45 protein-coding genes (1 of these 45 only partly in view) are annotated in these 57671 nt (G+C 43.2%); 26 read left to right on the top strand and 19 right to left on the bottom strand.

Annotation, left to right across the window (positions count from 1 at the left end; all coding sequences use genetic code 11):
- From BLS28_RS21425 to BLS28_RS21410, 4 genes are all read right to left on the bottom strand, one after another.
- Positions 1–1567: the 5' portion of a SusC/RagA family TonB-linked outer membrane protein gene (locus tag BLS28_RS21425; RefSeq protein WP_091172180.1), read on the bottom strand. The gene continues 1460 nt to the left of window position 1, outside the view; 1567 of the gene's 3027 nt are visible here — the first part of the coding sequence; the start codon lies at positions 1565–1567; its stop codon lies off the left edge, out of view.
- A 261-nt stretch (positions 1568–1828) separates the two neighbouring features.
- Positions 1829–4723 (bottom strand): triple tyrosine motif-containing protein, encoded by a 2895-nt coding sequence (locus BLS28_RS21420; RefSeq protein ID WP_091172178.1) that lies wholly within the window; start codon positions 4721–4723, stop codon positions 1829–1831.
- Between the two features lie 102 nt (positions 4724–4825).
- Positions 4826–5782 carry an oxygen-dependent tRNA uridine(34) hydroxylase TrhO gene (trhO, locus tag BLS28_RS21415; protein WP_091172177.1) on the bottom strand — a complete coding sequence of 319 codons (957 nt, stop codon included), beginning with the start codon at positions 5780–5782 and terminating at the stop codon, positions 4826–4828.
- 201 nt (positions 5783–5983) lie between these two features.
- On the bottom strand, positions 5984–8464 hold the full coding sequence (locus BLS28_RS21410) for a DUF5686 and carboxypeptidase regulatory-like domain-containing protein (RefSeq protein ID WP_091172175.1): 2481 nt from the start codon (positions 8462–8464) through the stop codon (positions 5984–5986).
- A 130-nt stretch (positions 8465–8594) separates the two neighbouring features.
- Between BLS28_RS21410 and kbl the strand changes: the two genes are divergently transcribed.
- The 11 genes from kbl to BLS28_RS21355 all read left to right on the top strand — a co-directional run bounded on the left by kbl (position 8595) and on the right by BLS28_RS21355 (position 17400).
- Positions 8595–9785 carry a glycine C-acetyltransferase gene (gene kbl, locus BLS28_RS21405; RefSeq protein WP_091172173.1) on the top strand — a complete coding sequence of 397 codons (1191 nt, stop codon included), beginning with the start codon at positions 8595–8597 and terminating at the stop codon, positions 9783–9785.
- 42 nt (positions 9786–9827) lie between these two features.
- Positions 9828–10109 (top strand): DUF6364 family protein, encoded by a 282-nt coding sequence (locus BLS28_RS21400; protein ID WP_091172171.1) that lies wholly within the window; start codon positions 9828–9830, stop codon positions 10107–10109.
- Positions 10099–10515, top strand: coding sequence for a type II toxin-antitoxin system VapC family toxin (locus tag BLS28_RS21395; RefSeq protein WP_091172169.1), 417 nt, complete (start codon positions 10099–10101; stop codon positions 10513–10515). The genes BLS28_RS21400 and BLS28_RS21395 overlap by 11 nt, the downstream gene beginning before the upstream one ends.
- Complete coding sequence (gene pheS / locus BLS28_RS21390; protein ID WP_176844531.1) at positions 10515–11549, top strand: phenylalanine--tRNA ligase subunit alpha; 1035 nt, start codon at positions 10515–10517, stop codon at positions 11547–11549. Before BLS28_RS21395 ends, pheS begins: the two co-directional genes overlap by 1 nt.
- Positions 11546–11959, top strand: coding sequence for a Rieske (2Fe-2S) protein (locus BLS28_RS21385; protein ID WP_091172165.1), 414 nt, complete (start codon positions 11546–11548; stop codon positions 11957–11959). Before pheS ends, BLS28_RS21385 begins: the two co-directional genes overlap by 4 nt.
- Positions 11959–12540 carry a TetR/AcrR family transcriptional regulator gene (locus BLS28_RS21380; protein WP_090534155.1) on the top strand — a complete coding sequence of 194 codons (582 nt, stop codon included), beginning with the start codon at positions 11959–11961 and terminating at the stop codon, positions 12538–12540. Before BLS28_RS21385 ends, BLS28_RS21380 begins: the two co-directional genes overlap by 1 nt.
- A gap of 350 nt (positions 12541–12890) precedes the next feature.
- Entirely contained in the window at positions 12891–14225 is a 1335-nt protein-coding gene (gene creD / locus BLS28_RS21375; RefSeq protein WP_091172162.1) for a cell envelope integrity protein CreD, read from the top strand.
- Between the two features lie 334 nt (positions 14226–14559).
- The gene (gene rlmD / locus BLS28_RS21370; protein ID WP_091172160.1) at positions 14560–15969 is read left to right on the top strand and encodes a 23S rRNA (uracil(1939)-C(5))-methyltransferase RlmD; all 1410 of its coding nucleotides are present in this window, start codon (positions 14560–14562) and stop codon (positions 15967–15969) included.
- 124 nt (positions 15970–16093) lie between these two features.
- A complete protein-coding gene (locus BLS28_RS21365; protein ID WP_091172158.1) occupies positions 16094–16489 on the top strand; it encodes a hypothetical protein in 396 nt (131 codons plus the stop codon).
- A 131-nt stretch (positions 16490–16620) separates the two neighbouring features.
- Entirely contained in the window at positions 16621–17133 is a 513-nt protein-coding gene (locus BLS28_RS21360; protein ID WP_091172302.1) for a phosphoribosyltransferase family protein, read from the top strand.
- A 30-nt stretch (positions 17134–17163) separates the two neighbouring features.
- Complete coding sequence (locus tag BLS28_RS21355; protein WP_091172156.1) at positions 17164–17400, top strand: hypothetical protein; 237 nt, start codon at positions 17164–17166, stop codon at positions 17398–17400.
- 284 nt (positions 17401–17684) lie between these two features.
- Here BLS28_RS21355 and BLS28_RS21345 read toward each other — a convergent pair whose 3' ends face one another.
- Genes BLS28_RS21345 through BLS28_RS21330 form a run of 4 tightly spaced genes read right to left on the bottom strand, consistent with a single transcriptional unit; the run spans position 17685 to position 20928 of the window.
- The gene (locus BLS28_RS21345) at positions 17685–18194 is read right to left on the bottom strand and encodes a shikimate kinase (RefSeq protein ID WP_091172152.1); all 510 of its coding nucleotides are present in this window, start codon (positions 18192–18194) and stop codon (positions 17685–17687) included.
- A 10-nt stretch (positions 18195–18204) separates the two neighbouring features.
- A complete protein-coding gene (locus BLS28_RS21340; protein ID WP_091172149.1) occupies positions 18205–19263 on the bottom strand; it encodes an ABC transporter permease in 1059 nt (352 codons plus the stop codon).
- A 4-nt stretch (positions 19264–19267) separates the two neighbouring features.
- Positions 19268–20431, bottom strand: coding sequence for a BT_3928 family protein (locus BLS28_RS21335; protein ID WP_091172146.1), 1164 nt, complete (start codon positions 20429–20431; stop codon positions 19268–19270).
- Positions 20432–20436: 5 nt separating this feature from the next.
- Positions 20437–20928 carry a DUF1599 domain-containing protein gene (locus tag BLS28_RS21330; RefSeq protein ID WP_090534301.1) on the bottom strand — a complete coding sequence of 164 codons (492 nt, stop codon included), beginning with the start codon at positions 20926–20928 and terminating at the stop codon, positions 20437–20439.
- A 177-nt stretch (positions 20929–21105) separates the two neighbouring features.
- Between BLS28_RS21330 and folP the strand changes: the two genes are divergently transcribed.
- Positions 21106–21960, top strand: a complete 855-nt coding sequence (gene folP, locus BLS28_RS21325) for a dihydropteroate synthase (RefSeq protein ID WP_091172145.1) — start codon at positions 21106–21108, stop codon at positions 21958–21960.
- Positions 21961–22123: 163 nt separating this feature from the next.
- On the opposite strand, the gene BLS28_RS21320 is transcribed toward folP, so the two are convergent.
- The 4 genes from BLS28_RS21320 to recJ all read right to left on the bottom strand — a co-directional run bounded on the left by BLS28_RS21320 (position 22124) and on the right by recJ (position 26941).
- Complete coding sequence (locus BLS28_RS21320) at positions 22124–22651, bottom strand: REP-associated tyrosine transposase (RefSeq protein WP_091172143.1); 528 nt, start codon at positions 22649–22651, stop codon at positions 22124–22126.
- Between the two features lie 183 nt (positions 22652–22834).
- The gene (locus BLS28_RS21315; protein ID WP_091172141.1) at positions 22835–24376 is read right to left on the bottom strand and encodes a GH3 auxin-responsive promoter family protein; all 1542 of its coding nucleotides are present in this window, start codon (positions 24374–24376) and stop codon (positions 22835–22837) included.
- Positions 24377–24383: 7 nt separating this feature from the next.
- Entirely contained in the window at positions 24384–25124 is a 741-nt protein-coding gene (gene lptB / locus BLS28_RS21310) for an LPS export ABC transporter ATP-binding protein (RefSeq protein ID WP_091172299.1), read from the bottom strand.
- Positions 25125–25234: 110 nt separating this feature from the next.
- Entirely contained in the window at positions 25235–26941 is a 1707-nt protein-coding gene (gene recJ, locus BLS28_RS21305; protein WP_091172139.1) for a single-stranded-DNA-specific exonuclease RecJ, read from the bottom strand.
- 83 nt (positions 26942–27024) lie between these two features.
- Here recJ and BLS28_RS21300 point away from each other — a divergent pair, with 83 nt between their 5' ends.
- Positions 27025–27798: an MBL fold metallo-hydrolase gene (locus tag BLS28_RS21300; protein WP_091172137.1), complete on the top strand. Its 774-nt coding sequence runs from the start codon at positions 27025–27027 to the stop codon at positions 27796–27798.
- Here BLS28_RS21300 and BLS28_RS21295 read toward each other — a convergent pair.
- The 3 genes from BLS28_RS21295 to gcvP all read right to left on the bottom strand — a co-directional run bounded on the left by BLS28_RS21295 (position 27795) and on the right by gcvP (position 31718).
- Positions 27795–28214, bottom strand: coding sequence for a response regulator (locus BLS28_RS21295; protein WP_091172136.1), 420 nt, complete (start codon positions 28212–28214; stop codon positions 27795–27797). The genes BLS28_RS21300 and BLS28_RS21295 overlap by 4 nt on opposite strands.
- Positions 28215–28391: 177 nt before the next feature.
- Entirely contained in the window at positions 28392–28766 is a 375-nt protein-coding gene (locus BLS28_RS21290) for an antibiotic biosynthesis monooxygenase family protein (RefSeq protein ID WP_091172134.1), read from the bottom strand.
- 60 nt (positions 28767–28826) lie between these two features.
- Positions 28827–31718, bottom strand: coding sequence for an aminomethyl-transferring glycine dehydrogenase (gcvP, locus tag BLS28_RS21285; protein ID WP_091172132.1), 2892 nt, complete (start codon positions 31716–31718; stop codon positions 28827–28829).
- Positions 31719–31845: 127 nt separating this feature from the next.
- Between gcvP and BLS28_RS21280 the strand changes: the two genes are divergently transcribed.
- The 3 genes from BLS28_RS21280 (at position 31846) to BLS28_RS21270 (ending at position 41513) form a co-directional block, all read left to right on the top strand.
- Positions 31846–35373, top strand: coding sequence for a T9SS type B sorting domain-containing protein (locus tag BLS28_RS21280; RefSeq protein WP_091172130.1), 3528 nt, complete (start codon positions 31846–31848; stop codon positions 35371–35373).
- Between the two features lie 117 nt (positions 35374–35490).
- Positions 35491–38982 (top strand): T9SS type B sorting domain-containing protein, encoded by a 3492-nt coding sequence (locus BLS28_RS21275; RefSeq protein WP_091172128.1) that lies wholly within the window; start codon positions 35491–35493, stop codon positions 38980–38982.
- 173 nt (positions 38983–39155) lie between these two features.
- Complete coding sequence (locus BLS28_RS21270) at positions 39156–41513, top strand: T9SS type B sorting domain-containing protein (protein ID WP_091172125.1); 2358 nt, start codon at positions 39156–39158, stop codon at positions 41511–41513.
- On the opposite strand, the gene BLS28_RS21265 is transcribed toward BLS28_RS21270, so the two are convergent.
- Positions 41496–42227: a pyridoxine 5'-phosphate synthase gene (locus BLS28_RS21265; protein ID WP_091172124.1), complete on the bottom strand. Its 732-nt coding sequence runs from the start codon at positions 42225–42227 to the stop codon at positions 41496–41498. The genes BLS28_RS21270 and BLS28_RS21265 overlap by 18 nt on opposite strands.
- A gap of 55 nt (positions 42228–42282) precedes the next feature.
- Between BLS28_RS21265 and BLS28_RS21260 the strand changes: the two genes are divergently transcribed.
- Positions 42283–42819: a hypothetical protein gene (locus tag BLS28_RS21260; RefSeq protein ID WP_091172122.1), complete on the top strand. Its 537-nt coding sequence runs from the start codon at positions 42283–42285 to the stop codon at positions 42817–42819.
- Positions 42800–43801: a polysaccharide deacetylase family protein gene (locus tag BLS28_RS21255; protein ID WP_091172120.1), complete on the top strand. Its 1002-nt coding sequence runs from the start codon at positions 42800–42802 to the stop codon at positions 43799–43801. The genes BLS28_RS21260 and BLS28_RS21255 overlap by 20 nt, the downstream gene beginning before the upstream one ends.
- A 397-nt stretch (positions 43802–44198) precedes the next feature.
- On the opposite strand, the gene BLS28_RS21245 is transcribed toward BLS28_RS21255, so the two are convergent.
- Entirely contained in the window at positions 44199–45110 is a 912-nt protein-coding gene (locus BLS28_RS21245; protein WP_091172116.1) for a serine hydrolase, read from the bottom strand.
- 85 nt (positions 45111–45195) lie between these two features.
- Here BLS28_RS21245 and BLS28_RS21240 point away from each other — a divergent pair, with 85 nt between their 5' ends.
- The 4 genes from BLS28_RS21240 (at position 45196) to BLS28_RS21225 (ending at position 49763) form a co-directional block, all read left to right on the top strand.
- On the top strand, positions 45196–45651 hold the full coding sequence (locus BLS28_RS21240; RefSeq protein ID WP_091172114.1) for a hypothetical protein: 456 nt from the start codon (positions 45196–45198) through the stop codon (positions 45649–45651).
- 170 nt (positions 45652–45821) lie between these two features.
- Entirely contained in the window at positions 45822–46865 is a 1044-nt protein-coding gene (lpxK, locus tag BLS28_RS21235; RefSeq protein WP_091172112.1) for a tetraacyldisaccharide 4'-kinase, read from the top strand.
- Positions 46849–47664 (top strand): purine-nucleoside phosphorylase, encoded by an 816-nt coding sequence (locus BLS28_RS21230; protein ID WP_090534201.1) that lies wholly within the window; start codon positions 46849–46851, stop codon positions 47662–47664. The genes lpxK and BLS28_RS21230 overlap by 17 nt, the downstream gene beginning before the upstream one ends.
- Positions 47664–49763 (top strand): putative porin, encoded by a 2100-nt coding sequence (locus tag BLS28_RS21225; RefSeq protein WP_256337501.1) that lies wholly within the window; start codon positions 47664–47666, stop codon positions 49761–49763. The genes BLS28_RS21230 and BLS28_RS21225 overlap by 1 nt, the downstream gene beginning before the upstream one ends.
- A gap of 523 nt (positions 49764–50286) precedes the next feature.
- Here BLS28_RS21225 and BLS28_RS21220 read toward each other — a convergent pair.
- Positions 50287–50952 (bottom strand): REP-associated tyrosine transposase, encoded by a 666-nt coding sequence (locus BLS28_RS21220; RefSeq protein ID WP_218134490.1) that lies wholly within the window; start codon positions 50950–50952, stop codon positions 50287–50289.
- Positions 50953–51058: 106 nt separating this feature from the next.
- Complete coding sequence (locus tag BLS28_RS21215) at positions 51059–51427, bottom strand: glyoxalase superfamily protein (RefSeq protein WP_091172111.1); 369 nt, start codon at positions 51425–51427, stop codon at positions 51059–51061.
- 227 nt (positions 51428–51654) lie between these two features.
- On the opposite strand from BLS28_RS21215, the gene BLS28_RS21210 reads away from it, so the two are divergent.
- From BLS28_RS21210 to BLS28_RS21195, 4 genes are all read left to right on the top strand, one after another.
- Entirely contained in the window at positions 51655–52689 is a 1035-nt protein-coding gene (locus BLS28_RS21210) for a sensor histidine kinase (protein WP_091172108.1), read from the top strand.
- Positions 52689–53390, top strand: a complete 702-nt coding sequence (locus BLS28_RS21205) for a LytR/AlgR family response regulator transcription factor (RefSeq protein ID WP_090534205.1) — start codon at positions 52689–52691, stop codon at positions 53388–53390. Before BLS28_RS21210 ends, BLS28_RS21205 begins: the two co-directional genes overlap by 1 nt.
- A 403-nt stretch (positions 53391–53793) precedes the next feature.
- Positions 53794–56595: a TonB-dependent receptor gene (locus tag BLS28_RS21200; RefSeq protein ID WP_091172106.1), complete on the top strand. Its 2802-nt coding sequence runs from the start codon at positions 53794–53796 to the stop codon at positions 56593–56595.
- Positions 56586–57398 carry a DUF4249 domain-containing protein gene (locus BLS28_RS21195; RefSeq protein ID WP_091172104.1) on the top strand — a complete coding sequence of 271 codons (813 nt, stop codon included), beginning with the start codon at positions 56586–56588 and terminating at the stop codon, positions 57396–57398. The genes BLS28_RS21200 and BLS28_RS21195 overlap by 10 nt, the downstream gene beginning before the upstream one ends.
- The last annotated feature ends 273 nt before the right edge of the window (positions 57399–57671 follow it).

Below are 57671 nucleotides of genomic sequence, written 5' to 3'. Positions count from 1 at the left end.
GTACATTTTGCGCATGCGCATCTAACTGTTTGGTACGATAATTTTGCGCGCTGTAACCTAATAAAGCGGTTATTTTATGATCCTTGATTTTCACATCGTAGGTAAGTGTGTTTTCCCAGATCCAGTTACGGGTTTCGCTGTGGTTAACATCCAGGTTTGATACAAGGCTTTTTTGTGCAAATGTGGCGGCATAAACCGGAGTGTATCCTCTAACTTCGGCCTGACCTATATCGCCGCCAAAGCTTGTTTTAAATTTAAAGTTTTTGAGAAAAGATACTTCACCATACCCATTGTAAGTAAAGCGCATGTTTCTTGATTTCTGATTGAAAAAATCAAGTGTAGCCTGCGGGTTATAGTTATTACCATCACCTGTATGGTAATCGTTAGGATCGCCATAAGCACCATCTTTATAATAAACAGGTAAGGTTGGAGCCACACCAAACAACTGATGGAAAATTCCGCCGTTTACATCGGCCGATTTCCCGGATAAACCACTTAATGTATATCCCAATTTAAGCCCTTTTACAGGTTTAAAATCGTTTGATAAGTGAAGTGTGTAACGCCTGTAATTGTTTGTTTTAGCCAAACCATCCTGGTCAAGGTAACCGAATGAAAGGTGGTATGTTACCTTTTCGGTGCCTCCGCTTACTGAAAGTTCATGATTTGTTACGAAAGCATTGCGTAAGATTTGCCCATACCAATCAGTACCTTTTCCGTAGCTTGCCGGATCGCTGAATAATACCGGGCTTACGTTATTAGAAGTATAAAGCTCATTAATAGCCGTTGCGTACTCGGTAGCATTAGCCATTTTTACCTGGTTGGTAACCGACTGCCAGCCTGCATAACCGTTATAATTAATAACAGGTTTGCCTTTGACCCCGCGCTTGGTTGTAACCAGTACAACACCGTTGGCTGCACGGATACCATAAATAGCAGTACTTGAGGCATCTTTTAAAATAGAGATATTCTCGATATCCTGCGGGTTAAGAAAACTGATATCATCATACCAAACCCCGTCAACCACAAACAATGGGCTTACATTACCAAATACAGTACCTAAACCGCGAATACTTACCGCAGGTGAAGCGCCCGGAGAACCGCTGTTGGTGATCTGCACACCGGCAACCTTACCCTGTAAACCGCTTATTGGGTTTACCGAAGCCTGTTTTGAAATTTCGGTACCTTTTACCGATGCTACCGAACCGGTAACATCAAGCTTACGCTGAGTGCCGTAACCAACCACAACAACCTGTGCCAATTCGTTTGCTTGTGCCTGCAGCGTTACATTCAATGTGGTTTGTTCGTTTACCGGTACAGACTTGGTTGCATAACCGATATAAGTAATGGTTAAGATTCCATTTTTTGATGCCTTAATTGAGTAAAGGCCGTTAACATCTGTTTGGGTCCCGTTAGTTGTTCCTTTTTCTTGTACCGATACGCCTATCAAGGCTTCGCCGGTAGCAGCGTCGGTTATTTTTCCTTTTACTGTAACGTTTTGTGCAAACGCAGCGTCAAAAGAAAAAAGAAGCAATAACATCAACCCTGAAATAGTAAAAATTCTTTTCATAGTGGTTAATTAAATAAAAAGCGGATTAGAAATAATTGGTTTATTATTCTACAAAGCTGAACAGATAATGTTTTCTTAACAAATATTGATACTCAACATTAATACATCATCATAAAAATACTTTCTCAAGAGCAATTTTATTAATCTGCAATGAACTGACAATTAAATATATACATACAAAAAGCATATACCATACATACTACACAACCGGCTACACCGGATTGATGTATTAAAGACACGATGAGAGGTAATGATGTAGTATTAAAGCTCAATGAGAAACTCGGTTAGGTTTTTATCATGCTCCAGATTGAGCTTTTTGCGCAGCCGGTAACGACGAATTTCGACACCCCGCAAAGAGATGTTGAGCAGTGACGCTATCTCCTTACTATTCATATTCATGCGCAGGTACGCGCATAGCTTAAGGTCATTTGGCACCAGGTCGGGGTGACCGGCTTTTAATTTTTTAAAGAAATTTTCGTGCGCTTCGTTAAAACTGGTTTCAAAAATGTTCCAGTCACGCTCATCGCTCATGCCTTCATCAATCACTTTTTGGATACGGCGCAATTGCTCGTCGGCAAGCTTCTTACCGTCGCCCCCCTTGAGGTGGGTTAACTCGTCGCTTATTTTTTGCAGCAATTCATTTTTATAAACTATGTTCATGGCCGAATTTGCGAGTTCACGGCTTTTACTGGCCAGGTCGGCTTGCAGCTGCTCGTTCTTTATATTGATGATGTGCTGCTCATTTGCAATAGCTTCCTGCTTCAAAAATTCTTCCTTCTCTTTCTGCAGCTTTTGTTGAATCTGCTGCTGATGTTTTTTCAATTTAAGCCCGTAGTAATACCTGATCACATAAAATAGCAATACAGCCAGCAATACATAAAACACCAGCGCTATTTTGCCGGCATACCATGGCGGCAATACCGTAAAAGTTATTGTTGAAACAGCAGATTGATACTGGTCATTGATCTTAGCCCTCACCTTGAAATTATAGGTACCCTGGTTAAGATTCGTAAACTCCTTTTGGCTTTGCGGCATCCACTCACTCCATTGATGCGAATAGCCTTCCAGATAATACTGAAACCTGATTTTAGCCTGGGTATAATAAGGCAGAGAATAACTTATACGGATGTTATTTTCGGCGTAAGGTATTTCAATGTTATTGTTCTGTTCTGCTGCTTCAGTTATCAACGATACCTTATCGGTAACATTCTCTATCCTCCTGATCAAAACATCAGGTATTTTGATCCTATTGGGCAGTTGAGCATCTGCATCGTTTAATATCACAAACCCGTCATCAACACTTATCAAATAGGTTGAGTTGTTGATACGGTTAATGGTTTCATAATGCTGTACCATCTGTCCGTTCAGGATTGAAAACCTGTTGGTATCGATGGTTAGCTTCCCGGTAACAGACATATCGGCCAAACCAACCCTGCCCTGGTTAATGAACCAGTATTTTTTGCCTATAGCCTTAATGATTTTGCTTGAGGTGGCAAATGTGCCCAGTTTGCTATTAAGCTGCTGATATTTATAAAATCTGTCGGTAATATCATCATACACATAAAAACCCAAATCTGACGAGAAAACCGTGCGGTTGTCGAGATCAAATACATTAATGTTGTAACTACCCGGCAAACCATGTTTTTGGTCGTAATAAACGTGCGATACCACAGTGCGCTGATCGGCGCTTAAAGTGAGCTTATAAATACCCTTATAAGCGTGGCTTACCCAAATTTGACCTTTGGCATCACGTTCAACATAGCGTGAAGGTTCACTGAAACCCGCTAATTTATGGCTGAATTGCCAGTTGCCAGCGGCATCTTTCCGGTAGATCACCAGGCCGGTATAAGTGCCCTGCATGAGCATATCGGGGGCCATTTTCTTAATGGTCCAACCGCCTGTTACATCCGAGATCTTTTTTAACGAAGCTCCGTTTACCTGGTAGGTTCCGTCGTTATGGCCGCACAGCAACCTGTTATCCTGTAAGGACAAATCCCACACCTGCCCCTGCGAACCGGGGATCAGTTTAAAGTCGAATGTTTGAAAGGGGCTGTTATGATTATCGGGCAGCCAATCGCTATAAAATAGTCCCTGATTAGTGCCGAGATAGATCTTCTTATCAAAAATGATACTTGAATAAACCGTACCGAATTTGCCGGTTTTGTCGAAATAAAAATACAAAGGCGAGTTAACCTCAATTCTATCGATACCATTATCCAGTCCGGCCCAAAGGTTTTGGCTGGCATCGGTATAAAGGCTTAACACCGTATTGTTTTGCATACCGCTGGCTTTATTGATATGCTGCACTACACGACCGGCAGTATCAACGATCACAATACCATTAAGAATGGTACCATAGGCGAAATACTTATCGGCGATGGCCGCGCCATTATTCAGCTGGTAGGTTTTTAAAAAATCATTTGCCTGGCTCACCCATGGCTTAACTGTTTTACCATCGTAGATAAATAAACCATTTTTTGCCGTACCGATGAGATATTTACCCTGTTGAAATGGCAAAATAGATAACACACCACTTGCACCTAAAATATTGCTGCCTTCAATATATTCAAGCTTTAAACCTTTAAGCTCAAAAAGCCCTTTTGTTAATTGCTCCACAAAAAAGCGGCTACCACATTTAAAAAGGAACAAATACGGCTCATGCGCTTTTACAACTTCAATTTTACCAGCCGAATAAATATAGATAGCCCCGAATGATTGGAAAAGCACCCTGTTGTTATCGCAATATATTTTCCAGATCTCTTCGGTTACCGGTAAAAAGTTTTTCGGTACCAGGTTAACGAGTGAGGTATATTTTAAAATGCCCTTACCATCGTTATGCCAATAGCCAAATTCACCGTATCCACCGGCATACACCCTGCCCTTGCCATCAGCACTAACTGAGCGTACAATTAAGCCATTGGGCATGTGGTACTGCTGCCAGTATTTACCATCAAAGGTGAGCAGGCCTTCGGCATTACCAAAGTACATGATATCGTGCTCATCGCGCGTTACCGACCAGTTTTGGTTACCAAACTGGTAAAGGGCCTTTGTATAATTTTGCACATACGGCACACCTACGCTCTTAATATCTACCGACCACGCGGGCCAAACCGATATAAAAGCAAGAACTATAATAATACACAGGGTTTTACGCATAGGATGTAGCGGCTCAATTTGCTAAAGTAGTGTTTGTACCCGACAAAATAAAAAAGCCTACCCTTGAGGGTAAGCCTTATATAATTAATTGTGCCACAGCTGTTATACTATTGGCTGCAGTTTATTTTTACTCACATTTACCGGTTGAGGTACTTTTACATAATACCCGGTACCATCATAAACCCGTTTACGCGGATGCTCTTTACAAGCATCGCTGCAGCAGCCGTCCATAGCGGTTCCGCATTCATCGCACTGGGTAAAATGCTCGTTGCACTCGGGATTGGCGCAATTGATCATTTTTGGTGTGGTTTTGCCGCAATTTAAACAGGTTGAAATAACAACCGGGTTCACGCTGTTTACATCAACCGAAAGGCGGTTATCAAATACATAGCATTTGCCCTCAAAATCCTCGCCGCCGGCTTCCTTACCATATTTAATGATACCACCATGCAACTGGTACACTTCCGGGAAACCCTCGTGCAACAATAAGGCCGATGCTTTTTCGCATTTGATGCCACCGGTGCAATATGTCAGGATCTTTTTATCCTTGTATTGTGCAAGCTGATTGATCATATCCGGAAAATCACGGAAGTTATCGATATCGAGCGTTACGGCATTTTTGAACTTGCCTAACGAGTGTTCATAGTTTGAGCGCACATCCAAAACAACAACATCGTCCCTGTCTTTCATAGCCAAAAACTCTTTTGGCTCCAGGTGTTTGCCGGTTTTTTGTTTAGGGTCGATGACATTAGGGTCACGGAGACCTGAGTGTACAATTTCTGACTTATAACGCACATGCATTTTTACAAAGGAAGGCGTATCTACTTCATCAATTTTAAAGTCGATACCGGCAAAACGCTCGTCGGCGTGTACGGTATCCATATAGGTTTTACATGCCTCAACAGTACCAGAAACAGTACCGTTAAGCCCTTCATCGGCCACAATAATGCGCCCGGTTAAACCTAAACTTTTACAAAATTTTAAATGATCGGCAGCAAATTGCTCCGCATTAGCTATTGTTGAATAACAATAGTATAGTAGGGTATTATACATTTTCATAAAATCATTGATACTGCTGCAAACAGTGTTAAATGAGCGGCGCAAATGTAAGATTTTTAGGTGAAAGCTCAAAATGAGGTAAAAGGCAAAAGGTAAAAGGCGAAAGGTAGCTGCAATATTTTAGGCGAAAGGTAGCTAGGACTTTCTGCCTTAGGCAAAAAACCTCTTACCTTTCGCCTTTAACCTTTTACCTTCAAAACCTTATCTTATCCCATAAAAGATCCTGAAGCCCTGGATGTATTTTTTATCGCCGGCGTAGGAGATACCGTAGTCAACACGGAAAATTAAGCGCTGTATGCCTACGTAAAACTCGCGATAATTGCGGTTATTTTTCGTGGTGAGGTAGTTGGCACCGATAATTTCTTCAAGCTTCCACTTTCTTAACAACGGGATATGATTAAATAGTGAACCTGCAAAATTATGTTGGTAATGCGCCTCTAAAAACGCACCGTTGGTACTGTAGGTATAAAAAGGCAGGAAGTGGAAACTACCTACATAGGTAGGATCAAAAGTGGTACCCTGGTTACCTAAAAAGTGGTTATAATCCATGTAGTACAGGTTGTTGTTATTGAAAAAGCCTCCGCCCGATACTTTAAATGATGAATAACCCGAAAGGCCGACACGGATATGGTCCTGCGAGAGATCGACAGAAGCAAAATCGTAATCTACATCCGAGCCAATAATATTTTTAAATCCCTTGCGGTAGTTTACCGTTAAGGTTGGATATTTTGAAGGCAGATTAAACTTGCCGGTGGGCCGTGTTTCATACCGCTGATCAAAAGTAAAAGTAGCCGACGCGTTAAATACAAGCGCCTGATTATCCGGAAACAAAAAAGAATGGTCATCAGCCGGAGTACCCGGCGGAGCTAATGGATTATTTGATGTAAACTGGCGATCTTTAATATCCTTTATCTTGCTAAAAGACGTATTGTAAAGCTGCGAGCGACTTGAATACGACAAACCTCCTTTTAAAAACACGCCGTTTAACACTTCGCGCTGATAGCCGAAATCGCCATAATGGCTTCGGTAATATTTAACATAGTTATTTTCGCTCAGAAGCGTACTCAGCGTGTTGAAATATAACGAACGCGTGCCTACATTGTTAAGATCAAGCACATCGCTGCCAAAATCAGCATAAAACTTAGCGTTATGGAAAGGATCGTTCTTATACTCAAAACCCATGTTGGCGCTAAAGGTCTTATTGGAGAAGCCGTAGCGAACAGCCGGCGTAACGGTTAATGAATGAAAATCATCAATTGTACGGATATAGCTTACCTTTGCGTTAATGCCAAAGCCCTCAACCGTGTTGTAGTAAAAGGTTTGTATAAATGGGAAGATATATAATGAATCCCTGTTGCTTTTATTGCTGGCCGCATAGCCAAAAATCAGGTAACCCGGGTAATTAATATGATTTTTATGATGCTGAAGCGAATCCAGGTAGGCATCCGTCTTTTTATATTCTTCAAAGGCATCCTTTTTTTTGTAATCACGATCCTCAAAAGCGGTTAAAGGTATGGGCCTTGCATCGGCCCAGTAGCCCGGCTTTTTACTATTAGCTACCGTATCAATTTTCAGAATCTCACCGGTAAAAAAGTTATCAGGAAATGTCGGGTTGATTTTGTAGTTATTATAAACAGCGGCGTAATATCCGCCAAATTTAAATCCGAAAACGGCCCCTTTAAAACTGTATTGGGTTGATGCAGGCATCCATACGCTATCGGTTATGGCTACGTATTGCTGCCTGATCTTTAAAGTATCAACCAGGTTGAGGTTACTTGTTTTATTTTCAATAAACAGGTCAACGCTATAAATACGCCAGTCGCCGTCAACAATATAAATATCGCCCTGAAAATACTGACCATGCCCGCGTTTCGGAATCACCTGGATTTTGTGGATGGTATGGCCATTTTCAACAGAAGTTCCCAGCAATTTGTAATTATAAAACCTGGGACCATATGAAGCAACCGGAGAAACAAAGCCACGGGTAGCCAACCCGTTTATAGTAAATACATTCTGGTAAAAATTAGCCTGCAGGTCGGACGCTTTTTTGTAGCCAAATGCTGTGTTCTGGCCAGCCATCCGGTTGGCAATGGTAATCTCCCGTACCTTGTTGGGCTTTTGAAAATTATATTCAGATAGTGATTCGGACTGGTAGAGTATCCCCCTACCGTTTGTATCCAGATCGAGCGTTTTCCTTACCTCCTGCCCCAACAATGATTTAGGTACGCTCAGTAATTTTTGCACTCCTTTGATGTAAACCGCGCAGGAGTACGAAGTAGCTTCCTCAATATAGTACTTGCGTTTTTTTAGCACCTGCTTCATGATGGTATCGGCAGCATCCCGGTTTTTACGATAGGTTTCGGCTACCCTGTTGGTGGCAAATACTTCATCGGCCATTTGTACATTATGCTCCTGGTCATGATCAGCTATGGTAACCTCTTCAATCTTTTCAGTATAACCAACATAGCGATATATGACGTTATAGGTACCGGGGGCAAGTTTAAACTGGTAAATTCCGTTTTCGTTGGCCGTTGTACCATAGGTGGAATTGCGGATATAAATAGAAACAAATGGAATAACCTGTCCATTTTTATCGGTTATCTTCCCTGTTAAAAGTGATTGCTGTGCGGAGGCCCTTATTACGCAAAAAGCAGTGATTAATAGTAGTATATATTTTCTCATATGTTACTTATGGGTAATGTGTTATGGCTTAAAAATGTTTTATTATTCAGTTAATAATTATTTAAGGTTTAATAAACCCTATCAAATGCCCGCGAATGCTTAATTTTGCCCTCTTTAAAACACGCATGCTATGTACAACACACTAAAGCCGGTTTTACAACAGGAGTTAACCGAAATTGAAAACGCCGGGTTATACAAAAAGGAACGGATCATTACTTCGCCCCAGGGCGCCGATATTACTGTTCAGGGCGGTGCCGAAGTAATTAACTTTTGCGCCAATAACTACCTCGGCCTATCGGGTAATGCCAAAGTAGTACAGGCCGCCAAAGATGCCATGGATACGCATGGTTACGGTTTATCGTCTGTACGGTTTATATGTGGTACACAGGACATACACAAAGAGCTTGAAAAAAAGATAGCTGAATTTTTGGGCACTGAAGATACCATACTTTACGCTGCGGCTTTTGATGCCAACGGCGGCGTGTTTGAACCTTTATTTAACGATCAGGACGCTATTATATCTGACGAACTGAACCATGCTTCGATCATTGACGGCGTGCGCCTTTGCAAGGCCCAACGCTACCGTTACAAGCACGATGATATGGCCGACCTGGAAGAAAAATTAAAAGCTACACAGGAGTTACGCCACCGCATTATCGTAACCGACGGTGCTTTCAGCATGGACGGCACCATTGCCCAGTTAGATAAAATCTGCGACCTGGCCGATAAATACAACGCGCTGGTAATGATAGATGAGAGCCATTGCTCAGGTTTTATGGGCAAGAATGGTCGTGGTACGCATGAACATCATAATGTGATGGGCAGGATTGATATCATCACCGGTACATTAGGTAAAGCTTTGGGTGGCGCATCGGGTGGTTTTACATCTGGTCGTAAAGAAATTATTGATATGCTACGCCAGCGCTCGCGCCCGTATTTGTTCTCAAATACTTTGGCACCAGCAATTACCGGTGCTTCAATTGCGGTACTGGATATGTTAAGCGAAACCACAGAGCTTCGCGACAAACTGGAAAGCAATACGCAATACTTCCGTCAAAAAATGACCGAAGCTGGTTTTGACATTAAACCCGGCGTGCATCCGATAGTCCCGGTTATGTTATATGATGCCAAGCTGGCCCAGGAATTTGCAGCCAAAATGCTTGACGAAGGTATTTATGTAATAGGCTTTTACTATCCGGTTGTACCGCAGGGTAAAGCAAGGATCAGGGTACAGATCTCGGCAGCGCATGATATGCACCACCTTGATAAAGCTATCGCAGCGTTTACTAAGGTGGGGAAGGAACTGGGAGTGCTTAAATAACACGCTTAGTTTTTTTTATATTTGTAGATATAATTCCTTTTTATGGAAAGTACAAAGTTAACTTTGAGTGTCAAGGCCGATTCGCTGTCTCTTGTTAAGGAGTATGCAAAACGGCAACACACCAGTGTATCCAAACTGGTGCAGGAGTTTCTTGATGGCATAGCAGAGCAGGAAAAAAAGGACGATCCGATAAAAGAGAAGTATAAAAATGTGGAAATACCTGAATGGATCAAACAACTTACAGGTATAGTGAAGGATCCTAATCCGGATATGAGCTACGATGATATGAAACACGAATATTTCAAAGAGAAATATGGCATATAAACGCCCCTTTCTGGATAGCGATGTTTTACTGGACATGTTTTTAAAAAGGGATCCCTTTTTCTTCCACACTCAGATACTGCTAATTGAGTGCATAAAAAGAAACATCGAATTGCGAACCTCCTCATTGGTAATAGCAAACATAGTTTACGTGTTGAGGAAACAGGTTGGGATATTGAAAGCCAAGGAGAATTTAAAGAATCTGTTTAATTCTGCAAAAGTGTTGCCTTTCGAATTCGATGCAATAGAAACAGCAATATTAAGTGATATCACAGATTTTGAAGATGCCATCCAATTTCACATTGCCCAAAAACATAATTGCGACGCCATCATCACCCGAAATATAAAAGACTATAAAAACTCAACCATACCGGTTTTAACGGCCGAACAATTTTTAAACACATTATAATGCAAGCTCAGATAGACCAATATACCGCCGAGATCAATGCTTTTTCGCCAGCTAATGCTGATGAACTGGAGGCGTTCCGTATTAAATTTTTAGGCACCAAGGGTATTATTAAAGACCTTTTTGAGCAGTTTAAAAGCGTTAGTCCGGAAGAAAAACGCACTTTCGGCAAGGTACTTAACGAGTTTAAACAACTGGCCGAGGCTAAGTATAACGAACTGAAGGAAAATTTAACATCCGACGTCCAAAATTCGAAATCCGAAATCGATCTTACTTTACCCGGCGATGGCTTTACTGTTGGCTCACGCCATCCGTTATCATTGGTGCGTAACGAGATCATCGATATCTTTAAGCGCTTAGGTTTCGTTGTTGCCGAAGGCCCTGAAATTGAAGACGACTGGCATAACTTCTCGGCCCTGAACTTCCCGGAAGAGCACCCGGCACGTGACATGCAGGATACCTTCTTTATTAAAAAGAATAACGGTAAAGATGATATTGCGCTGCGTACCCACACCTCATCGGTACAGGTACGGATGATGGAAGCCGGCAAACCACCGTTCCGTGCAATTATGCCGGGCAGGGTTTACCGTAACGAGGCAATTTCAGCTCGTGCACATTGCTTTTTCCACCAGGTTGAAGGTTTGTATGTTGATGAGAATGTATCTTTCTCTGATCTGAAACAAACGCTTTATCACTTTGTACAGGAGCTTTATGGCGAAGGTACAAGGGTACGCTTCCGTCCGTCATACTTCCCGTTCACCGAGCCATCTGCCGAAATGGATATTTCGTGTACCATTTGCGGTGGTGCCGGTTGTAACATGTGTAAACACAGCGGTTGGGTAGAGATTTTAGGCTGCGGCATGGTTGATCCTAACGTTTTGGAAAACTGCGGTATCGACAGTAAAAAATATACAGGTTTTGCCTTTGGTATGGGTATGGAGCGTATTGCCAACCTAAAATACGTGATCCGCGACCTGCGCCTGTTTTCAGAAAACGACGTACGTTTCCTTAAACAGTTCCAAACTGAAATTTTATGAGGAAACTCACTATAATATTATTGGTAGTTATCGGTTGCTTTTCGTGCGGAAAAGCAACCGATAATGTACCGAGCGTACCTGTTAATTTCCAGGCCGCGTTGGGCACACCGGCATTGAGCCCCCTTAACGTTGCGGGCGGCGCGGTGGCCATTAATGGTTATGGTGTGTCCGGATTGATCATTTACCGTAAAGTGAACGGCACTTATGCGGCCTACGACCGGTGTAGCAGCTATCAGCCCGAAAAAAAATGCGCCGTAACAATTGACAATACAGGCTTTACGGTAACCGATCCCTGCAGCGGTTCAAAGTTTAGCCTGGAAGATGGCACTCCGGTAAAAGCCCCGGCAACAAAGGCATTAAGAACCTATAGGGTAGCTGTTACCCAGTTTGAAATTCAAGTAACTAATTAATGGAAGCCGACAAAATAAAAGATAGTATTAAGCGGGCGGCACAGGAACTTTTCCGCAAATTCGGGTACCATAAAACCAGTGTTAACGAGATTGCCAAAAAGGCAAAAATTGCCAAGGCAACCATCTATAAATACTTCGATAGCAAAGAGGCCGTATTGCACGTACTGCTGATGGACTACATCAAAGCCAGTGTTGACGACCTGGTACAAAGCAATTGGAATGATATTGATGAAGAGGTTTATCTCAACAACCTCATCATGAAAACCTGCCGCCTCTCCTACACCGTTTGTAACGAGTTTATTGGCTGGGACTTTATCCGCGAGTCAACCAATTCGCAGGATTTTTTAAAAAATCTCTCTAATGAGCTGGAAGAATTGCTTATGGCATCGTTTATCCAATTGCCAGGTATCCGCAAGCACGAAACTTATCAGCAGCGCTTACGCTTCCTGATCAAGTGCAGCAAAAGCATCGTGTTTAGCTTTGCCTTTACTTCGGTAAGTGATTCGGACGTGCGCAAGAATTTTGTTTCTTTTCAGAAAGAGATCCTACCTTATCTGGTTAAGGCTGCGGTTTCGGTTTAAGAATACCTTTCAATTAAAAACTACCTAAAGAACGACCTACTTATTGCCGTTGACTAAAGTCAACGGATTAAAGGAGTAAATAGCCGGGCTTCAGCCCAAATCCAAGGTGTATTTCGGCTAAAGCCTTCTGTCTTTCGCAATAATTCCGTCGACTAAAGTCAACGGCAATGAATTTATTTGATAGCTATCTGACCGGCCTTTAAACAGTTTTTGACTATTTGAGTAAAAATTTCTATTTTTTACTTTGAAATACAAAGTACTTTACGCTATATTTGTCTTGGGTTTAACAACGAGCCCCTTCTTTTTAATTATACACTTTGAAATACAAAGTACTTTATATCTAAACAATCATGATAGAGGAACAATCACCAAAACAAACAACATTGGGCTGGCTCAGGGAGTCGGCAACATTTAAATTGATCTTTATCGGGCTATTGGCGCTTTTACTCTTAATTCCATCAGCCTTCGTCCAAAACCTGGTAACCGAACGTGCAGCCAGACAGGGTGAAACGGCCAAAGAGGTATCAGATAGCTGGTCGGCCAGTCAGATCATTAAAGGTCCAATATTGGTTATCCCTTATAAAAAAGGAATAAATATGCCCGACACCGCTAAGCAGGCGCCTATAGAAAACCTGTACATTTTGCCCGACAACCTTCACATTAAGGCAGGCCTTACAACACAGCTTAGGCACCGGGGCATTTTTGACGTGGCGGTATACAATACGCAGGTAAAAGTAAGCGGTAATTTTGCCAGGCTTGATCTCTCCTCACTCGGTATAAATATAAACCAGCTCCTTTTAAACAAAGCAAGATTTGAATTTAGTGTGAGCGACCTGAAAGGTTTGAAAAGCAACCCGGTTATAAAAACAACTCAACCCATACTTGGCGCCGAACCGTCATTTGAATCCGTATTTGGCAATGGTTTGCAAGCCGGTGTTGATCTTTCAGCAATAAACAATAACGAAATTCCATTTGATTTCACGCTTGATTTGAAAGGCAGTGAAGGATTGAGCTTTTTACAAATGGGTAAAACTACCGATGTGCGGGTAAATAGCAACTGGAGCAGCCCGAGCTTTGATGGCAATTTCCTCCCCGATGACGCTAAAGTTGATACCAGCGGCTTTAGCGCCAGCTGGCGTATGATGTATTATAACCGGCCATTCCCACAACAGTGGACCGGTCAGGAAAAAACGTTGGATAACGACAAAAAACTTAAAGATGCCACCTTTGGGGTAAAACTCCGTCTCCCGGTTGACCAGTATCAGAAAACCATGCGTACCAGTAAGTATGCGATATTCATTATCCTGCTCACCTTTATCTCCTTGTTTTTAACCGAGGTTATCCGCAAGCAACCGATACATATGTTCAATTACATACTGATTGGTGCGGCTATGGTTATTTATTATACGTTGCTATTATCGTTTTCAGAGCAGGTTGGCTACAACATGGCTTATCTAATTGCTTCTGTGTCAACCATAGCACTTATATCCGTATTTATATCATCCCTGCTCAAAAACGGCAAGGCGGCGTTACTGTTCGCCTTTATTTTGGCTGTCTTTTATGCCTTCATCTTTGTGATCATTCAACTGGAAGATCTTGCCTTAATGGTTGGTAGTATCGCGCTGTTTATCATTATAGCGGTGTTGATGTACTTTTCGCGCAAGATAAACTGGGATAAAAATTAAGCATTGCATATACCAATCAACAAAGATTTATGAAATCTTTGTTGATTATAAATTAAACCCTATACCGATTTGGTTTTTAGTTTAAAAATTACTATGTTAGCATAGTAATTTTTTATTTTATGAGCCGCGAACTAACAGAACTTTCAGACCTGATTGATGAGCAATTTGAGATAGAAGATATTACCGTTGACGATAATATGGTTAACTATCTGCTAAGTTTATTTGCTTAGAAATCCTGCTTAAGATCGTAACGTCTTTTAAAGGCGACCGGCTTTCTTTTGTCCCTCTCCTCCCATTTTCAGGATTAAATAAATAGGGTTAACTTTGCAGCCTGATGAGTAAAGCTAACAAACCAAAGTTTTTTGAAAACGTACAGATCATTGATATTGCCGAAGAAGGCAAAGGTGTAGGCAAGGCAGATGATTTTGTTCTTTTCGTAGATAAAGCCGTACCCGGCGACATTGCCGATGTACAAGTGTACCGGAGTAAGAAAAACTTCGGCGAAGGCAAGATCACCGAATTAAAACAAGCTTCTGAATACCGCACTACTCCTTTCTGTGAGCACTTTGGCACCTGTGGTGGCTGCAAATGGCAGCACATGACCTATGAGGCTCAGCTTAAATTCAAACAAAAATCGGTTGGCGATGCTTTAAGTCGCCTGGCCAAGATCAACGTTGATGGCATAATGCCTATCGTCCCATCTCCTGCCGACAGGTATTACCGCAACAAACTTGAATTTACATTCTCCAACAAACGCTGGCTTTACGACGGCGAAAACAAAGAAGATGGCACACTGAATATGAATGCCCTCGGTTTCCACATTCCAGGCAGATTTGATAAAATATTAGATGTAAACCATTGCTATCTGCAGGCCGAGCCCTCCAACAGTCTGCGTAACGAGATCCGTGATTTTACCATTCAACAGGGTTATACGTATTACGATCTGCGTAATCACAGCGGTATGCTCCGCAATTTGGTTGTACGCACCTCATCAACCGGTGAGATCATGGTTATTGTGGTTTTCGCTTACGCGGAACAAAGCGAGATCGATAACCTGATGAGCCATATTGACGCTCGTTTCCCGGAAATAACTTCATTGTTATATATCGTAAATCAGAAAAAGAACGATACTATTTTTGACCAGGATGTTGTAGCCTTTAAAGGCCCCGAATATATCCACGAGGAAATGAATGGCATCAAGTTCCGTATAGGGCCTAAGTCATTTTACCAGACCAACTCTGTACAGGCACTCCGTCTGTATGAAATAACCCGCGATTTTGCGGGTTTTAAAGGCGATGAACTGGTTTATGACCTTTACACGGGCGCCGGCACCATTGCCAACTTTGTTGCCGGTCACGTGCGTGAAGTTGTTGGTGTTGAGTATGTACCAACTGCTATTGAAGATGCTAAGGTAAATTCGGCCATTAACAATATCACCAACACCAAGTTTTATGCGGGTGATATGAAAGATGTATTGGTGGCCGATTTCGTAGCTGAGCATGGCAAACCGGATGTGATCATTACCGACCCACCACGTGCAGGCATGCACCCTGATGTAGTAGCCCGCTTAATGGAAATTGAAGCCCCTAAAATTGTTTATGTAAGCTGCAATGCCGCCACCCAGGCCCGTGACTTGCTGGTGCTAAAAGAAAAATATGATACGGTTAAAATTCAGCCGGTAGATATGTTTCCGCATACCCAGCACGTAGAGAACGTGGTGTTGCTTGTTTTGAGAAGCATATAGTTCATGGTTGAGGTTCATAGTTATCGGCTTGCGGATAATTGAATCTTAATCAAAAAACCGGTGTAATCCCCTAAAAAAATCAACGAAATCAGCGTAATCAGCGTAATCAAAAAAATCAACGGTCATGAACCCTGAAGAACTGCTTAACGAAGGAAATGAACGCAACAAACCGGCGGCCGATAGTCCACTGATAAGTTTGGAGCGCGACCTAAAATATTTTAACGAGTCAATTAAAGAGGTATCTGAGGAGATCATGAACGAAGGTCTTTCTTCCTACCCTATTTTTATAGCTCATCAGCACGAACTTAGTTTAGGCGAATTAATCCTTGATCGTCATGATTTAAACTCGGAATGGAGCATTCATGCTTCTACATTGGAAGAATTTGTAGAACGAGACGTTATAAAGCCTGTACTGAAAGAACGCTTTATTAACAGCTACAAAGATCCGTACCAATTTATGTGCGTATTTGTAGTGGTTCCCGAAGGCGCAAACTTTGTGTTTTTCCCTTACGCTAAGTAAGTTTTATTTATATAAATTTGAGACGTGCGGCCCCTTCTCCCGAAGACGCAATATGGAATGGACTATTTTAGTTAAATCCTGCTTCCGCATAAAAGCTCCTTTAAAAAGAGCAATAAATAATGCTGATAAAAATGCCTGAAAAAAAGCTTCTCATACTAAATAAGCAACAGATCCAGCAAAAGCTCGACAGGATGGCCTACCAGATACTGGAGGATAATTTTGACGAGAATGAAATACTGATAGCCGGTATTCTGCCACGCGGTAACCACATTGCCGAACGCCTGAAAACCATACTTGACGGTATTGCGCCTTTCAAAAGCCGTATCATCACCATCGAGCTCGAAAAACAAAGCAGCAGCCTGAGCGCTAATATTGATTTTGAGGTTGAGGAATGCAGCAATAAAGTAGTGATACTGGTTGATGATGTACTAAACAGCGGTAAAACCCTTGCTTATGGCTTTGGTGTGTTTTTAGATGTTCCGCTCAAGAAACTTCGTACCGCGGTATTGGTTGACCGTAATCATAAAAGCTTCCCTATCACTACGGATTTTGCCGGTGTGGCCCTTTCAACCGTTATTAAAGAACATGTTGATGTAGTGCTTGATGAAGAAGATGGCGAAGAGGATGCGGTTTATTTGAGGTAAGATTATTAAATTTGTTTATAATCTAAAAACATGTCAATAGCTGAAATAAAACAAACCAAATCAAACCTGATTGCATGGATTGAGCAGCTTTCTGACTCAAATCTGCTTGCCTTTTTGGATAGTATAAGGAGTTCAAAATCTGAGGGGGATTGGTGGGAAAATTTGTCTGAGGCACAAAGAACGCATATAAATGAAGGTGTTGATGATGCTGAACAGGGAAGAACTATTTCCTCCGCAGAGTTTTGGAATAGATTAAAAAATGGGTAAAGACCAGTTAGTCCGTATCAACTATACGAATCGCTCAATATCAGATGCAGAGGCCATCAAAAATTACCTATTATATAAATTCACTCAACGGGAAGTTGACAAATTTTTTCATCTCCTTGAGATTTTTGAAAGCGTAATTCTAACTTTTCCAGAATTATATCCTAAAAGTTCAATTAATAAAAAGGTGCACAGAGCTGTTTTAAGTAAACAGCTCTCTGTTTTCTATACCACAAGCAAGTACAAAATTTCTATTGTGGCAATATTGGATAATAGGATTAGTACTTCTAAGTGGCCGTAACCCCCAACGCCTCTTCCAGCTTCTCAACCGACATATCAATCCCTTCAACAATATTTGTTGCCTGCAGATAAAAGCCTTCGCGTTCGGCCAGTTTGCCTGTTATAAATTCAATCAGTTCATCACCTTTTTTCCCTTGCAATACCGGACGTATTGTTTTGCTGTTCTCCAGCCTGTCGGCCAAGGTTTTGGGAGATAGTTTTATGTAGAGGGTTTTACCGTTGGCATTCATCCAATCCATGTTATCAAAAAAACAGGGCAATCCTCCACCGGTTGATACCACCGTATTTTCGGCATATTCAGTTTCTTTCAATACCTGCGATTCCAGCTTACGGAATGCATCTTCACCAAATGAGGAAAAATATTCGGCTATGCTCATGCCTGCTTTGGCTTCGAGCACATGGTCAAGATCAATAAATTCATAGCCCCATTTGGCGGCCAGTTTGCGGCTCCAGGTTGTTTTGCCACACCCCATAAAGCCCACAATAAAATATTTCATAAAAATTTCTTCAGCTTAATTTTACCCGAGGGTCAATCCAAACATAGATAACATCCACCAGGATACTGATCACTACAAATATAAACGCGATAAACAATATAGAGCCCATCACCACCGGAAAATCCGACATTTCCAAAGCATCAACAGTAGCTTTACCTAATCCGTTATAACCAAAAATGTATTCCACAAAAAACGAACCTGCCAAAAGCGACGCAAACCAGTTGGCAATGGCGGTAATTACCGGGTTCATGGCATTTTTAAGTGCATGACGGTAAATAATCGTCCGGTTACTTAATCCTTTCGCTTTGGCAGTTCGGATGTAATCCTGCCCCAAAACATCAAGCATCGCATTACGGGTAAGCTGCACAATAATAGCCAATGGGCGCAAACCCAAAGTAATTACCGGCAGTACCAGATTTTTCAGCGTAATCACCTCCCCTTTAAAAGGATCATAGCTATATAAACTGCCCGACATATTTAAATGCGTGTAATTACTTAGCACAAAACCAAAGATCCAGGCAATGATAATCCCGGCAAAAAAAGAAGGGGCAGAAATGCCCAGTGTTGAAAAACTAATAGCCAGTTTATCAATCCAGGTATCTTTATTAACCGCGCTTGCCACGCCCAAAAAAACACCGATAATGATAGCGAAGATCATAGCAGCCGCGGCAAGCACCAGTGTATTCGGGATTACTTCCATCAATAATGAAGCTACATCTTTACGGGTTTGGTATGAACGCCTTAAATAAGGCCATTTCAACGCCAGCACTTTGCTTTTGCTCACCGGGAATAGTTTTACATAGCCGTAGCGCTGTTGCTCGTCAGCCGTATTAAGATGGATCCCTAATGGGGAAAGATCATTCAGATAATAGGCGAATTGCACCGGGACTGGTTTATCCAGCCCAAACTCTTTGCGTACGGCCTGAAGCGATTGTACGTCGGCACGCTGCCCCTGGGTCATACGGGCAGGGTCTACAGGTAAAATATTGAACAGGAAAAAAACAACAAACACTACCCCCAGCATTACTGCCAGCCCGTACATTAATTTGCGGAGCAGGTAGGGGATCATTTTGTTATTTCTGCAAGTATTCCTTTACTATGTCTTCGTATTTAGGCACCGAATGATAATGCCACTTATTAATAACGGTGCCATTCTTAATTAACAAAACGCCCGGATTGGAACGCACCATTGATTTCAGCGGAACACCGTCTGCATAAAAGATTTCGCTGATCAGTTTATGCTCTTTGGCAAACGCTTTGGCATCGGCTGCGGAATTTGAGGTGAGCAGTACGGTACGGATATTATAATTATCAGTCAAATTAATGGCCAATGCGTTTAAGCGATTGATCGCATCTTTATCTGTTTCGCTCAAATCATAGGCTATAATGAACAGGCTATAAAAAGGGCTCGAAAGTAATTCTTTGGTATAATCGTTCCGCTGTTCATCCTGGATAGCAAGGTCACGAATTTTAGGCTCATATCCCTTTTTTACCAGGCGGTTTTCCGGGTCACCAACAACTTCCCAACTGGCGTCCTTCCAGATATTACTTTTAAGGTATTCCTTATCGTTCATCACCCTGGTAGCGCCAGTCTTTTTGTTTTTGAGGTGATAGGTAAGTTCAAACTCGTCAAGAGGTGCACCAGGCGGAATCTTCATTTCATCGGGCAGGTTAGCACCTATTTTGTATGGCAAAAAATCAATGACCGGCGAAAAGTTGTAGGTGTATACGCCGAAGCCAACCGAAACTACGGCAGCGCAGATCAGCCACTTATCGCCAACCTTCGCGCTAAATAATGGCTTAATTTCTTTGCGCTTTACAAACAATACCAGCACCAAAGCCAGCAAAACCATATCCTTACTGAAGGACTGCCATGGTGTTAAGGGAATAGCATCGCCAAAGCAGCCGCAGGTTTGCACCACTTTAAAAAAGGCCGAGTAAAAAGTTAAAAAGCCAAAAAAGATGATCAGTAATAACAATCCCCAGGCAACCTTAACAGCGCGGGCACCAATGAGCAAGGCGAAACCCAGCAACATTTCAAGCGCGCATAACACAATAGCCATCGTAAGCGCAAGCCCATTGAGGAAAGTTATATGAAAAACCTCAAAATACTCAACCAGCTTATACGAAAAGCCCAGCGGATCATTGGCTTTAATCGCTCCCGAAAATATAAACAACAAGCCCACCAATAAGCGTGGGATCCATATTACAGCGCTATTTGATGATGTATTTTTCATAAGCTTTATTTGCCCAGATGTATATTAAGCTTGATCAGCGCGAAAACGGCATAGTTCAGCATATCCTGGTAGTTGGCTTTTACACCTTCTGAAGCTTCTGTAAGGCCTTGATTATCTTCTATCTGTTTTACGCGGAGCAGTTTCATCAGTATCAGATCTGTCAATGAACTGATGCGCATATCGCGCCATGCTTCGCCGTAATCATGATTTTTGGCAAACATCAGTTCTTTGGTTTCATTCACCTTCTCGTCAAACATCTGGCTCACATGATCAGGGTTAAGCTCGGTCGACATTTCGGGGCCGCATTCCAGCTGCATCATGGCTATCACACAATAGTTAACAATGCCGATGTATTCGCCGGTGATATCATCGCCCACTTTTGAAATTTTCTTCTCTTCTAAAGTGCGGATGCGCTGGGCCTTGATAAAAATCTGATCGGTAATGGATTGCGGACGGAGGATACGCCATGCGGTGCCGTAGTCGCGGGTCTTTTTCATGAAAAGGCCTTTACATATATTAATTACGCCTTCGTATTCTGCTGCTGTATTAGTCAAAAGATGATGTGTTTTGTTTGTTGTAATGTTGTAAAGCTTAAATGTTGGGAGGTTTTGAAGCCTGCGCCTGTAAAGTTAGTTAACTTTGCCGTATTATAACTTTGCAACACTTAACTAACCGTGACTAAAAATACATTTTTCCGTAAAAAAGTTACACTTAATGCCGGGGGCCGATTGATTGATCTTTCATCGCCAAAAGTGATGGGCATTATCAATATCACACCCGACTCCTTTTTTGCCGATAGCCGCAAACCCGGCGTTGATGAAGCCCTATTTCAGGCGCAAAAAATGCTCGCTGATGGTGCAACGTTTTTAGACATTGGCGCGTATTCATCACGCCCCGGAGCGGTTGATATTTCGGTTCAGGAAGAAACGGACAGGTTATTGCCTGTTGTTGAAGCTATTGCTGCCCAATTCCCGGAGGCTATTATGTCGATAGATACCTTCCGGGCAAAGGTTGCCGAAGCGGCTGTAAAAGGCGGCGCACATATTATCAATGATATATCAGGCGGCATGCTTGATGGTGATATGTTTGCTACTGTTGCCCGCCTGCAGGTGCCTTATATCTTGATGCATATGAAAGGCACTCCGCAAACCATGAACCAACTGGCCGAATATGACGATGTATTTGGTGAGGTGTTTGATTATTTTATCTCGAAATACAGCGAATTAAAACGCCTTGGGGTACATGATGTGATCCTTGACCCAGGTTTCGGCTTTGCTAAAAAAGCGGAGCATAGTTATGAACTGATGAGCCGGATGAATGAGTTTAATATGTTGGGTTTACCTGTGCTTACTGGTATCTCCCGTAAAAGGATGATCTACGGTTTATTGGGGAATACGGCGAAAGAGGCGTTGAATGGTACTACAGCTTTAAATACTATTGCATTGACGAAAGGTACCAATATTTTGAGGGTACATGATGTGAAAGAGGCCGTGGAGGCGGTGAAGATTTGGGAGGCTTGTAAAAGTTAAAATTCGGCGGCCGGGAGGCCGCTTGATAGTTTGGCACTCGGCGAGAGCCGAGCGCCGGCCTTTTTTATTTTAATTTTTTATCAACTTAACGCTGACGCTCGGCTCCTGCCGAGTGTCGACTATTTCGCGGCCTCCCGGCCGCCGCAGCCCAAACAATTAACTGCTACTCGTCAACCTTAAACACAGAATCAGGGTTAGCGCTACTATACACATAAGCTACAGGATCGTTCACAATCATAGCTTCAACAGGATTATTGTGAATATAATCTGCCTTCTGATCAAACACTTTTACTGTTATCAGCTCGGTAGGATGCGTTGTCTTTTGCCAAAACTGATATTCACTATTTTGCTGAGTAGCATTTGCATAATATCTGAACATATAATGCAGCCATTCTTTTCTGCTTTCCGTATGGCTATCAGTTATCAATGCTATAATACGCTTAGCTGTATAACTTTTGAGGTCTCTTATAATTTGCGGAAGTTTTGCTTCCTCAGATTCAACTATGAGATGAATATGGCTAACCATTATACAATAAGCATACACCTTTAAGCCCTTGTTTTTTCTGCAAAATTCCAGGTTATTTAAAAACTCTTCGCAATATTCAGACCGGGTGAAAACATCTATCCAGCCAACTACCGTGAGGGTTACAAAAAACGGGCGATCTGTATTGGCTTTTCTGAATTCTGACATGATTTAGGCTTATTTGCGCTACGGCGGCCGGGAGGCCGCTTGATAGTCGACACTCGGCTGGAGCCGAGCGTCAGCGTGTTTGTTTATTTATTTTATTTCTATTTTCCCGCCACCGCTCGGCTCCAGCCGAGTGGTAACTATTCCCAGGCCTCCGGCCTGCGTTAACCTTTTTCTTTTTGCTTCTTAATTCTTAAAGTCCTGATTCTGAAAAGCCCCTTCCATCGTTTTCAAAATAGCATCAACATATTCCCGGTCATTAGCCAGGCGTGGTACCTTATGCTGGCCGCCTAATTTTCCTTTTTCCCTCATCCAGTTAAAGAAAGTACCATCAGGTGCGCGACGAACTATCGGGCGGCGAAGGGCAAGGTCTTTAAAACGTTTGGCGTCATAGTCGGAGTTGATGCGGCGCAGGGTTTCATCCAACAGGTCAACAAAACGCTCAAACTCGGCCGGTTTCTTTTCAAATTCAATAATCCACTCATGGGCACCGCATTCATTGCCGTTAAAATATACGGGAGCTGCGGTGTATTCCCTGATAATGGCGCCTGTTTGCGAGCAGGCTTCGTCCAATGCACGTTCGGCATTGTCAATGATTACCTCCTCGCCAAAGGCATTGATAAAATGTTTGGTACGACCCGTGATCTGGATCCTGAATGGCGAAAGCGACGAAAACTTAATGGTATCCCCTATCATGTAGCGCCACAGGCCCGCATTGGTTGATATGATGAGCGCGTAGTTTTTGTTTAGTTCCACCTCATCAAGAGTAAGTGTTTCAGGGTTTTCATCGTGAAGGTTTTCGATGGGTAAAAACTCGTAAAAAACACCGTAATCAAGCATCAGCAGCATATCGCCGGGCTCTTTGGTATCTTGTATGCCAAAGAAGCCTTCGGAAGCGTTATAATTTTCGAGGTAATACATATCCTCATGAGGGATAAGCTTTTTAAACTGCTCGCGGTAAGGTGTAAAATTCACCGCGCCATGGAAATACATTTCCAGGTTGGGCCAAATTTCAAGCAGGTTATTTTTGCCGGTGATCTCCAGGATGCGTTTAAACAACACCAGGTTCCAGGTGGGTACGCCGCTGATACTGGTAACATTAACATCCTTAGTAGCATGGGCTATCTTCTCAATCTTTTCCTCAAAATTTTCGAGCAGGGCAATGTCTAAATGCGGTGTACGGTGAAACTCGGCCCACATGGGCAGGTTTTTCATGATCACCGCCGAAAGATCTCCAAAGGAAGTATCCGGACTTAGCTGACTGATCTGGTGACTGCCCCCGAGCGTCAGGATTTTCCCCGTAAACATACGGGCGTTAGGCTGATTATTGAAATAAATGGTGAGCAGGTCCTTGCCACCTTTAAAGTGGCATTCTTCCAACGCTTCTTCACTTACCGGGATAAATTTGCTCCTGTCGCTGGTAGTACCCGATGATTTCGCAAACCAGCGGATCTCTGAAGGCCACAGCACATTTTTTTCGCCTTTAAGCATCCGCTCAATGTAAGGCTTTAACGTATCGTAATTTTGTATGAGGACGCGCTCCTTAAACTGGCCCAGATTTTCGATACTTTTATAATGGTGTTTTTTGCCCCACTCCGTGTTTTCAGCAACCGATACAAGTTGCTCAAACCATTCTTCCTGCACTTCATTAGGGTACTTCATAAAAAGCTCTATCTGGTGGATACGCTTTTTCATGAACCAGGTAAATACGGAGTTAAAGAGGGTCATAGGGTTATTATTGAGGAAAAACCTTTCTTTTAAGCACAAAGTTTGCCCCAAGATACACTTTCCTCACCATTTCATTCTCAGCCAATACCTCGGGCACGCCTGATTCTAATATTTTACCTTCAAAAAGCAGGTATGCGCGGTCGGTGATCGATAGCGTTTCCTGCACGTTGTGGTCGGTTATTAATATACCGATGTTGCGGGTACGCAGTTTGGCCACCATCGCCTGGATCTCCTCTACCGCAATCGGGTCAACCCCTGCAAAAGGCTCATCCAACAGGATAAAGTTTGGCTCGGCAGCAAGCGCGCGGGCAATTTCTGTGCGACGGCGCTCACCGCCCGATAACAGGTCGCCCCGGTTTTTACGCACTTTGTGCAAGCTAAACTCATCGATCAGCTCTTCCAGCTTATCTTTTTGCTTTTCTTTAGACATATCGCCCATTTCAAGCACCGCCTTAATATTATCCTCAACCGAAAGCTTCCTGAATACCGAGGCTTCCTGCGCCAGGTAGCCTATCCCTTTTTGGGCACGGCGGTACATCGGATCTTGCGTTATGTCCTGATTATCCAGGTGAATAGTACCTTCATTAGGTTTTATCAAACCTACTATCATATAAAATGATGTGGTTTTACCTGCGCCATTAGGCCCAAGTAAGCCAACAATTTCACCTTGTGCCACATCAAAAGACACGTCGTTAACAACGGTACGCTGCTTGTATTTCTTAACTAAATTATCTGCTCTTAGTATCATTTTTTGTCTGAACCATGATTTCCGGGATTCATGGATTACCCTGATTACCTCACCCAACCCTCTCCTAAGGAGAGGGCTTTAATTTAAAAGTCTCCCCCTTTGGGGGAGATTTAGAGGGGGTTAAACCTTATCCCCTTCACATTCAACTGTATCGTTCTTCTTTCGCGCCAAACATTTTCTTCTATCGAATAGCACATTTCGAACGGAACACCCGGCCTTAATTGTTCCAGGTACTGGCCGTGGTTAAAGGCTATGCAATCAAATACTGCCGATCCTTCCTGCATTACGCTCATTTTAATGTGCGAGCCGCCAACCAAACCGGCGTTACCACTAACATACACATTTTTACTTATGAAAACCGGCGCCATATTTTCGGGCCCGAAAGGAGCAAATTGGCTCAGGATCCTGAAAAATTTTGGTTCTATCTGGCTTAAACGTAATTCGGCGTCAATTTGTATTTGCTGGATCAATTGTTCGGGTTTTATGGTAGAGCTTACCACCTCCTCAAACCTTTCAATAAAAGCTTCAAGGTTTTCGGGGGCCATGGTAAGGCCGGCCGCATACTTATGCCCTCCAAACTGGATCAGCAGATCTTTGCAGCCACAAAGCGCTTCGTACAGATCATATCCTAAAACCGAACGTGCCGACCCGGCTACATGCCCATTTGAACGGGTAAGCACAATGGTTGGTCGGTAGTATTTTTCAGTAAGTCGCGACGCCACAATACCTATTACCCCTTTATGCCAATCTTCATTAAAAACCACCGTCGATTTACGGGCAATCAACACCTCGTCATTTTCTATCATGCCAAGCGCTTCGTCGGTAATGGTAAGATCATGCCCCTTGCGTTCGGTATTGCGCACATTGATCATGGCGCTTTTTTCTTTGGCAACCTCTTTATCCGTTGCTATCAGTAATTCAACGGCATGTTTGGCGTCATCTATCCTGCCCGCCGCATTAATCCGCGGGCCCAGCGAAAATACTACATCTGATATAGTATATGTCCCTGTCTTGCCCGCTATCTCCATCAAGGCTTTAACGCCTATACATGGGTCAGTATTTATTTTTTGCAGGCCGAAATGAGCCAGCACCCTATTCTCTCCGGTGATATGAACAATATCACAGGAGATGCTGATCACCACCAGGTCGAGATAGCAGTTTACTTCTTCAATTGGGATATTATTTTTTTCGGCATAGGCCTGGATCAGCTTGAAGCCAATGCCGCAGCCGGATAATTCTTTATATGGATATTCACAATCTTCGCGTTTGGGATCAAGCACCGCTACCGCTGCCGGAATAGATGTGCCTGGCAAATGGTGATCACAGATGATAAAATCAATGCCTTTTTCATTGGCATAGTCAATTTTATCAACTGATTTAATGCCGCAGTCGAGCGCTATGATTAACGTAATACCATGCTCGGCAGCGTAGTCAATTCCCTGGGTAGAGATCCCATAACCTTCTTTGTAGCGGTCGGGGATATAATATTCAATATTGGTATACAGCTTTTTGAAAAAACTGTAGGTTAGCGCTACAGCTGTGGTGCCATCCACATCGTAATCACCGTAGATCATGATCTTTTCGCCTGCTGCCATGGCTTGCTCAATACGGAGGATGGCCTTTTCCATATCCTTCATCAGGAATGGATCGTGCAGGTGCCGGTGATCGGGCCTGAAAAAATAGCGGGCATCTTCAAAGGTGGTAATACCACGCTGCACAAGCATAGCGCTTAATACGGTATCGATATTGAGTTGGGCGGCTAATTTTATTACATCATCATGGTTTGTATTATCCTTTAGCGCCCAACGTTTATTCATATCTTTGCAGCTTGAAACAGTAAATATACTTATGCTCTGTTAAAGAGCCAAAGGTACATTCAAAATCTGATACTACGTTTACTATGGAATTTTTTGCTTTAGGTGAGGGCTCATATTCGGTTGATGCAACCAAGAAATTTATCCCGTTTAACCCGGAAACTGATAACCCCAAAGACCGCCCGGCTTCGTTGTTCATTCACGTTAACCCCTTCCTCATCAAAACAAAAACCGATCTGATTGTATTGGATACCGGCCTTGGCTTTAAAGATACCCGCGACGAGCTCATGCTGCACCAAAACATCCGTAATGCGGGTTTCGATCCGGATGATGTAACCCTGGTGATGATGTCTCACCTGCATTATGACCACTCAGGCGGTTTGGTAGTTGAACGGAATGGTAAATTAGTACCCAGCTTTCCGCAGGCCGAGCACGTGATCAATAAACAGGAATGGGAGTTTGGGATCAGCGGCAAAGGCTCATCGTACCATGTTGAAATATTTGAAGCGTTACAGGCCGAAGGAGCTAAGATAACTTTAGTTGAAGGCAGCGGTGAGTTTAAACCGGGCATCAGGTATGAACATTCGGGTGGTCATTGCCCGGCGCATCAGGTATTTTGGTTTGATATAGAAGGCGAAAAAGTATTTTTTGGCGGTGATGAGCTTCCCGAACCAGAGCAACTGTTGAGGAAATTCATAGCCAAATACGATATGGACGGCCGCAAGGCTATGATGCTGCGCGAAGAATATGGTAAAAAGGCTGCCGCCGAAGGATGGAAATGCCTGTTTTACCATGCTAAATCGTTCACTATCGGAACCGTTGAAACAGAAGGAGACCATTTTAAGGTTAAACCGGTTTAATTTTCGGCAGCTACCTCAAAAAGTTCTTTTATCTTTTCAACGTTGAGCGGCTTGGAGATAAAATCTTTAACCAACGGATATGAACGCGCTTTGTTAATATCGTTGCTAAAAACGGATGATGAAATAATATAGATCTTGCTTTTGCCCAGGGGATCGAGGTTGAGGCGCTTATACTCATCCAAAAATTCCCAGCCATTCATAATGGGCATATTAATATCAAGCAAAATATAATCGGGCAGTTTATTAGGGTCTTTTCTCTGGATATCAGAAAGTTGCTCAATCGCATATTTTCCGTTCAGACAGGCCATAATTTCTGTATTAAGTAAAGCTTTCTTTATCAGTTTTATGGAGATAAAGTTATTTATCTCATCATCATCAACCAGTAATACACTTATGGCTTTATTGTTAATATTCATATCTAAAATTTAAGCGCGTTGTTTTATACGAGACCACGATTCAAAAAGTTATATTCCTTATAGTTGTAAATTATAAAAAACAATACATTTAAACGGCTCCGCAGCGTGAATATTTCATTTGATCTGGCCACTTAAATAAAGTTCAAAAAAATACAGGACAGAAATTAGCCATTGAATTTAAAAGGCGTAGTCATGCTCCACCCGGCAAATGCGTACTTTATAATTCAGGTACCATTTATCGCGCCCCTGCTGCTGGGCAAACAGGTGCCGGGCATTAGCTTTCCAATTCTTAATAGCTTCAACCGACTGCCAATAAGACACCGTAATTCCAACATTGTTACGCGCCGATTCAACGCCCAGAAAACCTTCCTGCTGCCGCGCCAGTTCAACCATTTCATTAGCCATATCGCCATAGCCTTCCTCTACACCGGTACGTACCGATGTGAATATTACCGCATAATAAGGGGGCTGTGGTGTTTGGGCGATAAGGCCCTCTAAATCTCCCCTAAAGGGGGAGACTTTTGAATTACCTTCGGGATTAGCTGAACTCATAATATATATTTCTGCGAAAAATAAAAACCCTCCTTGTTTAGGGGAGGGTTGATTTAAAATCTATTCAATCACGCTTTCTTCAAACTCATACTCTTCCAGCGGAGGGCATGAGCAGATCAGCGTTCTGTCGCCATAAGTGTCATTAACCCTGCCCACCGAAGGCCAGAATTTGTTGGCAGCCACGTAAGGCAGCGGGAATGCTGCTTTTTGACGGGTATAAGGATGCTCCCACTCGTTGCCGGTAATTACAGCTACGGTATGAGGTGCATTTTTTAACGGATTGTTTGTTTTATCAGATAAACCATCAACCACATCGGCAATTTCATGGCGGATGGAGATCATGGCATCGCAAAAACGGTCGAGCTCATGCTTAGGCTCTGATTCGGTTGGCTCAACCATTACCGTACCCGCAACCGGGAACGAAACAGTTGGCGCATGGAAACCATAATCCATTAAACGTTTGGCAATATCCGTAACCTCAATACCTGCCGATTTAAATGAGCGGCAATCCAGGATCATTTCATGCGCACAACGGCCATTAGCACCAGCATATAGTACAGGGTAATGCTCCTGTAACCTGGCTTTAATGTAGTTGGCATTCAGGATAGCATAACGGGTAGCGTTAGTCAAGCCTTCGGCACCCATCATGGCAATGTAAGCATGTGATATGATGAGTATAGATGCAGAGCCCCATGGCGCTGCAGATACTGCATGGATTGATTTCCCCCTGTCGATATCAACTACAGCATGACCAGGCAAGTAAGGAACCAAATGTTTAGCAACACCAATTGGGCCCATGCCTGGGCCACCGCCACCGTGAGGGATACAGAATGTTTTATGCAGGTTAAGGTGACAAACGTCGGCACCGATATTGGCCGGACTGGTTAAACCTACCTGCGCGTTCATGTTAGCACCGTCCATATAAACCTGGCCGCCGTTTTCATGAATAATTTCGCAAATTTCAATGATGCTTTCTTCAAATACGCCGTGAGTTGATGGGTAAGTAACCATCAGGCATGAAAGCTCGTTTTTGTATTGCTCAGCTTTGGCGCGCATGTCGGCAACATCAATGTTTCCGTTATCATCGCACTTAACCACCACTATCTTCATGCCGGCCATAGCTGCAGATGCAGGGTTGGTACCGTGTGCCGATGAAGGGATCAGAGCAATATTACGGTGGCTATCGCCCCTGTCATTGTGATAAGCGCGGATTACCATTAAACCGGCATATTCGCCTTGCGCACCGGCATTTGGTTGCAGGCTCATGGCTGCAAAACCGGTGATTTCGCTTAGCCAATTGTTGATCTCATCAAACAGCTGCATATAACCGCCAACCTGGTCGGTTGGGGCAAATGGATGGATTTTACTGAACTCGGCCCAGGTAACAGGTACCATTTCGGTGGTAGCGTTCAGTTTCATGGTACAAGAGCCTAAAGCTATCATAGAGTGGCAAAGCGAAAGATCTTTCGCTTCCAGTGATTTGATATAACGCAGCATTTCATGTTCAGACCGGTGGGTATTGAACAGGCTGTGCGTTAAATATGCAGAGGTACGCTGAAGTTCTGTAGGAATAACCGTTTCAAGGCTTGCATTAACGCCATCGAAATCAACATCGTTAAATGTTTTACCTTTAACTTTGGCAAAGAACCTTACTATGGTTTTGATATCCTCAACCGAAGTTGTTTCATCGATAGAGATAGTAACTATTGAACCTTCATAGTTTAGGTTCATTTCGTTATTCAACGCTTCAGAATGAATAGGGCCTGCAAGATGTGCTACATCAAACTTGACAGTATCAAAGTACGCTTCGTTAAGCTGCTCATAACCAAGCTGTCCTAAAGTTTTAGCTGTTAATACGGCTAAACCGTGGATCCTTTCGGCAATCGCTTTAATCCCATCCGGACCATGATATACGGCGTACATACCAGCCATAATAGCTAACAGTGCCTGTGCGGTGCAGATATTTGAGGTAGCTTTATCGCGGCGAATGTGCTGCTCGCGGGTTTGCAGGGCCATGCGCAGGGCATAATTATTGGCGCTGTCGATAGTAACACCGATGATGCGGCCCGGGATAGAACGTTTATACTCTTCTTTAGTAGCGAAGAAAGCGGCATGAGGGCCGCCAAAGCCCATCGGTACACCAAAACGTTGCGACGAACCAACAACGATATCGGCACCCCATTCGCCCGGAGGGGTTAATAGCGCAAGGCTCATGATATCGGCAACAACGGTAAGCTTAATACCTTTTTCATGACCTTTTGCAGCAAAATCGGCGTAGTTATAAACCGCGCCATTGCCGGCAGGATATTGTACAATAGCGCCAAACATATCGTCGGTTAACTCAACGGTACGGTGGTCGCCTATTCTCAGCTCAATGCCATAAGGCTCTGAACGGGTTTTTAAGATATCAATAGTTTGCGGGAACACTTCTTCAGAAACGAAGAAAACGTTGGCGTTGTTATTTTTACGCAAGGTATATTGCATAAACATAGCCTCGGCAGCGGCAGTACCTTCATCAAGCAAAGAAGCATTGGCAATTTCCATACCGGTAAGGTCAATAACCATGGTTTGGAAATTTAGCAAAGCCTGCAGGCGGCCTTGTGCAATTTCGGCCTGGTATGGGGTGTACTGCGTGTACCATCCGGGGTTTTCAAGAATATTGCGCTGAATAACGCCCGGTACAATTACATCATAGTAACCTTTGCCGATGAATGACTTGAAAACTTTGTTTTTTGAAGCCGTTTGCTTTAAGGTGTTCAGGTAATCGAACTCGCTTTTTGCCGCGGGCAGGTTAAGCGGTTTGGCAAGCCTGATCTTTTGCGGTATGGTTTGCTCTATTAATTCATCAAGCGTACTTACACCGATGGTTTTTAACATTTTGGCCGTGTCGGCCGCGCTTGGAGCAATGTGCCTCGACTGAAACTGCTCCTGATAGGTTGTATTCAACTTCATGAATTAATCGTCCCTCTTAAATTTACCGCAAAGGTACGATTTTGCAACATGAGTAACAATTAGCTAATATGATATTGACAATGCATTTACAGGAAAAAAATGTAATTTGGCTCTTGAATACCTAAACATGACGGGCAGGCGAGTTTTACTCTTTATCACTATTTTTCTTTTCATCAGCTTTAAAAGCTTTTCAGCTGTTTTTACGGTAACCAGCAATGCCGATTCGGGGCCGGGTACCTTGCGCGAAGCATTAACCTTAGCCGCGGCTAATGGCAGTGCGGAAAAAGATTACATTTATTTTAATTTACCCAACCTGACCGTTGCCGACAGAACCATTTCTATTAAAACAGATCTGCCCGAGATTACTTCAGATATTGTGATCGACGGCTCGACGCAGCCTGGCCCCCCTTTATCCATAAACGGCGCAAAAGTTGTTATTAACGGTTTTAATGAACAGGCGAGGATTCGGTTTTGCTTTATTGTTGGTACCGTGAACACATTTGAGCTTTATGGCATTGTTGCTAAAAACTTTTTCGTTGCCGACGGTCCGCAGGGAGGATATGGGGGTATCTTTGTATCACTGCAAGGGAAAATAGGGCATGTAATTATCGGCGCGCCCGGAAAAGGTAATGATATATACAATGTTGGCTGGGCCGTTGAAGGCATGGGCGAAGACAACTCATTAAACCTGCCTACCTGCCGGGTCCAAACATTTGAAATGAAAAACAACCTGATTGGTATTGGTGAAGACGGTATTAAGATAGGCGCCTATAAACAATCCATAATAGGCTTGCCGTTTACTTTCAATGTAATTATAGGTGGTGACAACAAAAATGAAGGCAATACTATTTTCGATTTGGTAAGTTTAGTGCCCGCCGCGGCACATCAGGACCTGGAACAGGATTTTAATTTCAAGATCAAAAACAACATTTTTTCGGCCAATTCCCAACAGCAACGAACCAATGATCCTTATATCGATATCGATAGAAACGACCAGGCCTTTGTAATGGGTGTTGAGCCATTGTTACACTACTCCAAAAAATCAACTGGTGAGGTCTTAGATAACGTTTTCGGGTACACACTATTCGTATCCGGATTAACCAACCTCAATCTTAATATCCAGCATAATTTTTTTGGCACTTCAACCGATCAAAAAAATAAAATTCCGGTTGGCGGCGAGGCCATAACGTTTTACTATACCGAAGGGAATATTTTAGTGGGAGGGCCAGATAACAGCAAAGGCAATGTATTTACCAACTGTGTTCAGGATCAGCGCGCTATAGATTATGAAGAAGCGGTGGTAAACACCGCCGTATCCGGCCCCGATTTTAATTATCTAAACCATGTTGAGCTGTCGCACAACTCATTTTACTGCAATAACAATCCGGCCTACACCATACAAACCGTACTTGAAAAGAAGCCCATTAGCGTCTCTGTTGATCAATTATCTGCAACAAATGTAAATGGCATCACCAAACCAAATGCCCGGGTGGAATTATTTTATACCGATAAAGAATGTGATCAATGCCAACCTAAAACCTATGTAGCAACAACTTATGCCGATGCCGCCGGTAAATGGACCTACAACGGAAGTTTACTGCCAGGTTACGGCGTTATGGCCGGGGCTACGTTGAACAATATATCGTCGGAATTTACTGATACGCGGATCCTTTTTTCAAATACTGTAGTGATCACCCACCAGGAATGTGATATGGGCGGCTCTATCAAAAACGCGTTAGTGGTAACCAACGCTAAAAAACTGGAATGGTTAAATGAAAACGGCGATGTGGTTGGCACCAAAATAGATTTAGAAAACGTACCGGCCGGGAAATACCGCTTACGGGCCGAGCAATTTGGTTGCGTTAAATATTCGCCCTATTTTCTTGTTGAAGATCATACACCGAAATTTTTCGATTTCGAGAAAAAAGTGATTCAGCCATCCTGCGGCAACGGAGGGGCGATTACCAACTTGTACACTTCATTTGCGGATAAAACCGAATGGTTTAATGGTAAAAACGAGGTGATATCCAATCAACAAGATCTGTACAACCTTGCCGAAGGTAGCTATACGCTGCGCATTACCGGGCCGCGGGGCTGTGTAAAAACTTATGGGCCTGTCGTTTTAAAAAACACAACCGGCCCAACAATTGATCAATTACATCCCAATAAACAATCAACCTCCTGCGGCCAATCTACAGGTTCCATAAAAAACATTATTGTCACAGGTACCGGCAATATAAAATACAGCTGGCTAAACTCACAACACCAGGAAGTTGCCACCACTAATGACCTTACCGGGCAGCCGGCAGGTATGTACACATTAAAAGTTACAGACGACAGCCAATGCGGCCCTGTATATTCTTCAGAGATCGAGATACCTGAAATTAACGTCATAACGCTTGATGAAAACAACGTTACAAAAGGGCAGGCAACCTGCAATCAAAATAACGGCTTTATCAAAGGGATAACAGCTCCGGGGGCAACACATTATCAGTGGGTTAATTTGGCCGATAACAGTACGGCAGGCTCAACTATCAATTTACCAAGCGCCGCTGCCGGCAGTTACCGGCTTACTGTAAGCAATGATTTTGGATGCAGCAAAATAAGCGGGATTTACACTATTGATGCCACTCCTCCTACTGTTTATCCAAACTATAATGCTAATATCATCAATAGCTGCGCAGGTCAAAACAACGGCACAATCACCATAATAACGGATAACCCTGTTAAAACTATGCGATGGGTGGATGCTAACGACCAGCCCGTAGGCACAGATGCAAACCCGCACGGCCTTAAACCCGGCACATATAAGGTTTACTTTACTGATGCCAACGGTTGCGAAACGCTGTACCCGCATGATTTTACGGTTAACGAAATTGCTCCTTTGCAAATAGTACCCAACTCCGAAAGCCAAACAAACGACCAATGCGGGTTAAACACCGCCAGTATAAAAAACATTCAAATTACCGGAGGCACACAGCCTTACACCTATCTATGGCTTAATGAAGCCGGAGATCATATAAAAACATCACAAGATCTTAGTGGCATCGGGGCAGGAGCTTATACCTTACAGGTTCAGGACGCCAGCGGTTGCGGCGTTATGGCAAGTCGCATTTATACTGTTTTAAATGAAAACAGCAGCATTGATGCGCCGATAATTGCCCCCTTGCAATTATGCGCTCCGGGCGAAGCTTTGCTATCCGTCAGTTCTCCATCTGCCGGGAATACCTATCGTCTTTATGATTCGCAAACAAGCACTCAATACCAGGATGAACAAACCAATGGCATCTTCAAAATCAAAGCAAACCCCAATAGCACTTATTATATAAGCAAGGTTAGCGGCCAGTGCGAAAGTGAACGAACCCAGGCGCAAATAACCATCAGCTTATCTGCTATTGATATCCCAAACGCGTTCACACCTAATGGCGACGGCAAAAATGACTACTGGAAAATAAACAATGCTCAAAATTATCCGCAGGCAATAGTCCAGATATTTACCAGGTACGGGCAAAAAGTATTTGAATCAAAAGGGTATAGCGTACCATTTGACGGAACTTATAATGGCACCAAACTTCCTTCGGGAGTGTACTATTATATTTTAAATCTCGGTAAAAGCTGCAATTTGCTCTCAGGCAGTTTGTCAATCATCAGGTAACTATACAGCATTTCACCATTTTGATGTTATTTATTGTATAATAACCATCTGATCAATATAATATTCACAGTGTACTTACAGCAAAAAAGTGTATTTTGCAGCTGATTACCTAAATCAATGTTTATCAAAAAATTATCACTCTTAGTACTACTCATATCGATCTTGTGTTGCAATGTGGCCCTCGGTGCTACATTTATAGTAACCAGCAATATAGATGCCGGTCCCGGAACACTTCGCGAAGCCTTAACAAATGCAGCAGCTAACGGTACCGCAACACAGGACATCATCCAGTTTAAATTACCGGGAACACTCGTATCTGATAGAACCATCAGGCTAAGAAGCCAGTTGCCTGCCATTACATCTAACGTTGTTATTGATGGCACAAGTCAAGCTGGCATAGCTTTTGGCGTATCTGATGCACGGGTTATCATTGAGCCTGAAACAACGCCTGTAAATTTCAGCGGTCTTTTTATTAACGGCGATCCAAACTCGGGAGGGGCGGTAGCAAAAAGCATTGAGATCTACGGCCTGTATATCCGCAACTTTGCCAAAATCACCAATTTCTCCAATCCCGATTTTAACCAGGGTTCGGGTATTTATATTTTAGGTGATGCCTCAAATATCATAATAGGCGCGCCGGGCAAAGGCAACGTTATATGCGGAAACCTTAATGGTATTGTTAATTATTCAAACTACTATAACGTTAACGGCCTTGCCGATGCAAGCATTCAAAGCAATATAATCGGCTTACTTGACGACGGCTATACAGCCGCCAGCAATTTTGACGGATTGAACCTTTTTATCAGCAAAACTGTTAACATAGGTGGTGCAAATGCCAATATGGGCAACATCATATCGGCCAACGCTGTAAACATCGGTATCGGCAACACGTCCAATTTTACTGTGATGCCAGGGACTATCAATATTCAAAATAACAAAATAGGCACTGATTATACCGGCAAAAAGGATTTTAAAAACATCCCGATATTTCAGCAGAACGCGTTTATGAAGGCTTATGGCATCAGTATCAATGCTACTAATACTACGGCGAATATCAGCGCCAATATTATTTCGGGGCAACGTTTTGCAGGGATCGCTATTGAGCAGGCTACATTTAATATTACAGGTAATAAGATAGGTACTGATATAACCGGCACGGCCGATCTGGGAAACGGCGAAGGCATCAGGGTTGGCGAAAGTTCGTCGGGCACCATTGGAGGGCCGAATGCAGCAAATAAAAACTACATTGGTTATAATCAGTATGGCATTGAATCCCTTAACAGCAGGCATACACTCATAACCCGGAACAGCATTTTTTGTAATAAAGATTATGGCATAAGCGTCATGAGTAATTATTACACCGTTCCTTTTGTGCAGGTGCTCAATTTTGGCAGTACAGCGGTATCGGGAGTAGCTACACCAAACTCGGCTATCGAACTTTTCTTCTCAGACGATTGCGGAACTATATGTCAGGGCAAAACCTACATTACCACTGTTCAGTCGGATGCAAGCGGCAAATGGACATATTCAGGCAGTATCGCCAAAGCAGTAATAGCCACTGCTACCGATGGTAGTAACAACACTTCTCCGTTTTCATCGTTGGTAATACGTGATGATGATATAGTTGTTAAACATTATACCTGTACCCCCGGCAGCATCACTATAAAGCAAGACAGAAGCGGGTTATTATTTCACTGGGATAAAAAGGAGCAGAACGGCAGCCTTACAGCAATAAAAGATGGTCAGAATGTTTCGGGCCTTTTACCTGGCACCTATCAGCTCACGGTTCAATACCCGGGTGGCTGCCAGAAGGTAACACAACTTTTTGAAATAAAAGATCTTCGGATCAAGATCCAAAACGTAATTGTTCCGGTTCCGGAATGCCGCCAAAAACTGTTCCCTTTTAACGTAAACTTTACCGGCGGTGCAGGCAATCTCACTTTTACATGGAAGGACAAGAACGGCAACGTAGTGGCCAATACCCAGGCCCCCTACCTGCCCGAAGGCTCATTTACTGTAACTATTCAGGACGAGGCCGGCTGTTCGGCAACATCAACCCTTACGCCACCTATAAAAGCCAAACCGGGCCCCGATTATGACTTATCTACAATGGTTGTGACCCCTGCCCGTTGCGGTATAGCCGACGGCAGCATAAAAAATATTACAACCAAAGTTGGTATTGGTACGCTTACCTACAAATGGCTTGATGCTGCAGGCAACACCGTCGGTACTTCGAAAGACCTGGTAGGTGTAAAAGGCGGTTTGTATACCCTGGTGCTGATGGATCAAAGTGAATGTAGCCCCTATGCCACTTCACCATTATTTATCTCAGAAACAAATTCGGTAATCATTTACGATGGCTTTATTACCCCTGCCAAATGTGGTGAAAATAATGGTTCGATAACCGGTGTTGGATATCAAAATGCCAATCAACTACAATGGTACGATCCGCAGGGTAATCCCATCCCTACCAATCCTGCAAACCTCGACATTTTTAATCTTGCTGATGGCTTATACCGGCTAAGTGCGATAAATTCTATTACGCATTGTAGTAATGATAAATATTTTCCGGTTGGCCGTTTGGCTCCGGAAGTATTTACAATCAAGAACCTTATTAACGTTCCCACAACCTGCGGGCTCAACAATGGCAGCCTCCATATTGATTTTGAGGGAACTATAAAGCCAAGTTCTTATCAATGGATTAATGAAGCGGGTACAACAGTAAGTTATGGCACCGATATACCTAATGCCCCCCCCGGTTCATATACGCTTCATGTAACCGATAAAAATGGATGTGCTTCTGTATTGGGTACCTGGGTAATACAGGCAACCCCTTTGCTACAATTTTCGGCGAATAATGCCCCGATAGCCAAGCCCGATGAGTGCGACCAGCTATTGGGCAGCATTACGGGCATTGATGTTTCCGGCGGTGTGCCTCCATATAAATTTATCTGGACCGACGCCACCGGCAATACCGTAGGAAACGAAAAAGATTTAATAAACGTGGGTAAAGGCACTTACTCGTTAATAGTTACTGATGCTACCACCTGTGCAATACCACTACCATACAGCGGCAGCGTGGATAATCAGGAGTATAGTCCCGATGCTCCTGTATTAAACGACCAAAGGATCTGCCTGCCCGGAAAAGTGGGCCTGTCTGTTTTAAACAAAACTACAGGCATGTATAATTTATATGCCGATGCTACATCAACAACGCCGCTTCAAACCAGTAATACCGGCAATTTTGAAGTATTAATAACCGAAACCAGTGATTATTATATCTCATACAGCATAGGGTCATGCGAAAGCCCGCGCACCAAAACACATATTGAAGTTGTATTGGTCGACGTAAAATTCTCCAATACCATAACCCCCAACGGCGATGGTATAAATGATTACTGGAAGATAGAAGGCCTTGAAAAATTCCCCGGCACTTTAGTTCAGATCTTTAACCGTTACGGAAAAAGGGTATTCGAATCAAAAGAATACGCCACGCCATTTTCCGGGCAGTTTAATGGCTGGCTGCTGCCTTCGGGGGTGTATTATTACATCATTAACCTCAATACTCCTTGTAAACTGCTATCTGGCAACCTTACCTTGATCAGGTAATTTTTTAACAACATCATGACTAACCTGCCGCTTCTTTTGCGGCGGGTATATTATATTATAAAAGATATTAAACAAAAACCGTAACTTACTGGCAGGCAATATCAACCAATACTAACAAACCAGTTTATTGCCCAAATCAATTTATAAACTAACATTCAGATTAGGTTGCAGCCATGAAACACAAGTTGTTTCTGTTTATGCTATTTTTATTGCTGACCTGTTTAAATGCAGAGGCCTCGGTATTTACCGTTACGAGTAATGCCGATGCAGGAACGGGCACACTGCGCGAGGCCCTTACTAAGGCAGCCGCCAATGGCACAATTCAGCAGGATGTTATTAATTTTAACCTGCCGGGCAGCGTGACCATCACACTTTTTACGCAGCTCCCCGAGGTTACCTCTAATTTAATTATCGACGGCAGCACACAGCCAACACCCAAACTCGGCAGGAGTGACGCCAGGGTTTATATCATACCCGATGTTAGCTATACTTTTCCGGGTACTAAAGCAGCAGCCCTGTTGATGACCGAAGTTACCAATGTGGAAATATATGGCTTATGCATAAAAGGTTACAGCAGCAAACTCACAAACTTTAACGGCAACCTGCTTTTCACCGCTATATCCGCTTACGATTGTACCAATATTACCATAGGCGCACCGGATAAAGGAAATGTTTTTTGCGATAACATCTACGGTGTGTATTGCGGCACCAACTCACTAACCGACTCAAAGAATAATGATAATATCAATATCCAATCAAATTTTATTGGTTATGATGAATCGGGAACAAATGTTGTTGAATTAGGGTATGCACTTGATATAACCGCCGATAACTCATTAGTGGGTGGCCCTACCTCAAAAGAAAGAAACTATTTTGCTACCGCGATAGCCCTGAACGGAATTGATAATAAGTTTATCAATAACTCGCTTTCACTTGATGTGAACGGGCAGGACAACCGCGTAAACGGGGCATCCATACTTGTACGGTTTCAGGGAAGCAATACGCAGGTAGCCGACAATGATTTTTGTTCTACACAATTTCAGTTTATATCTGTAAACAGCTTCACTTTTATGCGTAATAAGCAAAGCAGTATACCGGGTAATTCGGGTATGTACTTATTTAAATGCAATAATGCTTTTATTGGCGATGATAATGATAACGATATCAATATCTTTAGTAATGACGGCGGCGCTTTCTATGCGGTCGAATCAAACAATATTACTATAGCCAAAAACAGTATTTCCTGCAATACAACACCATACCTGATATCAAGTGGCACAGCCATTCCCAACATTAATATAGTTGTAAACAGTGCCGCCGAATTTTCAGGAACGGCATCGCCGGGAGCTGCTATTTACATTTATAATGACAATACAGATTGCTCTGTTTGTAACCCGGTACAATACCTGGTTACGGTTGTTGCAGACGCAGCGGGTAATTGGAAGTTTACTGGCGATTTTCACAATAAAAAGCTGGTGGCAAATGCTACACTTAACAATAGCTCATCTGAATTTACCCAACCGGTCATTTCGACGTCGGCCGCCGATTATGTGAAGGTTAATCCTACTTGTTTTAAAAACAACGGATCAATCACCCTGCAAAACTTAAAGAACGTTATCGGGGTTGACTGGTATAATGACCAGGATCAATTAGTACAATCCGGTGGCCCTAAACTGGAGAGTGTTGGCGTTGGCACCTATTACGCCAAATGCTATAACGGAAATTGTTTTGCCAAATCTATCCCCATAACCTTAACCAGTTCAAATCCCGGCATTGATGATTCAGGGCTTCAAAAAGTGAATGCTTCCTGCGATGCAGCAAATGGCAGCATCAGTAATTTAAAGCTTATCAATACAAACGGCGGTACACCACCATTAAGGTGGACAAATGAAGCCGGAGATGTAATACGCAACACACTGGATATCGACGGGCTTCCCGGCGGAACATATACACTAACCATCGATCCGGACGGTTGCGCTGTGCCCTATCACATTACCCTGCTTAACCAGGAGCTTGTTATCGATCCGCCTGTGATAAGCAGCTTTCAATTGTGCGGTCCTGGCGAAACCGTTATACCTGTTAGCAATCCGGTAACAACGTCAACCTACAGGCTTTATGATAGTGAAACCAGTACTACTCCACTTGATGAGGAACCCAATGGCAAATTTAAAGTAAACGTTACCGCCAACCGGAGTTATTATATAAGCCGTTTTAGCAACGCTTGTGAAAGCACCCGCACAAAGGTTGATGTAAGTGTAGGCCTTTCAAACCTTAATATTGCCAATGTAATTACCCCCAATAATGATGGTATCAATGATTACTGGCAGATAGCAGGAATGGAAAACTATCCATCGGCCACCGTAAAAATATTTAACCGTTATGGCAAAAATATTTTTAACTCCATAGGATACAGCCACCCGTTTAACGGCACCTATAATGGCAAACCATTACCTACGGGCAGCTATTATTATATCATTAACCTCAGCTCGGGCTGTGGCTTATTATCGGGCAGTTTAAGCATTATCCGTTAGCGATAATTGCCTCAAGTACATTTGGATAGTGTTTTCCAAACCATAATACAAGGCATCGCTTACCAGGGCGTGCCCAATGCTTACCTCAAGCAGGCCGGGTATATTTTCTGCAAAATATTTCAGGTTATGTAAATCCAGATCGTGACCGGCGTTAAGACCCAGACCAGCCTGCTGAGCCGCTTTTGCTGCCTCGATATAAGGAGCAATAGCAAGTTCTTTCCCCTGCGGAAAATGAGTAGCATAGCCTTCGGTATAAAGTTCTACACGGTCGGTACCGGTTTTGGCTGCGCCCTCAACCATTGCAGGTATTGGATCAACAAAAATAGATACACGGATCCCGGCTTCTTTAAATACCGCTATCATATCTTTTAAATAATGATAATTGGTGATGGTATCCCAGCCATGATTAGAGGTGATCTGCCCTAAAACATCAGGTACCAGGGTAACCTGCTCGGGTTTATTGGCAAGCACCAGGTCGATAAATTTTTGTTCCTGGCAATTGCCTTCAATATTAAATTCTGTAGTAACAATTTTCTTAAGCTCAAACACATCGTTATAACGAATGTGGCGCTCATCGGGCCGGGGGTGCACCGTTATTCCCTGCGCGCCAAAACGTTCACAGTCTTTAGCAACCTGGATCAGGTCGGGATTATTGCCCCCCCGCGAATTACGAAGGGTGGCTATTTTGTTGATGTTGACAGATAGACGGGTCATACTTCAAAGTTATAGATCATTTAGATAAATTGGCGGATATATTTAACTTTAAACCATGAAGCCTAAACAATTTATCACCGAGCTGATCGTATTGATAATACTGTATTTATTTATTGCATTTGGTATACGCTTTTTGCTGGGTATTTTTTGGGGAAATTCAAGTTTCGACATAGCGCTGCATGACACCTATTTCACACTTCCATTCAACTGGATAGATTTTACTTTATTTCCGTTTCTATTGCTTACAGCTATCGTTTATTTGATCCGGTCATTAACCAGTCGTTTTAAAAAGCAACACATAAATATCATCCTGATAATAAGCAATTTGTCTTTAATACTTTCAACTTTTAATATTTACAAAACAGTTCTGTTTTTTGAACAGCATACAACTCATGCGGGGGATGGATGGACAGTTTATCCTCCCCTTTCTGCGCTTGACCGACAACAACCGGGGCCACTGCCTTCAGAACGCCTGCTTTTCGATCATTATGTACTGACTTTTATTATCATTTTTATGCTGATATTAGTTGTCAGTACCTTTGTTGCCGGCAAAAACTGGGATGCAAAACCTCATGAACAAAACATTCACTAATTTAATATTCGCGCTATTTTGCACTTCTACCATTTTTATTGAGCAAACATCAGCGCAAACCGTTTACCGCAAAATCGGGAACTACAAGGTTTACTATGGCTGGGCGCATAATTATCCGCAAGACTGGATGATCCTTCGCCGCTTTGATAATGAAGGGCGCAATTACCTGTTGATGGTGAACCCGCAAACCCTCGAAACCAAAATAAACGAAAGCAGCTTTTATCAGATCAAACCCATGACGATGGAGCAGGCGCGTGAGTTTTTTAAAAGTACACCTTATCAAAAGGCGCTCAGTAAAGCCGAAAAACAATCTGTCAACATCCAGGACGCAGGCATCGAAAGCGGAATCCCCAAACAAACCGGCATCAGCCTTACCGCCGACCTTTGCCCATCGCACCGCCCGTTGGATAAACGCATCTTCACCGACATTTTCACCGAATTTAAAAAAGTAGAGCGCCCTGTACCAATAGCGCTTTCCATAACCGGCATCTGGATGCGCCAGCACCCGCAGGACCTGGCCTGGCTAAAACAAATGCAGGCTAACCGTGAGATCTACATCACCTGGATCAATCATTCCTTCAATCACCGGGTTAGCCTGAAAGCTCCGCTTAAAGAAAACTTTTTACTTGAACCAGGAACAGATATTAGTTATGAAGTACTGGAAACAGAACAGGCCATGCTGCGTAATGGGCTATTACCATCTGTATTTTTCCGCTTCCCGGGCCTGGTATCTGATCAGCAACTGGTATACCGAATTACCGGTTTCGGCTTGATCCCGGTTGGTACCGATGCATGGCTGGCTAAAGGCCAACAACCCCAAAATGGCAGTATTGTGCTCATACACGGAAACGGCAATGAACCTGTAGGCGTTAACGATTTCATTAAACTACTGCAGTCAAAAACACGATCAATTGCCGGTAAGCAATGGTTACTGTATGATTTACGCGAAAGTGTGGATGAAGAGTTTAGTGAAACGCCGTGAGGAAAAGCCGGCCGTGCACAGTGGCAATTAGCAGTGCAAATGCGCAGACTTACGAAGTTTAGTTTTTAAGTTTTTTGAGTATGACCTAAAATAAAAGCCCCATAGCACTCGCTGCATGGGGCTTTAAACCTAAACCTTATCACAAATCCGGGTTTGGATACCCGTAATTGAATTGTAAATATAAACATGATTTTAATAATTTCATGGGCTTTGTTACAATTTAATTCTTTTGCACCATATAACATCCATTTATATAAATCTCATATTTTTTTCACCTTAATTTAACAGTATATTCAGAATGGTGTCTGCATCGTTTTATCCGGGTGCTAAAAACAGATGTCTCATGACTTTCTCTCAAGACTTTACGCTACGAGAAGCAGCAATGCCTTTTAATTATTTACTCATTCAACATAAACTTCTCAACTCCGTGTGCTGGTTGCCATTTATCTCCAGGTTCAAAATAATGCCAAAGCAGGGCCGATACTTTTTTGATCAGCAATCCAGCCTCATTGTCGGGTGTCCAACTGGTATCTTTGTTATGATTAGTAATGATCGAAAACACATAATCTCCATGCGGGGCATTCACCAGCACGGTTTCTGACCTTGATTCATCAACCGCTCCCTGTTTGGAAATGGTATGTATATAAGGCGGAATTTGCGACAACGCGTGCTCATCCCAGTAAATGCGGCCCATGTTACGGTACATCCGCTCGCTGGCTGCCGGGCTTACCGCCTTACCTTCGCGTATCATGGCAAACAGGCGGCACATTTCGCGGGGGGTGCTTACTCCCCAACCATAGATCTTGCGGATAGCTTCCCTGCCCGGCACACGTGAATTTACCCGCATTACCTTAAAGTCATTTTGATTGAGCCAGTTGTTGATATATTCGCCGCCCACCAGCTTTTGCAGCCACAAACTTGCGGTGTTATCGCTCATGGTGATCATGAGCATAGCCACTTTACTCAATTGTACAGTGTCTTTATCTTTGAACGAGCCCAGCAAATCTTCACCTGCATAAAGCAATGAATCTCGGTAAACTAATTTTTGATTATACTTCAGCTCACCTTTTTCTATCTTATCCATCACCCCGCATTGAATGCTCACTTTGATCATGCTGGCCGTAGGGAATAAGGTATCGGCATTGATTTCGGCTGTTTTACCGGTTTTTAGGTTATGTACATAAATGCCAACCTGGCCCTGAAAATCTTTGACAGCTTCATTCAATTTAGCGGTGAGTTTACTGTCGGTTTGTGCAAATGCCGGTGCTGCTAACAATGTCAACAACAGTAAGGTAAGTTTATGTTTCATGTGATGGCAATTTAAAAAATGAAAATACAAATTTTAATATAACAGGCAATCACTCGTTTATATTTGCTAAAACATCCGTTAGCCCATGAACCATTTTGTTGATATTACCAACCGCAAAGTGCTGTACCGCTTAATGCTCAACCTGCGGCCCGAAGCAGCGCCACTTTGGGGCAAAATGAAACCGCAGCAAATGATCGAGCACCTTATTGACCAGGTTCAGTATACCAACGGTGTAAAAATACCAGCCTGGGATGGCCCGGATGACAATACAGCTGCACGTAAACACGCCGCCGTTTATACCGATGCAGAAATACCCCGTAATATTTTTTTGGAAGAATTGGCTGATACCTTAATCTACCCCAATTTGGAAACAGCTATTAATCAGCTCATGAAAGAACTTGACACTTTCGACAGGTATTTCAATACCCCCGATGTTAAAGTGATCCACGGTGCTTTTGGCCCTATGGATTATTACGAGTGGACCATATGGCACGGAAAGCATTTTACACATCATTTGAAGCAGTTTGGCGTGATAGACTGATAGTAAATCGGCATCAAATATTAACTTTGTTGCTCTTCAGAAATTTAAAAGAAGAAAGGACGTCATTGCGAGGTACGAAGCAATCCCAAACTATACAGAGGGGCTTGCACTGCCGACCTGCACATCGGGGATTGCTTCATACCTCGCAATGACGGCCCGCAAAATCATTTATGAAATTCCTTCGCTGGCTTTTAATCCCGTTTTCGCTGATCTATGCCCTGGTTACGGCTATTCGCAACTGGTGTTATGACCGGGGAATTTTCAAAAGCACTGGTTTTGACATGCCGCTGATCGTAGTCGGCAACCTGGATGTTGGCGGTGCCGGCAAAAGCCCTATGACCGAATATCTGATCAGGCTGTTGAAGGGTAATTATAAAATTGCCACGCTTAGCCGGGGCTACGGTCGTATTACCAAAGGTTTTTTGCTGGCATCTGGCGAAAGTAAAGCCTCGGATATCGGTGACGAACCTGCGCAGTTCAAACATAAATTCCCGGATCTTGATGTTGCCGTTTGCGAAAAGCGGGTTGATGGCGTTGAGCAGTTAAAAGACGATCATGATGTTATTATTTTAGATGATGCCTACCAGCACCGTGCGCTTGAACCGGGCATGAGCATTTTGCTTTTTGATTACAGCCGTGTTAACGAACCCCATTTTCTGCTCCCGGCGGGTAACCTGCGCGAGCCATTCGGCGGGCGCAAAAGGGCGGATGTCATCATCATCAGTAAATGTCCGGCTTCGCTTACCGATCTGGAACAAGGCCGCGTGATTAAACGGATCAAACCGTATCCGCACCAGTCGCTATTTTTTACCACCATAAACTATCTGCCGGCCCAAACTCTCTATGGCGCCCCGGTTACAAATGCCATCGACGATCAAACCACGGTTTTCCTGCTTACGGGAATAGCTAATCCAAAACCGTTATTGTCGCATCTGAAAAAGCAAACACCCCTGGTTGTTCATCATAATTATCCCGACCATCACAGTTTTAGCTTAAAAAATATCAGTAAACTTGCCGATGAATTTTCGGCCTGTGCATCACAAAAAAAAGTGATCATCACAACAGAAAAGGATGCACAGCGTTTAGGGGAACAGGACCTGCTTGCGATGGTTAAAAAACTGCCCATTTTGGTGCTGCCCATAGGCATTAGTTTTTTAAATAACGGGCAACAACAATTTGACGAATTAGTACAAACATATGTTAGACAATATTGAAGGCACCGCCCGGTACATCAAAAACCGGATAGGCGATTTTGAACCCGAAGTGGGTATAATTTTAGGTACCGGCCTTGGCGGCCTAGTAAAAGAAATTGAAGTTGAAAAACAACTCATGTATTCCAACATTCCTGATTTCCCTATCTCAACATTGGAGTTCCACTCGGGGAAGCTGATTTTTGGTACCCTTGCAGGCGTTAAAGTTGTGGCCATGCAGGGCCGTTTGCATTATTACGAAGGCTACAATATGCAGCAGATCACCTTCCCGGTTAGGGTGATGAAATACCTGGGCATTAAAACGCTATATGTTTCAAACGCCAGCGGCTCGCTTAACCCCGATTTTAAAAAGGGCGACCTGATGATCATTGAAGATCATATTAACCTGCAGCCTCAAAACCCGCTGGTTGGCCGCAATTATGAAGAGCTTGGCCCGCGGTTCCCTGATATGAGCGAACCTTACCGTCATGATATGATCGAAAAGGGTTTAGCCATCGCTCAAAAAAATAACATCACCTGCCATAAAGGGGTATACGTAGCCGTAACCGGCCCTAACCTGGAAACCCGTGCCGAATACAAATACCTGCGTATCATTGGCGGCGATGCAGTTGGCATGAGCACCGTGCCCGAGGTTATTGTTGCTAACCACATGGGGATCCCGACGTTTGCTATTTCGGTATTAACAGATGAAGGCTTCCCGGAAGTGCTTAAGCCCATAACATTGGAAGAGATTATTGCTATTGCGCAGGAAGCCGAACCCAAAATGACCCTGATACTTAAAGAACTGATAGCCGGTAATTAATGCGCCAAAAGCTCAAATATATTTTTTTATTGCTGATGTGCTTATCGGTACAAGCCGCTTTTGCGCAGTATGGTACCCGTACAAATCCGCGTAACCTGCCTACCCGTGATACTGCACGCCGACAGGAAAAACAGCTGACCGACGACCAACTGCTGGACAGTTTAAGACGAAAAGAAGAAAACAAAAAGGATTCGGTAGTTTTTAGCTCCAAATTTATCCGCGTTACCAACGAGCGTTTGCTGAATGATAGTACGCAGCTGTTTCCGATTGATACCGGTATCACCAACTTTGAGATCTATAGTCCGCTTATTGATCCACGCAGTCCCCGTATTCATTTGGGTAATATTGGTTTGTCACAACGGCCTTTGCTTTTTGAACCCAGCAGAACCATAGGCTTTGACCTGGGCTTGCATGCGCTTGATATTTACGCATTAAAGCCCCAGGATATCAATTACTATAACACACGCGTACCCTACACCAAGCTTACCTTGTACAACGCCTTTGGTGGTTCGGCCATTCAACTGTTCAATATCATCCATACCCAAAATATAAAGCCTAACTGGAACATTGGTTTTAACCTTAATTTCAACGGATCAAGAGGTTTCTACAATTTTAACAACGTGCTTGGCCAAAACGTGAGCGATTTGAATGCTTCTATTTTTACCTGGTACGAATCAAAAAGCAAACGATATAACCTGTTGGCCAACCTTTTGTTTAACAACCTTAAAGCCCCCGAAACGGGCAGCATTCTCAACGATTCGGTGTTTACGAGTACCAATGTAAATAACGCCTTTTCAAAAGACAGGGCAGCGGTACGTTTACCGTATAGTTATGAAAACTGGAACGATAAGGGCCTTTACATTAAACAGTTTTATTATTTAGGCCGGATAGATAGTTTGAATAAGGGGAAAGACAATTCAAAGATCCTCCCTACCCAACGTGTATCGCATACCCTTCATGTATCAAACAGCAGGTACCTGTATAAGCAAAGCGGTGTTGATACCTATAATGTGTTCCCCGATTATTATTACAGCAATAACCGGTCAAGGGATTCAACAGTCGTCACGCATATTCAAAATGAGTTTTTGTATAGCTTTTATCTGCGAAGTAAATCGGTAAAATTTGTAAAGAACGAGCTTAAGCTTGACTTAGGGCTTGTACACGATTTTTATTCGTATAACCAATATGTTAGCGATACCACCCTAAACGAGTATGGTGTAAAATACGTTCACCAGGACAAGGTACAGCACAACACTTTCCAGGATATTACGCTGAAAGCCAAACTGGGTTATCGCTTTAGCGACCGCATTGCGCTCGACGCCGATTTCAGGCAGATTGCCCAGGGCCGTGATTTTGGTAATTACTTATATGATGCCAAACTTACCCTGGCAGGCGGCAAAAAAACCGGCAAGATCGTTTTAGAAGCCTATTCACAAAACAGCTCGCCGCCGCTGGTTTATAATAACTGGATCTCTAATCATTATATTTTTCATAATGATTTCAGTAATCAAAAAACAACCAGCGCTTCGTTCAACTACATTAACAATGCCCTGCAAATTGATTTAAAAGCCGAATACTTTTTGATCAGCAATTACCTGTATTTTACAGCCCAGGATGGCGGTACCGATGCGCGCCCGGCTCAGCTTAACAACTCTATCAACCTGTTAAAAGTAAGTTTGGGTAAAAACTTCACTTACCGGAGCCTGCACTTTGATAATTACGTGGTATACCAAAAAACCGATTATCAAAACACGCTTCGTACCCCGGAAGTATATGCTTACAGCAGCTTATATGTTAACAGGGTTTTGCTTAATGTACTGCATGCCAGTATGGGTATAAATGGAAGGTATAATACAGAATATGTTGCCCCTTCATACGCCCCGGGATTGGGCCAGTTTTATAACGGCGCAAACGTAACGTTTTCATCCTATCCGATATTTGGTGTATTTTTCAAAGCAACCCTGCAGCGTACCAACCTGTTTGTTGCTTATGATTACATCAACCAGCGGGCCTGGAGTAAAGGCTATTACACAGTTAACCGTTACCCACAACAGGATGCCATCCTGAAGTTCGGCGTTTCATGGACGTTTTATAATTAATAAAGATCCTCATTTTCTGGCGCAAGTCTTGTGTGGCTGGCATGGGGGTGGATGACTTGTGCCTTCTGGAACTAATAATATCAATGTGCTACTTCAACTTCCCCCAAAATGCCGCCCTTTTCTTCCTTTTCTGGCGCAAGTCTTGTGTGGCTGGCATGAGGGTAGATGACTTGTGCCTTCTGCAAGCTGTGTCTCCCATTTCTGGCGCAAGTCTTGTGTGGCTGACATGAGGGTGGATGACTTGTGCCTTTGGGCTTTAGACAGCAAGACATATTGTCGAAGCACAAAGTCTCCAACTACGCATCTCCGGGGGCTCAAGACTTGCGCTAAAACTCAAAAAAAATCTAAATTAATATGCTACCTCAACTTCCAACAAAACCCCTCCTTTTTCTTCATAATTAGCGGCGCTACTATAAACATATGCTGAAGGTTCGTTAACCCATCCTGCTTTAACATTTTCTGGCGCAAGTCTTGTGTGGCTGGCATGAGGGTGGATGACTTGTGCCTTCTGGAACTAATAATATCAATGTGCTACTTCAACTTCCCCCAAAATGCCGCCCTTTTCTTCATAATTAGCGGCGCTACTATAAACATATGCTGAAGGTTCGTTAACCCATCCTGCTTTAACAGGGTTTTGGTGAATATAATTCAACTTTTGATCAAACATATTTGAGTGTGGTTCAATTTCAATCGGATGATTTTGTTGTTGCCATAACTGATAGTGGGTATTATTTGTATTTGCTTTTCCTGTGTCAGCAAAGAGTTTAAGCATCCAGAGTTTTCGGCTTTCTGCCGGGTTTTCTATAATTTCCCTGATGATTTTAACAGATGAAAACTTTTTCATATCCCGCATAATGGCCGATAGACTTTGATCCCCTTTTTTGCCTATGACCAAATGAACATGATTGCTCATAATAACAAACCCATAAATAATTAAACCCTTTTCCTTTATACAATAACGAAAACTATCAAGTAAGATATCACGATAAATGTTTCTTGTAAAAACATCGGCCCAATGAACAACGGCGAAAGTCACGAAGTATATCCCCTCCGGATTGGCGAATTTATATTTAGTACTCACGCACTGAAAATAGTTAAATACAATTATAAAAGTATAAAGAAAGCACAAGTGAGCACCCCCTCCAGCCAACCACACAACACTTGCGCTAAAACGGGCATTTACAGCCATAGTTGTAGAGTCTGATGCAAAAGATTTCTCTTTCGCCACACTACTCAGTCCGCCCCTGCTCTATCGAAATGACATTTTTTTTAAAGATGTGAAGAGATCGACAGGCTTATCCCTTCAACTCCTCACTAAAAGTTAACCGGTTACCAAACGGATCATGAACAGTCATCATGATAGCCTTGTCATTCCATTCGGGTACTTCCAAACCTGGGCGGTTATATTTGTATTTTTTTGCGATGAGGTGGGCGTGGTAATCCCTTAGCTCACTAAAGTCATCGATCGCTATATGGCTGCCCGGGCTCGCATCGCCATGATGTTCGGAGAGGTAAAGCACTAAATCGCGCAGGGAAATTTGGATGTATACCGGTACACCTTCGGGTTTGTGCTCCCAATCGGTTTTAAAGCCAAGCCAGTTGATATAAAATTCAATGGCTTTGTCATAATCAAAAATTCGGAGGATAGGTTTGGTTATTGACATAGGTAATTAGTTGTTAAACAAATTTAACGGAAAATGCCACCGTTTTATACAGCGAAACCGCTTGTTTTCAATTAGCCGCCTTTAAATGTTAATAGATGTTAAATATGCCTTGTGCAGCACCTGAAATTAGGGTTCCATACAACAGATACCGTACTTTCGTCGGCACATTTTGCCCCATCGTCTATTACATTGAGTGCGGGTTTAAAATGAGGCTACCTTAGCATGATATGTTTAAACGGATAAAGCCGGCGCTGATTATCGAAATTTGTATCCACCTGTTATTTTGGGCGTTGATCATTTTTACGCCCATCATTTCCAGGCCGGATATGCGCGGCTTTCCGCAGCCTGCTTTTTCATCGGGGCACATTATCAGTTTCAACCTGGTGCTTGCCGCCGAATTTTACCTGAATGCGTTTTTCCTTATTCCCAGGATCTTAAAAAATAATATCTGGCTTTACTTTTTTGCCTTGCTTGCCTCCTTTGTGGTGTTCAATGTAATACTAATGGAAGTACGACATTATTTCCCTGTGCCTCATTTTCCCTGGATGGGGCATCATCGTCGCCCTCCGGGGCCGTTCCTGGTTATTTTCCCCTTATTATCTGTCACCGCCGGCAGCTTTGCTTATCACTACCTGGCCGATCAGTTTAAAGCCATCAATAAAAAAAAGGACATTGATAATGCTTCGCTGATCTCTGAACTGGCATTTTTACGTTCGCAGATCAGTCCGCATTTTATTTTCAATGTGATTAACAGTGCGGTGGCGCTTTCACGTTTAAACCCTTCGGCAGTTGAGCCTACACTCATCCAGCTTTCTAAATTACTCCGTTATATGCTTTATGTAACCGATGCCGAAAAAGTTATGCTGTGCCAAAAAGAAGACTACCTCCGCAGCTATATCGAGCTGCAACAACTCCGTTTTCGCGACCAGGTAAAGATCAGCTTTAGCTCCGATATTAAAGCTCCTGAAAAAAGTATTGAACCCATGCTGCTGATCCCCTTTGTAGAAAATGCCTTTAAGCATGGCACGGGCGATATTGATGCGCCGGCTATAACCATCACACTTTTTACCGACGAAAAGAACCTGCGTTTCAGCGTACAAAACGTGTACAACCCAACCGAATACAGTAAGGATAACGCCTCGGGTATTGGTCTGGCTAATGTTAAACGCCGGCTTGAGCTGTTATACCCCGGCAAACACAATCTATATATCAACAAAAACGAGCAGGCTTATATAGTTATGCTGCAACTGGAACTTAAATGATGCGATGTTTAATAATTGACGATGAGCCGCTTGCGCTCGACTTGCTGGAAGACAACCTGAAGCATGTAAATACCATACAGGTAGTGGCGCGTTGCCGCAACGCGGGCGAGGCTATCATAGCCATGCAAAAGGAGCAGATAGACCTTATTTTCAGTGATATATACATGCCCGGCATCAATGGTTTACAACTCATCAGGAGCTTGACACAGAAGCCCATGGTGATATTTGTAACCGCTTATGAAAAATTTGCGGTTGAAGGTTTTGAACTTGATGTGGTTGACTACCTGGTTAAGCCTGTACCCTTAGACCGCTTTTTGAAGGCCTGCCACAAAGCGCTCGACTTATATGAGCTTCGCCGCAGTTATGTGCCGCAGCCAACCACAAAAAACTATTTCTTTTTGCATGCTGATTATAACCTCGTTAAGATCAGTTTTGATCAGGTTGAATACATTGAAGGGCTTAAAGATTATATAAAAGTTCACCTCATCAATCAGCAAAAACCGGTATTGTCCCGCATCAGCCTCAAAGCAATTGAACTACAATTACCGCCCGACCAGTTTTTCCGGGTACATAAATCATACCTCGTTAACCTCGATCACGTATCCCAAATGCGCCGTGCCCGTATCAAACTCATCAACACCGAGATACCATTAAGTGATGGATATCGTGATGTGATAAACAGGATGATAGGGAAGGTGTAGGCTTCACAAAATATGTCATTGAGCGTAGCGCGGCAATCTCTTAGCTAATGCACGTCCGATCTGCATAGCTACGAGATTGCTTCGTCGTTCCTCCCCATAGCGATAACGCTGCTTTTCTTACAGCTTCCGAAATTCCCTCTTGAGAGGGGGCGCGGCAGGAAAGAGTGGTAGTAGGGGTGTGTTTCTGCCGTAAGCTTGTCAGCGCGGAAACACACCCCTCCGCCCCTCTCAAGAGGGGAATCGCACGAGGCCACGCTTTTCATAGTAAAATAATAGGCTACTCTACCAATACCCCTGCCACACATCCGGGCATCTGGTCTACAGAAAACCTCCCATGGTCGATTTTATTTGAGGCGCTTCAAAACATGGTGCATTTTCGGCATCGAAGAAAATATACCCCTACATGAAGAAATTTTCCCTAATGTTAATAAGCTCCCTGATTTTGTGCGGTACGGTGGCCCATGGTCAGCAAACCCAACAAAAGCTAAAAAAGATTGTAGTTAACCATTTTTTTTCGTGTCCGCTTGATGAGCTCTTTGATACATTGGCCATGAACTATAAAGTCCGCATAGTATTTGAACGGGAGCCTTTACATGAAATGGACGTTGTGGAGCACTTTTTTGAAGAACCGCTTAAAAATGTAATTGCCAAGGTTTGCAATGAAAACAACCTGCATTACTGGATAGAATCAACCGGCACTATCTACATCCTCCAAAACACCGACGATCTGGCGCGGCTGCAAAAACTCAACAAGTTGTCATTGCAGGCATCTAACGCGGTAAAGGCTAAAGAGATTGAGGCGCCCAAAGCCAAACCCAAACATTTTTTGGTGAGTATTAACGGGCGGGTAATTGATCAGCAAACAGGCGAGTCGCTGCCATCGGCTACGGTGAAGATCAGGGGGACCGACCTCAACGTTATGACCAATGCTGATGGTTATTTTACGATGTTCAGGGTACCTTCAGATACATCGGTAGTGGAGGTCTCCTATACAGGTTACCAAACGGACTATTTTAGGCTGAGTAGCGAAAAGCTGAATTCGCCGCTGATCTGTGGGTTATATTCATCGCTCAACAGCTTAAACGAGGTTACTATTACGGGTAAAAAAAGCGGCGTTATGAATACCGATAGCAGGCAGGTTGGCGTGTTACAGCTTTCGCCGGCCAATTTAGATAAGCTGCCAACCATGGGCGATAAGGATGTGCTGCGGGCTTTCCAGCTGATGCCCGGCGTAAGCGGTACCAACGAGTCATCATCAGGTGCATATGTACGCGGCGGCACGCCCGACCAGAATTTGGTTGTACTGGATGGTTTTACCATTTACCAGGTTGATCACCTGTATGGCTTTTTCAGTGCTTTCAATGCCAGTGCCATTAAGGATGTGCAATTATATAAAGGCGGCTTTACGGCCAAATATGGCGGCAGGCTTTCGAGCGTTACCGAACTCAACGGCAAAGAGGGTAACAAGAACGAAACCAACATCGGTACCGATTTGAGTTTGCTGAGCGCAAGCGGTTACCTGGAAACGCCGCTTTCTGATAAATCGACCTTGCTGTTAGCAGTAAGGCGCTCATACCAGGGGCCGTTTTATAACAAGATCTTTAACCAGTTTAATCAAACATCAACCACGCAGGGCGGCGGTCCGGGTGGCGGCGGCCGGGGAGGCTTTGGCGGTGGCGGTTTTGCTAACCAGATTACCCCAAGCTCCTACTTTTATGATTTTGATGCCAAGTACACGTACAGCATCAGTCAAAAAGATAAAGTATCATGGACTTTGTACACAGGTACCGATAAAACAGATAACAGCAGGGAACTGGGCCTGCCATCGTTCCTGTCGTCGGGCAGCAGCGGTATCAACATAACCGATTATACCAAATATGGTAACCTGGGCAGCAGTATCAAATGGTTCAGGCAATGGAATAAGAAACTATACTCCAACAACTACATCACCTACTCATCCTATTTCAACGACAGGAACCGCAGTACTTCGGGCTTTTCACAAATCGATACCAACGGCATCTCACATACGCTGAGCAATGGCACGCTTGAAACCAACAACCTGAAGGATGTAAGCTATAAATCTGAGTGGGAATGGACAGTTAGCAACAAGTATAAGCTGCTCTTCGGGGGTTTTGCGTCCTATAAAAAAATAGATTATGAGTATACCCAAAACGATACAAGCAAACTCATCAATCAGCATAACAATGCCATGTTAGCGGGTTTCTACACCGAGCTGGCTATCGACCCAAACAATAAATTTCATATTCAGCCTGGTTTACGGGCCAGTTATTTCGGCCCTACATCCAAACCGTACTTTGAGCCCCGGCTGTCGGCAAGTTATAGCCTTACCGATAAATTTACCATAAAAGGCGCTACCGGGCAGTTTTACCAGTTTGAAAACCAGGTGATCCGCGAGGATATACTGGCGGGGAACCGTAATTTCTGGGTACTATCAAACAACAGCAATATCCCCGTTGGGATGTCAAGACATTTCATATTGGGCACCAGCTACGAAACAGACGAGCTTTTATTCAGCGTTGAAGGATACTACAAAACATTGAGCGGCCTTACCCAATACACAGTAAGGCAAACTCAGCCTGCCGGCGGCGGTTTCAGGATGGAAGCGAACCAAAATCAAACACAAACCGTTACCGAAAACTTTTATGAGGGAACCGGTCGTGCCAAAGGCGTTGAATTTTTGGTGCAGAAAAAAATGGGGCGTTATACCGGGTGGATCAGCTATACCCTTGCCCAGGCCCAGAATAAATTCTCAGCTTTTGGCACTGATTATTACGCCGCCGACCAGGATGTGCGCCATGAATTTAAATCCATCAACATGTACCATTACGAGCGCTGGAATTTTGCTGCCACTTTCCTGTTCAGTACCGGACATCCTTACACTGCCCCCCTATCCAGCTATACCATTAAAACCGTTGACGGCAACAGCATCACTTACCTCAACATCAGCGATAAAAATGCCGAACGTTTGCCGGCTTATCACCGGCTGGACATGTCAGTGTCATATGATCTGTTGAAGATAGACGGGCATAAAATAGGCTCTATAGGCTTGTCGCTGTTTAACGTTTACAATCATACCAACACCTGGTACCGCGAATACCAGATGCAAAATAACCAGGTTATCACTACCGATGTTAACTACCTCGGCTTTACCCCTAACGTTACATTAAGCTTAAGATGGAAATAAAAACATACATACGATATACATTTTTTGCACTGATAGCCGGCTGCCTGATGATGGCATCGGCCTGCAAAAAAAACTCTTCTGATACTGATGCGGTAAACAAACCTGTTGTTGAAGCATACCTGGTTGCAGGGCAACCGCTTTCAGTAAAAGTTTATCAGCAAAAAGACCTGACGGATACTGCTACTTATGGATCGGCCATTACCGGGCTGACAATTAATGTAAGCAATGGTACACAGACTGTAAAACTCACCGAAGGAACAAACGGAACTTACACTTACAGCGATGCCTCGTTCGTAACTGCCGGTAAAACTTACTCCTTGCAGTTTACCTATAACAATTTGGTTGTGAGCGCGTCAACAGTGATGCCGGGCAAATCAGTTGGATTTAAACTAACCGACAGTGTATTCCATGAGCCTAATACGCTTGATCAGGCTTATAACGATAAGGTGCGTGATACCATTACCTGGACCAACCCCGATTCGTTACAGCATATGTTGCTTTTCAAAAACACCGACAGTAATCCTTTTGAGATCATAGCGGTAAGGAACAACAGGAACCCAAGTTTCGAAATCAATACCGAACGTGCCTCTACATACAGCATAACGCAAACCACTTTCAAATACTACGGGGTTTATAAAGTAATATTGCTAAGGGTAAACGACGAATACATTAATATATTAACCAGCAATACCCGCGGCAGCTCACAAAACCTGGTAAATACCCCAACCAATGTTGTTAACGGCCTCGGTATTTTTACCGCTATGCAAGCCGACACCTTGAATTTGAGGGTAACGACAGAGTAAAATCTGATAATTGGTATTGAATCATCTGCTGGCACAAGTTGCCCCGGTCCGGGCTTACTTGTGCCTTTCCTAAAAAACGGTGTTGAATCCAGATTTACGAAGTTTCAAAACTTCGTAAATCTTCCCTAAGTTTTATCACTCCTAATTGACATGGTTTTTATATCGTTGTCACTTCATTGCAAATCCCTCTTTTTAATCCCCCATTGTAAAATCCCCGGTTACATCATAATAGTGTAACTTATACATTACAAATGCACTATTTGTAAAAAAATA

This window comes from Mucilaginibacter gossypii (genome assembly GCF_900100945.1).
Classification (GTDB): Bacteria; Bacteroidota; Bacteroidia; order Sphingobacteriales; family Sphingobacteriaceae; genus Mucilaginibacter; species Mucilaginibacter gossypii.
This window is presented reverse-complemented; position numbering and strand designations above follow the sequence as displayed.

What these genes read in the sequence shown, in the direction of transcription:
- BLS28_RS21395 (WP_091172169.1), top strand. Translation starts at nt 10,099, where the DNA reads ATGGCATATAAACGCCCCTTTCTGGATAGCGATGTTTTACTGGACATG.
- BLS28_RS21210 (WP_091172108.1), top strand. Translation starts at nt 51,655, where the DNA reads ATGTTTAAACGGATAAAGCCGGCGCTGATTATCGAAATTTGTATCCAC.
- BLS28_RS21335 (WP_091172146.1), bottom strand. Translation starts at nt 20,431, where the DNA reads ATGAAAAATACATCATCAAATAGCGCTGTAATATGGATCCCACGCTTA.
- BLS28_RS21290 (WP_091172134.1), bottom strand. Translation starts at nt 28,766, where the DNA reads ATGAGTTCAGCTAATCCCGAAGGTAATTCAAAAGTCTCCCCCTTTAGG.
- BLS28_RS21200 (WP_091172106.1), top strand. Translation starts at nt 53,794, where the DNA reads ATGAAGAAATTTTCCCTAATGTTAATAAGCTCCCTGATTTTGTGCGGT.
- BLS28_RS21240 (WP_091172114.1), top strand. Translation starts at nt 45,196, where the DNA reads ATGAACCATTTTGTTGATATTACCAACCGCAAAGTGCTGTACCGCTTA.
- kbl (WP_091172173.1), top strand. Translation starts at nt 8,595, where the DNA reads ATGTACAACACACTAAAGCCGGTTTTACAACAGGAGTTAACCGAAATT.
- BLS28_RS21280 (WP_091172130.1), top strand. Translation starts at nt 31,846, where the DNA reads ATGACGGGCAGGCGAGTTTTACTCTTTATCACTATTTTTCTTTTCATC.
- BLS28_RS21320 (WP_091172143.1), bottom strand. Translation starts at nt 22,651, where the DNA reads ATGTCAGAATTCAGAAAAGCCAATACAGATCGCCCGTTTTTTGTAACC.
- BLS28_RS21410 (WP_091172175.1), bottom strand. Translation starts at nt 8,464, where the DNA reads ATGAGAAAATATATACTACTATTAATCACTGCTTTTTGCGTAATAAGG.
- rlmD (WP_091172160.1), top strand. Translation starts at nt 14,560, where the DNA reads ATGAGTAAAGCTAACAAACCAAAGTTTTTTGAAAACGTACAGATCATT.
- trhO (WP_091172177.1), bottom strand. Translation starts at nt 5,782, where the DNA reads ATGAAAATGTATAATACCCTACTATACTATTGTTATTCAACAATAGCT.
- BLS28_RS21420 (WP_091172178.1), bottom strand. Translation starts at nt 4,723, where the DNA reads ATGCGTAAAACCCTGTGTATTATTATAGTTCTTGCTTTTATATCGGTT.
- BLS28_RS21245 (WP_091172116.1), bottom strand. Translation starts at nt 45,110, where the DNA reads ATGAAACATAAACTTACCTTACTGTTGTTGACATTGTTAGCAGCACCG.
- BLS28_RS21385 (WP_091172165.1), top strand. Translation starts at nt 11,546, where the DNA reads ATGAGGAAACTCACTATAATATTATTGGTAGTTATCGGTTGCTTTTCG.
- BLS28_RS21230 (WP_090534201.1), top strand. Translation starts at nt 46,849, where the DNA reads ATGTTAGACAATATTGAAGGCACCGCCCGGTACATCAAAAACCGGATA.
- BLS28_RS21265 (WP_091172124.1), bottom strand. Translation starts at nt 42,227, where the DNA reads ATGACCCGTCTATCTGTCAACATCAACAAAATAGCCACCCTTCGTAAT.
- BLS28_RS21205 (WP_090534205.1), top strand. Translation starts at nt 52,689, where the DNA reads ATGCGATGTTTAATAATTGACGATGAGCCGCTTGCGCTCGACTTGCTG.
- BLS28_RS21380 (WP_090534155.1), top strand. Translation starts at nt 11,959, where the DNA reads ATGGAAGCCGACAAAATAAAAGATAGTATTAAGCGGGCGGCACAGGAA.
- BLS28_RS21365 (WP_091172158.1), top strand. Translation starts at nt 16,094, where the DNA reads ATGAACCCTGAAGAACTGCTTAACGAAGGAAATGAACGCAACAAACCG.
- BLS28_RS21215 (WP_091172111.1), bottom strand. Translation starts at nt 51,427, where the DNA reads ATGTCAATAACCAAACCTATCCTCCGAATTTTTGATTATGACAAAGCC.
- creD (WP_091172162.1), top strand. Translation starts at nt 12,891, where the DNA reads ATGATAGAGGAACAATCACCAAAACAAACAACATTGGGCTGGCTCAGG.
- BLS28_RS21345 (WP_091172152.1), bottom strand. Translation starts at nt 18,194, where the DNA reads ATGAAATATTTTATTGTGGGCTTTATGGGGTGTGGCAAAACAACCTGG.
- BLS28_RS21300 (WP_091172137.1), top strand. Translation starts at nt 27,025, where the DNA reads ATGGAATTTTTTGCTTTAGGTGAGGGCTCATATTCGGTTGATGCAACC.
- BLS28_RS21255 (WP_091172120.1), top strand. Translation starts at nt 42,800, where the DNA reads ATGAACAAAACATTCACTAATTTAATATTCGCGCTATTTTGCACTTCT.
- BLS28_RS21225 (WP_256337501.1), top strand. Translation starts at nt 47,664, where the DNA reads ATGCGCCAAAAGCTCAAATATATTTTTTTATTGCTGATGTGCTTATCG.
- BLS28_RS21275 (WP_091172128.1), top strand. Translation starts at nt 35,491, where the DNA reads ATGTTTATCAAAAAATTATCACTCTTAGTACTACTCATATCGATCTTG.
- gcvP (WP_091172132.1), bottom strand. Translation starts at nt 31,718, where the DNA reads ATGAAGTTGAATACAACCTATCAGGAGCAGTTTCAGTCGAGGCACATT.
- pheS (WP_176844531.1), top strand. Translation starts at nt 10,515, where the DNA reads ATGCAAGCTCAGATAGACCAATATACCGCCGAGATCAATGCTTTTTCG.
- BLS28_RS21355 (WP_091172156.1), top strand. Translation starts at nt 17,164, where the DNA reads ATGTCAATAGCTGAAATAAAACAAACCAAATCAAACCTGATTGCATGG.
- BLS28_RS21340 (WP_091172149.1), bottom strand. Translation starts at nt 19,263, where the DNA reads ATGATCCCCTACCTGCTCCGCAAATTAATGTACGGGCTGGCAGTAATG.
- BLS28_RS21315 (WP_091172141.1), bottom strand. Translation starts at nt 24,376, where the DNA reads ATGACCCTCTTTAACTCCGTATTTACCTGGTTCATGAAAAAGCGTATC.
- BLS28_RS21295 (WP_091172136.1), bottom strand. Translation starts at nt 28,214, where the DNA reads ATGAATATTAACAATAAAGCCATAAGTGTATTACTGGTTGATGATGAT.
- BLS28_RS21360 (WP_091172302.1), top strand. Translation starts at nt 16,621, where the DNA reads ATGCCTGAAAAAAAGCTTCTCATACTAAATAAGCAACAGATCCAGCAA.
- recJ (WP_091172139.1), bottom strand. Translation starts at nt 26,941, where the DNA reads ATGAATAAACGTTGGGCGCTAAAGGATAATACAAACCATGATGATGTA.
- lpxK (WP_091172112.1), top strand. Translation starts at nt 45,822, where the DNA reads ATGAAATTCCTTCGCTGGCTTTTAATCCCGTTTTCGCTGATCTATGCC.
- BLS28_RS21400 (WP_091172171.1), top strand. Translation starts at nt 9,828, where the DNA reads ATGGAAAGTACAAAGTTAACTTTGAGTGTCAAGGCCGATTCGCTGTCT.
- lptB (WP_091172299.1), bottom strand. Translation starts at nt 25,124, where the DNA reads ATGATACTAAGAGCAGATAATTTAGTTAAGAAATACAAGCAGCGTACC.
- BLS28_RS21260 (WP_091172122.1), top strand. Translation starts at nt 42,283, where the DNA reads ATGAAGCCTAAACAATTTATCACCGAGCTGATCGTATTGATAATACTG.
- BLS28_RS21220 (WP_218134490.1), bottom strand. Translation starts at nt 50,952, where the DNA reads ATGGCTGTAAATGCCCGTTTTAGCGCAAGTGTTGTGTGGTTGGCTGGA.
- BLS28_RS21270 (WP_091172125.1), top strand. Translation starts at nt 39,156, where the DNA reads ATGAAACACAAGTTGTTTCTGTTTATGCTATTTTTATTGCTGACCTGT.
- BLS28_RS21330 (WP_090534301.1), bottom strand. Translation starts at nt 20,928, where the DNA reads ATGAAAAAGACCCGCGACTACGGCACCGCATGGCGTATCCTCCGTCCG.
- BLS28_RS21195 (WP_091172104.1), top strand. Translation starts at nt 56,586, where the DNA reads ATGGAAATAAAAACATACATACGATATACATTTTTTGCACTGATAGCC.